Annotated in this window: 49 protein-coding genes (2 of these 49 cut by a window edge); 22 read left to right on the top strand and 27 right to left on the bottom strand. The window is 42.3% G+C overall.

Features of this window, described 5'->3' with window-relative positions:
- The 5 genes from MMU05_RS02825 to MMU05_RS02805 all read right to left on the bottom strand — a co-directional run.
- Window positions 1-499, bottom strand: partial view of a VapC50 family PIN domain-containing toxin gene (locus MMU05_RS02825; RefSeq protein ID WP_241140149.1) — the 5' portion only. The gene continues 65 nt to the left of window position 1, outside the view; the window shows 499 of its 564 coding nt (coding positions 1-499); its start codon is at window positions 497-499; the stop codon falls past the left edge of the window.
- A complete protein-coding gene (locus MMU05_RS02820; RefSeq protein ID WP_241140148.1) occupies window positions 489-989 on the bottom strand; it encodes a helix-turn-helix domain-containing protein in 501 nt (166 codons plus the stop codon). The genes MMU05_RS02825 and MMU05_RS02820 overlap by 11 nt, the downstream gene beginning before the upstream one ends.
- Before the next feature lie 168 nt (window positions 990-1,157).
- Window positions 1,158-1,916 (bottom strand): nuclear transport factor 2 family protein, encoded by a 759-nt coding sequence (locus MMU05_RS02815; RefSeq protein ID WP_241140147.1) that lies wholly within the window; start codon window positions 1,914-1,916, stop codon window positions 1,158-1,160.
- 178 nt (window positions 1,917-2,094) lie between these two features.
- Window positions 2,095-2,556, bottom strand: coding sequence for a nuclear transport factor 2 family protein (locus MMU05_RS02810; RefSeq protein WP_241140146.1), 462 nt, complete (start codon window positions 2,554-2,556; stop codon window positions 2,095-2,097).
- A gap of 441 nt (window positions 2,557-2,997) precedes the next feature.
- A complete protein-coding gene (locus MMU05_RS02805) occupies window positions 2,998-3,918 on the bottom strand; it encodes an NAD(P)-dependent alcohol dehydrogenase (RefSeq protein ID WP_241140145.1) in 921 nt (306 codons plus the stop codon).
- Window positions 3,919-4,561: 643 nt separating this feature from the next.
- On the opposite strand from MMU05_RS02805, the gene MMU05_RS02800 reads away from it, so the two are divergent.
- Window positions 4,562-5,725, top strand: coding sequence for a Fic family protein (locus MMU05_RS02800; RefSeq protein WP_241140144.1), 1,164 nt, complete (start codon window positions 4,562-4,564; stop codon window positions 5,723-5,725).
- Window positions 5,726-5,907: 182 nt separating this feature from the next.
- On the opposite strand, the gene MMU05_RS02795 is transcribed toward MMU05_RS02800, so the two are convergent.
- The 5 genes from MMU05_RS02795 to MMU05_RS02775 all read right to left on the bottom strand — a co-directional run bounded on the left by MMU05_RS02795 (window position 5,908) and on the right by MMU05_RS02775 (window position 9,278).
- A complete protein-coding gene (locus MMU05_RS02795; protein WP_241140143.1) occupies window positions 5,908-6,285 on the bottom strand; it encodes a hypothetical protein in 378 nt (125 codons plus the stop codon).
- Between the two features lie 172 nt (window positions 6,286-6,457).
- Window positions 6,458-7,207, bottom strand: a complete 750-nt coding sequence (locus MMU05_RS02790) for a DUF4184 family protein (RefSeq protein ID WP_241140142.1) — start codon at window positions 7,205-7,207, stop codon at window positions 6,458-6,460.
- A gap of 125 nt (window positions 7,208-7,332) precedes the next feature.
- Window positions 7,333-7,500, bottom strand: a complete 168-nt coding sequence (locus tag MMU05_RS02785) for a hypothetical protein (protein WP_241140141.1) — start codon at window positions 7,498-7,500, stop codon at window positions 7,333-7,335.
- A gap of 164 nt (window positions 7,501-7,664) precedes the next feature.
- Window positions 7,665-7,946 (bottom strand): hypothetical protein, encoded by a 282-nt coding sequence (locus MMU05_RS02780; RefSeq protein WP_241140140.1) that lies wholly within the window; start codon window positions 7,944-7,946, stop codon window positions 7,665-7,667.
- Between the two features lie 405 nt (window positions 7,947-8,351).
- On the bottom strand, window positions 8,352-9,278 hold the full coding sequence (locus MMU05_RS02775) for a phytanoyl-CoA dioxygenase family protein (RefSeq protein ID WP_241140139.1): 927 nt from the start codon (window positions 9,276-9,278) through the stop codon (window positions 8,352-8,354).
- A 52-nt stretch (window positions 9,279-9,330) separates the two neighbouring features.
- Between MMU05_RS02775 and MMU05_RS02770 the strand changes: the two genes are divergently transcribed.
- Together MMU05_RS02770 and MMU05_RS02765 are read left to right on the top strand one after the other, a co-directional pair.
- A complete protein-coding gene (locus MMU05_RS02770; protein ID WP_241140138.1) occupies window positions 9,331-9,852 on the top strand; it encodes a YdeI/OmpD-associated family protein in 522 nt (173 codons plus the stop codon).
- Between the two features lie 413 nt (window positions 9,853-10,265).
- A complete protein-coding gene (locus MMU05_RS02765) occupies window positions 10,266-11,036 on the top strand; it encodes a YdcF family protein (RefSeq protein ID WP_241140137.1) in 771 nt (256 codons plus the stop codon).
- 270 nt (window positions 11,037-11,306) lie between these two features.
- Here MMU05_RS02765 and MMU05_RS02760 read toward each other — a convergent pair whose 3' ends face one another.
- From MMU05_RS02760 to MMU05_RS02745, 4 genes are all read right to left on the bottom strand, one after another.
- Window positions 11,307-11,507, bottom strand: a complete 201-nt coding sequence (locus MMU05_RS02760; protein ID WP_241140136.1) for a hypothetical protein — start codon at window positions 11,505-11,507, stop codon at window positions 11,307-11,309.
- 57 nt (window positions 11,508-11,564) lie between these two features.
- Entirely contained in the window at window positions 11,565-13,082 is a 1,518-nt protein-coding gene (locus MMU05_RS02755; protein ID WP_241140135.1) for a M20/M25/M40 family metallo-hydrolase, read from the bottom strand.
- A 507-nt stretch (window positions 13,083-13,589) separates the two neighbouring features.
- Window positions 13,590-15,314, bottom strand: coding sequence for a thiamine pyrophosphate-binding protein (locus MMU05_RS02750; RefSeq protein WP_241140134.1), 1,725 nt, complete (start codon window positions 15,312-15,314; stop codon window positions 13,590-13,592).
- 89 nt (window positions 15,315-15,403) lie between these two features.
- Window positions 15,404-18,160, bottom strand: a complete 2,757-nt coding sequence (locus MMU05_RS02745; protein ID WP_418884457.1) for a putative LPS assembly protein LptD — start codon at window positions 18,158-18,160, stop codon at window positions 15,404-15,406.
- Window positions 18,161-18,227: 67 nt separating this feature from the next.
- Here MMU05_RS02745 and MMU05_RS02740 point away from each other — a divergent pair, with 67 nt between their 5' ends.
- The 3 genes from MMU05_RS02740 (at window position 18,228) to MMU05_RS02730 (ending at window position 22,125) form a co-directional block, all read left to right on the top strand.
- Window positions 18,228-19,028 carry an N-acetylmuramoyl-L-alanine amidase family protein gene (locus tag MMU05_RS02740; protein WP_241140133.1) on the top strand — a complete coding sequence of 267 codons (801 nt, stop codon included), beginning with the start codon at window positions 18,228-18,230 and terminating at the stop codon, window positions 19,026-19,028.
- Between the two features lie 272 nt (window positions 19,029-19,300).
- Complete coding sequence (locus MMU05_RS02735; protein WP_241140132.1) at window positions 19,301-20,929, top strand: acyl-CoA carboxylase subunit beta; 1,629 nt, start codon at window positions 19,301-19,303, stop codon at window positions 20,927-20,929.
- 353 nt (window positions 20,930-21,282) lie between these two features.
- On the top strand, window positions 21,283-22,125 hold the full coding sequence (locus MMU05_RS02730) for a transglutaminase-like domain-containing protein (RefSeq protein WP_113924286.1): 843 nt from the start codon (window positions 21,283-21,285) through the stop codon (window positions 22,123-22,125).
- Here the strand turns inward: MMU05_RS02730 and MMU05_RS02725 are convergent.
- Together MMU05_RS02725 and MMU05_RS02720 are read right to left on the bottom strand one after the other, a co-directional pair.
- Window positions 22,122-22,700: a thioredoxin-like domain-containing protein gene (locus MMU05_RS02725; RefSeq protein WP_241140131.1), complete on the bottom strand. Its 579-nt coding sequence runs from the start codon at window positions 22,698-22,700 to the stop codon at window positions 22,122-22,124. The two genes, MMU05_RS02730 and MMU05_RS02725, sit on opposite strands and share 4 nt — an antisense overlap.
- Before the next feature lie 46 nt (window positions 22,701-22,746).
- Window positions 22,747-23,376, bottom strand: coding sequence for a 4'-phosphopantetheinyl transferase family protein (locus MMU05_RS02720; protein WP_241140130.1), 630 nt, complete (start codon window positions 23,374-23,376; stop codon window positions 22,747-22,749).
- A gap of 38 nt (window positions 23,377-23,414) precedes the next feature.
- On the opposite strand from MMU05_RS02720, the gene MMU05_RS02715 reads away from it, so the two are divergent.
- The 8 genes from MMU05_RS02715 to MMU05_RS02680 all read left to right on the top strand — a co-directional run bounded on the left by MMU05_RS02715 (window position 23,415) and on the right by MMU05_RS02680 (window position 28,925).
- Complete coding sequence (locus MMU05_RS02715) at window positions 23,415-24,323, top strand: WD40 repeat domain-containing protein (protein WP_241140129.1); 909 nt, start codon at window positions 23,415-23,417, stop codon at window positions 24,321-24,323.
- Window positions 24,324-24,328: 5 nt separating this feature from the next.
- The gene (locus MMU05_RS02710) at window positions 24,329-25,225 is read left to right on the top strand and encodes a DivIVA domain-containing protein (RefSeq protein ID WP_241140128.1); all 897 of its coding nucleotides are present in this window, start codon (window positions 24,329-24,331) and stop codon (window positions 25,223-25,225) included.
- Window positions 25,225-25,590 (top strand): dihydroneopterin aldolase, encoded by a 366-nt coding sequence (gene folB / locus MMU05_RS02705; RefSeq protein ID WP_113924281.1) that lies wholly within the window; start codon window positions 25,225-25,227, stop codon window positions 25,588-25,590. The genes MMU05_RS02710 and folB overlap by 1 nt, the downstream gene beginning before the upstream one ends.
- A complete protein-coding gene (locus tag MMU05_RS02700; RefSeq protein ID WP_241140127.1) occupies window positions 25,583-26,446 on the top strand; it encodes a ChaN family lipoprotein in 864 nt (287 codons plus the stop codon). The genes folB and MMU05_RS02700 overlap by 8 nt, the downstream gene beginning before the upstream one ends.
- A gap of 6 nt (window positions 26,447-26,452) precedes the next feature.
- Entirely contained in the window at window positions 26,453-26,911 is a 459-nt protein-coding gene (locus MMU05_RS02695; protein ID WP_241140126.1) for a DUF4268 domain-containing protein, read from the top strand.
- 421 nt (window positions 26,912-27,332) lie between these two features.
- Window positions 27,333-27,611, top strand: coding sequence for a DUF2089 family protein (locus tag MMU05_RS02690; protein ID WP_241140125.1), 279 nt, complete (start codon window positions 27,333-27,335; stop codon window positions 27,609-27,611).
- Window positions 27,604-28,194: a hypothetical protein gene (locus MMU05_RS02685; protein ID WP_241140124.1), complete on the top strand. Its 591-nt coding sequence runs from the start codon at window positions 27,604-27,606 to the stop codon at window positions 28,192-28,194. Before MMU05_RS02690 ends, MMU05_RS02685 begins: the two co-directional genes overlap by 8 nt.
- Before the next feature lie 17 nt (window positions 28,195-28,211).
- Window positions 28,212-28,925 (top strand): DUF3784 domain-containing protein, encoded by a 714-nt coding sequence (locus MMU05_RS02680; protein ID WP_241140123.1) that lies wholly within the window; start codon window positions 28,212-28,214, stop codon window positions 28,923-28,925.
- Window positions 28,926-29,056: 131 nt separating this feature from the next.
- Here the strand turns inward: MMU05_RS02680 and MMU05_RS02675 are convergent, their stop codons facing one another.
- From MMU05_RS02675 to MMU05_RS02635, 9 genes are all read right to left on the bottom strand, one after another.
- Window positions 29,057-30,466 carry a Gfo/Idh/MocA family protein gene (locus tag MMU05_RS02675; protein ID WP_241140122.1) on the bottom strand — a complete coding sequence of 470 codons (1,410 nt, stop codon included), beginning with the start codon at window positions 30,464-30,466 and terminating at the stop codon, window positions 29,057-29,059.
- Window positions 30,467-30,769: 303 nt separating this feature from the next.
- A complete protein-coding gene (locus tag MMU05_RS02670) occupies window positions 30,770-30,976 on the bottom strand; it encodes a YgaP family membrane protein (RefSeq protein WP_241140121.1) in 207 nt (68 codons plus the stop codon).
- A gap of 155 nt (window positions 30,977-31,131) precedes the next feature.
- Window positions 31,132-32,625, bottom strand: a complete 1,494-nt coding sequence (locus MMU05_RS02665; protein ID WP_241140120.1) for a BCCT family transporter — start codon at window positions 32,623-32,625, stop codon at window positions 31,132-31,134.
- Window positions 32,626-32,632: 7 nt separating this feature from the next.
- Complete coding sequence (locus tag MMU05_RS02660; protein ID WP_241140119.1) at window positions 32,633-33,121, bottom strand: DUF2062 domain-containing protein; 489 nt, start codon at window positions 33,119-33,121, stop codon at window positions 32,633-32,635.
- A gap of 42 nt (window positions 33,122-33,163) precedes the next feature.
- Window positions 33,164-34,195, bottom strand: a complete 1,032-nt coding sequence (locus MMU05_RS02655; RefSeq protein ID WP_241140118.1) for a glycoside hydrolase family 113 — start codon at window positions 34,193-34,195, stop codon at window positions 33,164-33,166.
- 4 nt (window positions 34,196-34,199) lie between these two features.
- Window positions 34,200-34,958, bottom strand: a complete 759-nt coding sequence (locus MMU05_RS02650) for a DUF6503 family protein (RefSeq protein ID WP_241140117.1) — start codon at window positions 34,956-34,958, stop codon at window positions 34,200-34,202.
- A 76-nt stretch (window positions 34,959-35,034) separates the two neighbouring features.
- Window positions 35,035-35,820 carry a DUF4422 domain-containing protein gene (locus MMU05_RS02645; RefSeq protein ID WP_241140116.1) on the bottom strand — a complete coding sequence of 262 codons (786 nt, stop codon included), beginning with the start codon at window positions 35,818-35,820 and terminating at the stop codon, window positions 35,035-35,037.
- A 131-nt stretch (window positions 35,821-35,951) separates the two neighbouring features.
- Window positions 35,952-36,797 (bottom strand): rhamnan synthesis F family protein, encoded by an 846-nt coding sequence (locus MMU05_RS02640; protein ID WP_241140115.1) that lies wholly within the window; start codon window positions 36,795-36,797, stop codon window positions 35,952-35,954.
- 203 nt (window positions 36,798-37,000) lie between these two features.
- Window positions 37,001-39,715 carry a M14 family metallopeptidase gene (locus tag MMU05_RS02635; RefSeq protein ID WP_241140114.1) on the bottom strand — a complete coding sequence of 905 codons (2,715 nt, stop codon included), beginning with the start codon at window positions 39,713-39,715 and terminating at the stop codon, window positions 37,001-37,003.
- Between the two features lie 221 nt (window positions 39,716-39,936).
- Here MMU05_RS02635 and MMU05_RS02630 point away from each other — a divergent pair, with 221 nt between their 5' ends.
- From MMU05_RS02630 to MMU05_RS02595, 8 genes are all read left to right on the top strand, one after another.
- A complete protein-coding gene (locus tag MMU05_RS02630; RefSeq protein ID WP_241140113.1) occupies window positions 39,937-40,800 on the top strand; it encodes a dienelactone hydrolase family protein in 864 nt (287 codons plus the stop codon).
- Between the two features lie 321 nt (window positions 40,801-41,121).
- A complete protein-coding gene (locus tag MMU05_RS02625) occupies window positions 41,122-48,795 on the top strand; it encodes an MBG domain-containing protein (RefSeq protein ID WP_241140112.1) in 7,674 nt (2,557 codons plus the stop codon).
- Between the two features lie 3 nt (window positions 48,796-48,798).
- Window positions 48,799-49,299: a hypothetical protein gene (locus MMU05_RS02620; protein WP_241140111.1), complete on the top strand. Its 501-nt coding sequence runs from the start codon at window positions 48,799-48,801 to the stop codon at window positions 49,297-49,299.
- A 372-nt stretch (window positions 49,300-49,671) separates the two neighbouring features.
- Window positions 49,672-50,313 (top strand): hypothetical protein, encoded by a 642-nt coding sequence (locus tag MMU05_RS02615; RefSeq protein ID WP_241140110.1) that lies wholly within the window; start codon window positions 49,672-49,674, stop codon window positions 50,311-50,313.
- Window position 50,314: 1 nt separating this feature from the next.
- Window positions 50,315-50,764, top strand: coding sequence for a hypothetical protein (locus MMU05_RS02610; RefSeq protein ID WP_241140109.1), 450 nt, complete (start codon window positions 50,315-50,317; stop codon window positions 50,762-50,764).
- A 75-nt stretch (window positions 50,765-50,839) separates the two neighbouring features.
- Window positions 50,840-51,427, top strand: a complete 588-nt coding sequence (locus tag MMU05_RS02605) for a hypothetical protein (protein ID WP_241140108.1) — start codon at window positions 50,840-50,842, stop codon at window positions 51,425-51,427.
- Between the two features lie 58 nt (window positions 51,428-51,485).
- Entirely contained in the window at window positions 51,486-52,307 is an 822-nt protein-coding gene (locus MMU05_RS02600) for a fimbrial biogenesis chaperone (protein ID WP_241140107.1), read from the top strand.
- A 79-nt stretch (window positions 52,308-52,386) separates the two neighbouring features.
- Complete coding sequence (locus tag MMU05_RS02595) at window positions 52,387-55,413, top strand: SPOR domain-containing protein (RefSeq protein ID WP_241140106.1); 3,027 nt, start codon at window positions 52,387-52,389, stop codon at window positions 55,411-55,413.
- A gap of 384 nt (window positions 55,414-55,797) precedes the next feature.
- Here the strand turns inward: MMU05_RS02595 and MMU05_RS02590 are convergent, their stop codons facing one another.
- Window positions 55,798-57,378, bottom strand: a complete 1,581-nt coding sequence (locus tag MMU05_RS02590; protein WP_418884456.1) for a sulfatase family protein — start codon at window positions 57,376-57,378, stop codon at window positions 55,798-55,800.
- 121 nt (window positions 57,379-57,499) lie between these two features.
- Window positions 57,500-57,671, bottom strand: partial view of a type IX secretion system plug protein gene (locus tag MMU05_RS02585; RefSeq protein WP_241140105.1) — the 3' end only. 1,097 nt of this gene lie beyond the right edge of the window; 172 of the gene's 1,269 nt are visible here — the last part of the coding sequence; its start codon lies beyond the right edge, outside the window; it ends in the stop codon at window positions 57,500-57,502.

The raw sequence follows: 57,671 nt of genomic DNA, 5'->3' as shown, positions 1-57,671 counted from the left end.
TTTCAAATTCATCAAGATTCGGGTTTGTTCTATTTAATACCATAGCTCTAAAAGCTTCCAAAGCAAGATTATTGTTAAGATCAATAGTATCTGATATAAAGTCATCAGCAGTCTTTGCTGCTATACCAAAGCTAGCCAAATAGCCTGAGGGGAAGTCCTTTATGTTATTCGTCACAATGATGTTGGCATTTGTTTTTATGGCTGCGGCTAATACATGTCTGTCTTTTTCGTCAGGCAATTCCAAAGAGTTAACCAGAGGTTCATAATTATCGACCAATGCATCCGGAAAAGCAAGTTGCGCTTTTTTCAATCTCTTTTTGATCTCTTCGTCAGGAATCCCCTTTCGAATCATTACATTTTCCCATTCATTAAAAATATGTTTACTCCATTTTGGTGTAAAAAGGTCATAAGAAGCAAACCAAAACAGAAGATCCCTAATATCAATAGGGTAAATCACATTGGTATCAAGAACACAAGTGAATCGGACACTATGAATCATATATCCCTGCTTCTTCGTCAGCCTTCATTATTTCTATAAGCAACTGTCTTTGTTCAGCTTTCATTTTTCTCTTATAATCAAGGATATCTTGATATTTGATTCTTCGATGTCTGCCAATTTTCGTAAAGTTGATTTCTCCGTTTTCAAGTAGCTTAACCAAATGTGGCCTCGAACATCCAATCATTTCGGCTGCTGCCTGGGTAGTAATTTCAGTTGCAATTGGGACGATGGAAACCGGTCTTCCCTGACTGGTTTCTTTTAGGATTTTAGCAAGCAATTGCAATGCTTTCAGAGGAATCTTAATTCTCTGGCTATTTTCTTCAATTTCAATCTCAAGGTAATCAGAATGGATTTGATCCAATAAAGGGGCAAGAGAGCCATAGGATTCCAAGGCTACTTTTTGCTCTTCTTTAGAAGGTCTTTCTATGTTATAAATTTCGTTCATGGCATTTGCTTTAATGCATTGAATATACGAAATATTCGAAACCATGTTCGTTTGTTTTGAATAATTAAATAAAAGAGAACGTTTTTCCGTATTCTGTTGTGCGGGATTTCGGAGCACAAAGCTGTCAAAACATCTCAAAAGTTGATGCGAGATAGCAAGTTCAATTAACCACGTCACCCGCCTTTGAGCCAAACGCCTGTTACCACATGTTTTTTATTTTTCTTTTATAGCTTCTTCTATTAATTCTCCATTTTCATAAACGGCCATTTTTTCGACTTTCCCTCTATTTTTTATAAACTTGATTTGAACATTATTCTGGTTTAAATAGAATGTATCCTCAGTTTCTGCTAGCATATCATTGCTCCATACTTCTTTTTCATCCACCAAATCCATCATTTTAAGAGTTTTTCCTTCTTGTTTGATGTTAATCATTCTGTCAGAGGCTTGATAGTTTCCCTCGTATTGTTCAAGAATTTCATCATCAAGCTGAATTTTACCGTATGGAATATGATTATAACTTATTGTTCTTGCCAGTTTCCATTCATTATTGTCAAAGCTCCAAATACTTGTGAATTTAGCTTTTGAAACAGGTTTACTGGTATTCTCATCTATTACGAGGTGAAAAATATGTTCTCCATTTTCAATAGCTCCATAATTTGCAATAGGATATACTTCAAGACTTTCTTTTATAAGCTCCCTTTTAATTTGCTGTCTTTCTCTTTGTTCTCCACAAAACAAGCTCATTGACTCCATTTCGCTTGCTTTAGAAACTGTTAAGCCTTGTTTGTCGTGATAGAATTCATAGTCAAAGGCTAAAAAAGATTCGTACTTCTTAAGGTCACATTCATTCAGGGCTTTAAAAAAGGTATAGTCAAGCTTTGAAATAGTATCATATAATTCTCCACTTTTTTGAGCAAAGCTTTCTACGCAAATTATGAAGGTGAATATTGCTTTTAGTCTTAATCGCATCATTTTTCAAATGTGTGGTAACGTTTTACGTATTGGCGATGGTGGGGCATTTGAAAAACGCCAGCCCAACATTTGTACAAATGCTCAATAGAATTACAAATATTGAGTTTACAACAGTCAGCCCCACTATTGCCAATACGATGTTAGCTGATGTTGTTATTCTGTTGTTAGAGTAAAACATCTATTTTGACTCGTCAATTAAAGTTCCTTGAAAGGCTGAGCGTTTCCATTGTCCATTATTCTTTATCCAAACTTGTGTGAATCGAAGTTCAGTACGCTTGGTACTTTTGCTTGATTGGTGACTGTTTTTGCCAGTTACCAAAGCAAGATTATTGTTGTATAAAACAATGTCAACATCATCAGTTTTATAGTCTGTAACAGACCTGGGTTTAGCTGCGTAGTTTAGCCATTCTTGGCGAGTAAGAATTTTACCATAAATGTCGCTGTGTCTGTACTCTGGTGCAAGAAGTTTGCTTAAAGTTAGAGTGTCACTATCACCCCAAGCAACAATAGAGTTTTGCATTATTTGAATAATTTCTTGTCGAACGGTTTCACTTGGTTTTGTCGCCTGAATATTTGGATTTTTTTGTGCAAAAGACTGCAAACAGAACGTTGTAAGAATGATAGTAACTATTATTTTCATATAATTATTGGTTTAAATATTTTAAGTTCAATTTCAGCTAAAGATTGTATATCAACAAGACTTGTTGATATCTACCCAAATCCGGCTGCTATAAACAATATTGTTGTTATTATTCGATTACTTAAACTTAATTGCTTTTAGTTGGATATCCAAAAGATCATGTTCGGGAAAAGGTCGGAATATATACCTTTACCCCAATCCTCCACTTGCTTACCTTACCCTCATCTTCGTCCAAAGCGACGCACCAATCAAACCTATCATAAAAGCTGAAATTCCTGTGATAAGCCGGTCTATCTTATGAACGTTTTGCCGCTTTGCGAAGGGGACGATTCTACCGCCAAACTTCATACGAAGCCACGAACTTCAAACTTAATAAAAACTGTCATTCGAAGCACTGAACCTCCACTTTTGCAAAGCCCGCGTCGGTGGATGGTGTTCCTGTCATTCACTTATTTTTAGTACAACATTTCCTTTCTTTCTCCCCGTGTCGACATACCTGTGGGCAGCTACAACTTCATCTATGGAATATGTTCTGTCAATAGTTGCTTTATATCTTCCCTTTTCAAATAGCTCCCGTAAAAAATTCAGTTGTTCAATTTCTTCAGATGCCATTTCAAAACTTTCAACAGACTTAAAAATCCCTCCATGGTTTAACAAATGTCCACATTGCTTTTTGGTGATTTTGCCCACTGCATCAAAAACAATATCGAACTTTTCAGCAGTTTTTGTATAATCTTCTTTGTTGTAAAGGATGATTTTATCAGCACCAAGTTCTTTGACAAGTTCTTTACCGTGTTCGCTGCAAACGGCGGTAACTTCGGCATTATGGTATTTTGCTATTTGTATAGCCGCTGTTCCTACAGCCCCGGTTGCCCCGTAAACCAATATTTTTAAGTTTGCTTTTTTTGAAACTTTAGCTTTTTCTAAAAAGTAATAGGCAGTCTGACCTCCAAAACAAATTGCTGCTGCCTCTTCAAATGTGGCGTTGGATGGCTTTTTGACAACAACACTTTTATCTGACACCGCTAAATATGCTGCATAGGTGCCAAAATTAAAACCTGTGATACCATACACTTCATCACCAATTTTAAAATTGCTTACATTTTTTCCTACTTGCTCTACTATGCCGGAAAACACCGTCCCCAAAATAGGTTTACGTGGTTTAGAAAAACCAAGAACAAAACGCATGACTGTTTTCATAAAGCCTTTGACATCAAGCGCTCTAACCCTTACATCTCCGGAGTTGACCGCAGTAGCCACTATTTTGACAAGAATTTGATTGTCTTTGGCTATTGGTTTAGGGACATCCTGAATTTGCAAAACTTCAGGGGGTCCGTATTTGGTGCAAATAACTGCTTTCATTTTATTGTAGTTTTAAAGATTATGTATGTACGCAATTATGCCATAAGATTTGAAAACCATGATAATTCTCGTCTAAGGACTGAAATGCCCGGTACATCGGTCTTCGGTCTTCCCTGCCTACCGGCAGGCAGGCGTCCCGATTGAAGAAGAATAATGGGTTACTGGCAAAGAAGCGTAAATTCATATTCCTCAGTCAGGGAAATGTATTTTGATATAAAGTCAAATAGAATGTCGTGCATATAGTATGATGTTGTTATTGTCGCCTGTCACACTTGCTATCAACGGGATTCAGCTTGGCGAAGTGGCGGGATTTTTACAAAAAATGTTGATGCGAAGCACAAAACTTTCGGCTACTACGAAACTGTTTGCGGAGCACGAAACCCCGCCTGTTGCAAATGTATTGTTAGCGCTAGGCATACTATCTGGTCGGATTGGTGTCATTTTAAGTTAACTCAAATGTCCTTTAAATGTGTTGCACATGTTTTGCAAATGTAATACAAGTATTATGCAAATGTTGGAACGGTGGTTGTTAATTGTCTATATTTGCCATATACTTTTAAAGTATTGATAAACAGGGTAAATGATAGTCAATTCGTTAATTCTTGATTGCAAAGATGTTAAATCAAATAAGAACCAAATTCAAATGTCAGAAGCCACATTTTTACATTTCGATTTAAAACTGATAGAGCCGTCATTCGACTCTGCACTAACCGATTTAATTATTGAGTTGGATTATCTCCGTAAGAAACCTCTTGGCGGCTCCACACATCCAAAAGTTTTTTTTCAGTTGAAGCATATTTTTCATACGCTTGAAAGTATTGGTTCAGCAAGAATTGAAGGTAACAATACAACCGTTGCAGAATACATTGAAACAAAACTGGCTGAAACTAAAAATGTTCCACCAAGCATAAAGGAAATTCAGAACATTGAAAAGGCAATGGCCTTCATTGAAGAGAATGTAAAGAATTATCCAATCAACAGAGCATTTTTAAGTGAGATGCACAAAATGATTGTAGATGGGTTGCTACCTCCGCCAAACGGAGAAGGTGATGGAACTCCTGGTGAATACAGAAAAATGAATTTGAAAATTAATAAGTCCTCACACAAACCACCTGAATGGTTGAGGATAGAAGATTATATGACGGAGTTGCTTGATTTTGTCAATAGAGAAGATAGTCCAAAATACGATTTGCTGAAAGCCGCAATTGCTCATCACAGATTTGTTTGGATTCACCCATTTGGAAATGGTAACGGACGAACTGTTCGTCTTTTTACTTATGCAATGCTTGTCAAAACTGGGTTCAATGTTAATGTCGGTAGAATTATAAACCCTACCGCTGTGTTTTGTAGCAATCGAAATGATTACTATACAAATTTGTCCGAAGCCGATAAAGGAACAGACGAAGGAATAATCGCTTGGATTGAATATGTTTTAAAAGGTCTGAAAGAAGAAATAGAAAAAATTGATAAGCTTTTGGATTATAATTTTTTGAGAAAAGAAATTCTAATTCCTACAATTAGCCATTCTTTGGAACGGAAATATATTACAGATGTAGAAGGAAAAGTTTTGAAAAAAGCCGTTGATATGCAAGTAATTCAAGCAGCCGATGTCAAGGAGTTTTTTGCTGGCAAAGTTGATGCTGAAGTGTCAAGACAAATTAGAAAACTGATTGATAAAAAAATGCTTGCCCCCGAAAAAGAAGGAGCAAGAAAATATGTCATGCGTTTTGACAATAGCTACTTGTTGAGAAGTGTTATGAAGTCGTTAGGCGAAAAAGGTTTTCTTCCTGTCCGTGATGAAGTATGATAGTAGCATTGTCGGTCGGAGTGGCGAAGTGCTTACCGCCAACGAGTTGCATATGGCTTGTGGCGGTTTCGAAGCACTTTCCCGTCCACCGAAACCAAGGCTGGCAACGGAGCGAAAACCTTGCTGGCAGCCGTTAACCCGCCATAAGCTATATGCTGTGTTGCCGCACGTTTTTTTATTTTTCAATTCGGTTGTTCATATTCGATTATTGATGAAAGTCTGTTGGGCATTGGCTCAGGTTGTTTTAAGTCAATCTCCCCAAATGGTGTTGTCAAAGGGTTATCAAAGTCGATGAAGTGCAGAAAAAAAGCAAGTCTGGTGGTTTCTGTAGTTTCTTTAGGAACTTCAAGCCAGTCGCCCGTAATTTCTGTTCCTTCCGTATTTAGGTATTTTTCATCCCAAGGTGTCTGCCAGTCGAGTCGGTCAACACCGTTTTGTCGTTGGGTAAATTCGCCAATTTCAATGTCGATATGTTTTGCTTTTATGTCGAGCTCAATTAGATGAACATTTGTTTGTCCTTCTACCATGTAAACACCAATTACATTTGTTTCTGTCTTCATATTTTAAATGTGCGGCAACGATTGTACATCAACTTGACTTGTTGATATCTACCCAATTCCGGCTGCTATCAACAATTTTATTGCAATTCTTCCATCACCTAAACTTAATTGCTTTTAGTTGGATATCCAAAGGATCATGTTCGGGAAAAAATTCGACTATCCGCCTTTACCCCTATCCGCCACTTACTGACCTTTTGCCCATCTTCGTCCAAAGCGACGCACCAATCAGACCTATCATAAAAGCTGAAATGGTCGTGATGATCAATTCCCATTTATCCACTGAAGCGTCAAGTGAAATCCGCAAAAACACCACCGTCCCCCCTACCAAGACGCAAACAGACCAAAAGACCACCTTATTGAAAATGCTTTGGCCGGGTACGCTTACCTTCGGTAGCCGCAGCACAAAATAATAAACCAACATCAATCCTATCACCCCACTCAACACCTCGATAATCAGCGCAAAAGACAAATAAATAGCATCGCTTAGGTGGATGCCGTTTCCGGTCAGGGGAGAATACCTGACTAACCTTTCATGGTCTTTGGTAATGCCATCCAAAACAATATGGGAAAATGCTCCTATCATGATGGAAATACAAATGAGGAGGTAATGCTTTTTGAAATGAGAAAGCCAATTGACACCTTTATACACATGAAGCCTTTTTCTGATATGCTCCGGGAGGTTGTCAATCAAGGGATCTCTGACCAAGAGGTGAAAGATAAAACAGAGCAATAAACCTACCGGAAGACTGAACCAAAAAATACCTTCCCAAGTGTGGCTGATGGTATTTCCCGGTCTCATGTTGATGAATTTTTCGAAGTCAGGAACCATGCTGCCTATGATCAGGCCGGTCATGGAAGTCCATTTTTTGAAACCCCAATTGATGGGAAAGACAAGCGCTGCATGGGAAAAGGTAAATGGCATTGATTAAGGATTTAATGTAAAAATAGGTGATTATCCGCAAATTGCCAGTAGCCCAAATTTAAAGCTAAAAGCTGCGGAAAATAAGACCATAGACCATAGTCGATAGTCCATTTGCCCCTGTATCTTCAGAACTCAATCCCTCTTCTCTTCATTTCCTCGGCGAGCTTCCCGTCAATTTTCCTGCAGCTGCAATTTTTGGAATGGGCGAGATGCCATGCCATCCGCTGTTCGATGGTAGGGTTTTTTGGCATTTTGTGTTGTTCATGCCACTCCTTGTTAATATTTCCGCTCATCACAATTCAAATCTTTTCATGATGGAAGGTGTCAAAGTGAAAATAACAATCAGCAGACCGGTGAAAATCATGACCGGCTGCAACCAAAAATACCGGGTCATGACCAGCTGAACAGTAATCCAGGTAATCACAATAATGCCCGAATACAGGGAATATGTCCAGGCCTAATGCCTGTTTGGGTAGACATTGAGTGCATTGGCCCATCGACATTCAGGTTTGAGGAGTAATCCAAGAAAGGAAAACAATGGAAGCAAACCGCTAAAAATAAAGAGTAACAAACCGGGTATGAGGTAGGAACTGAATGGCGATTGAGCAAGCCATCCCGGTTCCATACCGAGTAAGGAACCATCCGGTTGGAGGACCAGCATTCCACCTCCGGACAATGCACCCAAACCCAGAAAAAGATGAAGCACAAGTAGCAAGTAAAGAAAAAGCCGAACCTTCATATTCTCAAATTTAAACCTTGTGATTGACAACAAATTAAATTTAGGAATATCATTCCGAAAATCACATTGGAAGCCATGAAATGGGTTTTTTATTCAGACTCAAAAGCCTTATCAGGCTGATTTAAAACCCTCCTACAGGACATGATCTAACGAATTTCAGATGATTTCCCTCAGTCCCAAACCTAGGGATTTCCAACAGTAAATCCCTAGACCCGTGATGATTCCCCCCACCTTCCCCTAGGGATACTCCGTGTCTCTCCCACCCATACTCCGCCTCTGGGCTACCATTCAGCTATCTAACCTCTCACTTCTCCCTCATCTCGGCTCTCGCATCTCGTCTCTCGTATCTCGTGTCTACTTCCCACCTCGTACTTCGTAACTGGTACTTCCCGTTTCCCACTTCCCCTACCATTCCTCCAATCCCAATAACCTCTTCCCTAAATCTGTCAATTCCGCTACAGGATGCTGTTTTTCCCTTTGCAAAGGATCGCCTGGAAAGGCATAGCCTTTCAGCGCTTCGCGGCTTTGCCAACTGTGGGTGCGCCACTGACGGAGGGATTCATTTTCGGGTTCGGCAGGCATCATGGAGAGGTATTGGGCGATGCGGACTTTGTCCTTGCTCCTGTTGGCACGGATTCCATGTGGCAAAAGTGAATTGAAGATCAGCAAGTCACCTGCTTCCAATTTGACTTTGGTCAGTTCAAATCCGGTAGTGTCGGGTTGGAAATAATTGCGGTCGGCAGGTTGGGCAAGTTTCCAGGTATCGTAAGTCCGGTAAAGTTCGGGGATACATTGGAAGCCTCCCATATCTTCATCGGTTTGGTCAGCGAGGGCAAGGACACCTTGCACATTTTGGGGTTTGGTCTCGGGGTCATAGTCCCAATGGATAAAACCCTTGTACTCAAATCCGGGCCGGATGGGAAAGTTCAGGTTGGCCCGGTCGATGGTCACCCACAGTTTTTCGGTACCCCAGATATCCGAAAAAGCCTGATGGACTTTGGGCGTCTGCCTGTTGTCCCACAGGAATTGGTGGTGGTAGATTTCGACCATCCCGGTATTGACCAATTCCTTCATCTCCATATCGGGATTGGTTTTTCGGTACCAGGACTCCGGGTTTTCCGGGTCTTTCCCTTCGTATTCCCATAGGAAATCCACCAACTTTTTTGCCTGAGATTTTGGAACGGCATTTTTGATAATCACATAGCCATTATGGACCCAAAAATCCCAATCCGCTTCAGACATTGCCTGTAATGGTTTTCCGTTGCTACGGTCATTGAGCTTGGTAGTAGCGGTCTTGGAGACCGAATAATTGGATTTGGGATCATTTGTCATGCTGTTAATTTAATCGAAAAACTGCGATATTTAGAGAAAAATTTTCCCTCAAATGATCTCATTTTTATCCACTTTGGAAGATTTCCATACCAACCTTTGGAGGTTTCACCTGCCTGTTCCGGAGGATATTGCGGCGCAGTTTATCGATGGCGACAACAGGCGGGTTAGGGTTCACTTGGAAGGAATCCCCGTCTTCCCTGCTGCCTTGATGAAGACCAAGGAATATTGGTATATCCTGCTCAATAAGCCCAACCGGGAAAAGCTCAAAATCGCGGAGGGGGACAAAATCACCATGACCTTGGAAAAGGACAACTCCGAATATGGCCATGATATGCCCGAAGAAATGCAGGTACTCCTAGATCAGGATGAGGTGGGAAGCGGGTATTTCTATGCCCTGACCAAAGGAAAGCAGCGGGGACTGATATACATCGTTACCAAAGTCAAGAACACCAACTCACGGCTCAATAAGTCGCTTGCCATCATCGAACACCTGAAGGATTTGAAAGGCAAATTGGATTACAAACTCCTCAATGAAAAAATTAAGTACTACAATAATCTGCATAAGGGGTGGTGAGTGGTTGGTTATTTGGTGATTGGTTATTTGGTTAATGGTTAATCGGTTAGTGGTTATTTGATTATATGGTTAACTGTTTAATTGTTTAACTGAAGTGTGATAAGAAACTCATCTTAACAAAAAATGTCCTTCTCAGAGAATTTGATTATTGGTAAATGGGTATATTGTTGATTCCCACGTTTTCAGCCCTGAAGGGGCGAAATACCATAGCGATGGGTGAAGCCCATCGGGATAAGACAATATCCAAACCAAAGCCCTGAAGGGGCGAAATATTCTTATATTCCTCTATTAAAAACTACTCTCCCGCTCTTTTCACAATAATTTTCTTTTGAAAACTTTGAATCATTAAATTCGTCAATTCAAACCTGCTAACCCTAGTTTTGGATTAATCTTTTTCCCAAAAACCCATCCGCATGTTCTTCTACCTTTCCCAGTTCCTGAGTTTTTTGGCCATGCCGCTGACGATCATCCTGATTTTACTGATTTCAGGTTTTTGGCTCCGCAAAAAGAAGTACAGCAAGAAATTGATGTTAGGTGGAATCATTCTAATCCTCTTTTTTTCCAATCAGTTTTTGGCAAACCTCGCCATGAAAACTTGGGAACCGGATTTCAAAGCCTTCGATACGCTACCCAATTACGAAGTCGGCATTGTCCTGACCGGCGTGACCAACCTGAACAAAACAGCCTCGGACCGTACTTTTTTCAATAAGGGCGCTGACCGCGCCACCCATGCAGTGCAACTCTATAAATTGGGCAAAATCAAAAAAATCCTCATCACCGGTGGACAGGGTCTTGACCCCTCCAATTCCAACACTGAAGCTGAAATGCTAAGGGATTTTATGGTCATGACCGGTGTTCCAAATGAGGATATTTTGGTAGAAAACAAAGCAAAAAATACGAGAGAAAACGCAGCATTTTCCAAAGAGGTTCTTACTCAAAACGGATTCGACCTTGACCAAAGATTTTTACTGATCACCTCCGCCTTTCACATGTACCGCTCCAAAGGTTGCTTTGACAAAGTAGGTTTGCAGACAGATACTTTTCCGGTGGATTATTATTCTGAAGATATCCGCTTCAGCATCCCACAATTGCTCCAACCTGAACCTTATTCCATTTTCATGTGGCATAGACTTTTCAAAGAATGGATTGGGATTACGGTCTATTGGGTGGTGGGGTATATTTAACATGTCCGTCACCCTGAGGAACGAAGGGTCTCTCATGTCATTCTGAGTGAAGCGAAGAATCTGTCTTAGGGTTGGTTGTAATTGTTGTAGTGGTTGTAATTGTTGTCTGCTTCGCGTTGTCGGGCTGTCTGCTTCGCGTTATCGAGTTTTCGGGTTTTCGAATTCGTCACCCTGAGGAATGAAGGGTCTCTCTCTGATTGGTTGTAATTGTTCTAGTTGTTGTAATTTTTGTCTGCTTCTCGTAATCGAGTTTTCGGGTTTTCGAATTCGTCATTCTGAGTCTTTAACATTTTGCCAATTTTCAGAAATGGTAATGACGGTTGCTCCTCCGTCATTCTGAACCGCAGCTTGCGAAGGTGAAGAATCTCTTAAATGAGACACTTCTCCGCCGCGGCGGATCAGTGTGACGACCCAGAAATTCGCGTCATTGTTAATGATAGTAGTTGAATCCCAAAATTCTTCATTATTCATTCAGCATTCTAAATTTCCCATGTCTCACATCTCAAGTCTCAAATCTCGCATCTTTTCCTACAATTCTTGGGTAAAAATCGCCAACGCCGTCTTGATACCTTCTTTGTAATTCCCCAAACGGATGTTCTCATTGGGGCCATGTTGGTTGTTGTCGGAGTTGACAGTCACCACAGTTACTGCCGGAATTTGCAACGCATCGACAAAAGGAGCAATCGGAAGTGAACCGCCACTGATGCGGATTTTGATCGGGTCTTTGCCAAAAGCCCTGACCATGGCTTTGTTCAGAAAAATACCCGGTTCGGAATCAAAAGGTGTTCGGAAGGCTTTGTAGGAAATGGTTCCTTCCCACCTGACCAATTTTGGGTATTTCAACCTCTCCTCATCTGTGGGCGTATGGTCCAGAATGTGGTAACCCTGGCCTTCGATATGCTTCCTGACCAAGGCAAAAAGCCTCTCGGGATCACTTTCGGGCACCAATCGGATGTCAATCTCTGCAATGGCTTCGGCAGGCACGATGGTCGTTGCCATTTCCCTGACACCTCCCGCGGCCAATCCACGGATGTTGAGCGAGGGATACTGCAATGATTCCTGATAGGTACTGGCAACTTTGTCTGTGGAACCAATTCCAAGTTTTTTCTTAATCGCCTCTTCATTATCGGGAACCTTTGTCAGAATGGCTTTTTCTGTTTCGGTTAGTTTGATCCCGTCATAAAATCCAGGGATGGTCACCCGCCCTTCATCATCTTTCATAGAAGCCAATAATTGAGACAAACGGAATGCTGGGTTGGGTGCATAATTGCCATAATGTCCACTGTGTTGGGCTGCCCTTGGTCCAAAGACCGTCAAGGTAATTTCAGAAATTCCCCTTGCCCCAAAACTCAAAGTCGGTTCATTGCTCAGGTGTCTTGGCCCGTCCATAATCAGCATCATGTCGGCGGCCAACTTTTCTTTGTGTATGAGGACGGCAGCCGGCAGATTCGGTGAACCTATTTCTTCTTCGAAATCGAGAATGACTTTGATATTGTAATTGGGGGAGTTTCCTTCTTGAGTCAAGGCATCCCAAGCTGTCAAAAACATCGCCAAAGGACCTTTGTCATCAGAGGAAGACCGGGCAAAAATTCTCCATTCAGCATCATACGAAGAGTCCAATGTTTCCATTGGGATGGTTTCCCACTTGCCGTTTTCCATTTTCTTCAACACCGGTTTGAATGGATCCTCCTGATCCCAGCGCTTCTTTTCTACAGGCTGACCATCCACATGAAAGTAAAACAAAACTGTCTTTTGGGCTTTTGGGAATGTTTTTTCTGCCAAAAGCATAGGAAAACCTTTCGTCTCCAAGCGTTCTATTTTCCAACCTCTTTTCTCAAAGTTTTCCTCGCACCACTCTATATTTGGAACCAGCTCTTCCTTGTTATTGGAGTTGTTGGGGATGGAAACCAGGTCATTGAGAATTCCGATACCGGAGAGAAAATGTTTTTCAGTGACAGCATCGAGATCGATCGCTTTCTTTCCCTGTGCCAAAAGGATTGTTGGTAAGGTCAAAAGAAGAACGAATAAGGGAAAGGATTTTTTCATAGTGGATAGGATCAATGAAGACTATTTTCAAAAGGTAAAACAAAGAAGGAATATAAAAAAGTGGTTTTTTGTCAATGAATTTTTACTCTTGAGGGTTTTTGGTAAGCTGCGAATTGGAGGATTTTTAGTGATTGGAGTTGTAATGGTTATATTTGGTTGTAATGGTTGTAATTGTTCTAGTAGTTATATTGGTTATAATAGTTGTCATGGTTGTCTGCTTCGCGTTGTCGGGTTTTCAGCTTCGCGTTGTCAAGTTGTCGAATTGTCGAATTAGTAAGCTTGCAACTTGGTACATAATACTTTGTTCCTCTCACCTTTTACTTTTTACTTCTTAAACTAATTCCCGCTTCGTATTTCCCGACTTCCCAACCTCTTACCTTTTACTTTTTACTTCTTAAACTAATTCCAACTTCGTACTTCCCACTTCCCGACTTCATTACTTCCTTACTTCCCAACCTCCCACTTCCCGACTTCCTTACTTCCTTACTTCCCAACTTCCCACCCCCCTCAAACCGAAATCGACCCTTTCCTAAAGTCTGTCTTCCCGATTATGGCATTGATCAAATAGGATTTACCTTGTTGATTTGAAGTTATGGCCTGCTTCACTGCCGATACAAAAGCTTCCAAACTCTCGGTTTTTTGACCTTCCACGCCGAAGGACAAAGGTATCTTTTCATAATCTGAAGCATCCAATGTCACAGCGCAGTCCGAACCCAAAAACTCCACCTGATCTCTGGCAATCTGCGTCCAACAGGCATCATTTCCGATGAGGGCAGTGATAGCCAATCCATGTCTTTGGAAAGTATCGAATTCCATCAGGCTGTATCCTGCACTCCCATCTCCATACAAGATCCAAACAGGCCGGTCCGGATAGACCAAAGCCGCCGCGATGGCAAAACCTGCTCCGACTCCCAAGGTCCCATAAGCTCCCGGATCAAGCCATGACAAAGGTTGTCTTGCCCGCAAAGTATAGGAAGCAGTCGCCACAAAATCGCCTCCATCTGCCACGAGAACCGCTTTTTCGGGCAATTGATGCTCCAATTCGCAAAGCAACTTCAAAGGATTTAAACCATTAATGTTTTCTTCAGACTGTTTGCCAATCTCCTCATCCCTCATCGAATCCCTCTTCCGCAAAGTATCCTGCCATTCATGCAAGTTGACTTTCAAATGATCAGAAAGGGCTACCAAAAAACTACAGGGATCAGCTTGGACAGCGAGTGTGGGTTTTTTGTTGAGAAAAAGTTCTGACTCGCTCCTGTTGATGGAAATGAATTTTCGGCTGCCGATATGGCTTCCATAATCAAGACGGAAATCATTGGGCACCCCTGCCAAAATAATCAAGTCGGCTTCTTTGATGGCTTCCTTTCTTTTGTGCCGGACATGAAGCCTGCCTGAGCTCCCGAGCAAACCTCTTCCCATACCACTGAGGAAAACAGGTATCCCTATTTGTTCTATCGCTATGGCCAGTTGCCCGGCCAACTCGGGTTGGAGCATGGCACCGCTTCCCAAAATCATCAGCGGACGTTTGGCTTTCTGGATCAGGGAAGCAGCTTTCGCCAATTGTGAATCAGAATGCAGCGGAAATTTTGACTTTTCGGGATGGGTATTGAAAATAGTCTTGTCGTTGTCCTCAAAAAGCTTCTTGGCATGTCTCTCAATGTACCATTGTAAAGCCTTGTCCTTCAGGGATGGGGTTCCTGATTTGCTTTTGGCACCATACCACTCTCTGACCATGGCCTCGGGGTAGAGTGTGTCGATGGGGCATTCTATAAAAACCGGTCCGGGGACGCCTTCAGCTGCAATCTGAAAGGCTTTTTCCATAGTCGGCCCAATATCCTTCACTTTCTTGATAATGGCTGCCCACTTGACGATGGGTTTGATAATACTGATCTGATCAATGTCCTGCAGCGCTCCCCTGCCTTTGAGCAAAGTAGCGGCTGCACCTCCCAACAATATCACAGGCGATTGGGCCATTTGGGCATTTTTGATGGCTGTGATGGTATTGGTCAGGCCTGGTCCCGCAGTGACCGCAACAACTCCGGGAATTCCCGTCAATCTTCCCACAGCATCTGCTGCAAAAACTGCCGTGGCTTCATGTCGTGTATCGATGACCCTGATTCCCGCTTTCTCAGCACCAACAAAAATCGGTGAAATATGTCCACCACATAGCGTAAACAGGAATTTGACTCCGTGGTTTAGGAGTACTTGGGCGATGATTTCTCCTCCGTTCATAGGAAGGAAGTTAATAAAAATAAGGGGTAAAGTGAAGAAATCGAAACAGCAAAAAATACATATAGCCGAAAATCAATTTCCGATAAATCTTAATCAAAGAATGACCTTCTTCTAGAAACTTTCAAATCCTGAAGAATGGACGATTTGACACGGATATCGAGGTTGTAGGAAGTGAATCGGCCAAAAGGAATCCAACTGACATTCATCTGCCAGCAGTGAAGGTCTCTCGCCAAACCTATCATGGATTGGGTAAGCTGCGCTGTCATAAAATCATAGCCGCCGCTGTAAGTGATTTTCCACTTTTCGGAGATACTCAGGTCACCGTTGATATTGACCGCTGAAGTGATGTTGGACTTTCTGCCAGGCTCTTGAGAGTAGGCTACATTAAAACCAAAACCAAAAGACCAAGGAATATTCCATTCGATATATTGTGAGGGGTCATTGATGATTTGGTTGATTTCGTTTTCCACAAACTCATTCAGCTGTCCTCCCTGTTGCAGAAAGTCGTCAGTCATTTGGTCCCTCATTTCGCCGGCTTGGCCTCCCTGTTTGGCAGGATTGAGGTTTCCGTTGATATTCATGGTGACATTCCTGAATTTACCGATTCCCTGACCGCTTCTCCAGGCAAATTGGTTGACCCGACGTCCTGTCACCGCTCCGGTTTCAGAATCTTTTTTGACCAATTCCGCATATGGATCCAAGGTAGCTGCGATGTTGAGCGACAATTTATTGTCAAAAAATGAAGTTCTGGTATCCATTCTAATCGGTGCCAATTGGAAGGAATCAGCCTCAAAATTGTAACTCGTACCGATATTCAAAGTTTGAAGCAATGGGATTTTCTTGGTCTCTGCTTCTCCTGATTCACTGAATTTTTTCAATTTAGCTTCAAGCGTATTCCTGATATTGAGGTTTAAAGATTTGGATGAACCCAAAGGCGCACCCCCAAAAACAAAACCCTGATGTCTTGAGAAGAATTGGGACCTTCCCATGGAGTCAGTTTGCACAATTTGGTAAAACCCAAATGATGGATCAGAAAAATCAGGATTGAATGTAAATCCAAAAGAAGGCTGCATGTGGTGCCGGATGGTTTCTATTTTTTTGCTTCCTTTAAAATTATAAAAACCATAGACGTTGGTATTCATGGCAAAGGAGGTGTTGTAATAAGTTACCCTGTTGAAGCCTGGTTCCAAAATTTTATCCACCCTTTGTTCCACAGGATTGTAGAAGAAATTTGTTTTTTCCAAGTACCAAAGTTCGGTCAGGTTTGCTGAAGCTGTTCCTGTAAAGTATTTGAAAAGGCGGAAATTGGAGGAAATCGGAATGGTGTTTTTGGCACCATTGCTGGCATTTTTGAGCAATAAAGGTAGGTTTTCCAGATTGAATGGAATGATGTTCTGGTCAGGACTGATCCCCTGTCCCTGATCCACTACCTCGCTTGATACGCCCAAAGGTGGGGTTATCCTGTTTGTGATGGTATTCTGAAGGTTGAAATTCCAGGCAACGTTTAATGTCTTGATCGGTTCAAACTTGGCATTTTGAAAGGGGTTTTGTCGGTTCATGTTGACCGCTATGTCCGGCAGGATCAGATTGACTTCGTCTGATTGGATGTTTTGGGAATGCCTCAGGTTGGCAGACATACTGAAAGGTGTTCCTGAAAAAGTCTTGCTGTAAGAAATGTTGGACGAAAATTCAGACTTTACATTCTGAACAAAGTTGTTGGGGTTGACCACTACGTTATTGTAGTTGGAGGTACCGGCATTTACCGAAGCAGAAAACCGTGAATTGCCCCTTGATTCGGGGGAATGGTTCCAATTGACCCAGATCGTATTGTAATCGACCGGGTTCAGTTCTGTTTCGGGGCTTTTGAATTTTTGGTAATCTATATTGAAGGCTCCACTGTAGCGGTATCTTTTTTTGTACATGGTAGATGCTTTGGCACCCCAACCGCCATTGGAGAAAATATCGCCTGTAACCCTCGTGTGTACATAGTCATTGAAAGCAAAATAGTAGCCGAAGTTTCTCAGAAAAAATCCCCTGACCTGTTCCTGTCCATAGGAGGGAAACACAATTCCTGATGCTTTTTCTTCCGGGGTGTCGGGAATTATCCCAAAAGGAAGGCCAAAGGGTGTTGGAATACCATTGAAATAGAGGTTGAAAGGTCCCGTGACGACCTGCTTGCCCCGGATCGATTTGATCTTGCTGGAGTTGATGTGCCAATGGGGTTCGGCGAGAGTACAAGTAGTATAGAACCCATGGTCAAGGTAAATACTGCCGTCTTTGTCTTTTTTGATGGTCTCTCCCCGGAGCAATCCATCCTGCTGTTCCGTAACGACATCTTTGATAATGGCTTTTTGGCTTTTGAAATTGTACCGCATTTCCTTACGGATTTCATAGGATGTCGCCCCTTCTTTAAAAATGGGATTTCCCTCAATGGCCCCCAAGGAATCGGTCACCCCCGAAGCAAATATTTCGCTTTTTTCCCAATCAATGATGATCAGGTCAGCATCCAACCTGATGAGACCATACTCAAACCAGGCCCCTTTGTGGAGGAAAACTTTTTTGGATTGAAAATCTGTGATGATACTATCTTCTGCGTAATACTTGATTTCCGTTTGGATATCCCCTTGGGGTGCTATCTTTGTGCTGTCGGTAATGGGAATGGTGTCATTTTTTATTTCCGGCAAAGTATCCAAAGCAGAAGGATTCCTCGTTGGAGTAGTAAGGATAGAATCGGGGGCAATGATCCTCTTCTCTAGATTTCTTTGGCTTCTTTTTTGTGAATAGCCCATTTGGGGCAATGCCCACAAAACCAAAAATAGAAGCCAAAGGAACCGGTTATTCCGCACTTAGTGATTTTAATTTATTTAAAAATTTGTAAAATTTGCCTTAGCAAAGTTAATAGTATTAACACGCATGAAACGCCCCAAAGTTAAAAATATTCTTATTATTTCGGTCCTGACGATTTCTTTCTTGCTCTCAGGATTTAATGCTACAGGCCCAAAAGCACCTGAATTTAAACTCAAACGCATCGTCATCGACGCGGGTCACGGTGGAAAAGACCCCGGAACTGTCGGGTCTATGTCCAAAGAAAAAGACATTGCCTTAAAGGTAGCCCTTCAGGTAGGCCAGTACATCAAAGAAAATCTGCCTGAGGTGGAAGTCATCTACACCAGAAAAACAGACACTTTTATCGAGCTAAAAGAGCGGTCCAATATCGCGAATAGAAATAAAGCGGATCTTTTCATCTCCATCCATTGCAATGCGGCACCGAGCAGGGCTGCCTACGGTACAGAGACTTTTGTGATGGGTACCAAAAACTTTGAGGCAAACTTTGATATCGTAAAAAGGGAAAACTCAGTAATCCTTTTGGAAGAAAATTTTGAAGAGCAATACGAGGGTTTTGACCCTTCGTCGCCGGAATCCTACATGATGTTCAACCTGATGCAAAAAGCTTTTTTGTCGAATAGCCTCTCCTTAGCTTCCAAAGTTGAGGAGGATTTCAGCACCCGTGTCAACAGGTATTCAAGAGGGGTTAAACAGGCACCGCTATACGTACTTTGGACGACAAGTATGCCAAGCGTCCTTATCGAATTGGGTTTCCTTTCCAATGCCAACGAGGAAAAATATCTCAACACCAAAGACGGACAGACCTACCTTTCCTCAGCGATTTATAGGTCAGTGAAGGCGTATAAGGAGGAAATTGAGGAGTTGTAAAATTGGTTATTGGGTTATTGGTTATTTGATTATTTGGTTATTTGGGGATTGAAAATGGGAAATAATCCAAGCTTATTTGACAATTATCCTTCAGTGGTTTAAAAAATAAATTCAAAACCGAGCACTTTTTTACCCAGGCATTTGGATTTATTTCTTTACAAGAAAGACTTTTTTTAATTCTCTTCGAAAAAGGAAATACCAAATCCAATTTGATTCTTGTGGGTTAATTAAGTTATTTTAGCATCACAAGAAAACTAAACCCAAGTGCCTTTATGGACAGTGAATTCAAAAAAAACGAAGATCAGGTCAAACAGCTGCTTTTTCATCTTCAAAGTAAAATAGAAACTGTCAAGCTTGGCGGTGGCAAGTCCCGGATAGCGAAAGAACACGAAAAAGGAAAGCTAACGGCAAGAGAGAGAATCGATTACCTGATGGATACCAATTCAGAATTTCTGGAAATCGGCGCTTTGGCTGCGGATGGCATGTATCAGGAAGAAGGGGGCTGTCCCTCGGCAGGGGTTGTTACCGGGATTGGATATGTTAGCGGAAGGATGTGCGTGATCGTCGCCAATGACGCCACGGTGAAAGCAGGCGCATGGTTCCCCATGACTGCCAAAAAGAACCTCCGTGCCCAGGAAATCGCCATGGAAAACCGGCTTCCCATCATTTACCTTGTCGATAGTGCCGGGGTTTTTCTACCCCTGCAAAATGAAATATTCCCTGACAAAGAACACTTCGGACGTCAGTTCCGCAACAATGCCCGGATGTCCTCCATGGGAATCATACAGGTAGCAGCCATCATGGGAAGCTGTGTCGCCGGTGGTGCATATCTCCCCATCATGTCGGATGAGGCGATGATTGTGGACAAAACAGGTTCCATATTCTTAGCGGGATCTTATCTCGTCAAAGCTGCCATCGGAGAAAATGTTGACAATGAAACCTTGGGCGGTGCAAGTACCCACTGTGAGATTTCGGGAGTCACGGACAACAAATACGCCAATGACCAAGAATGCCTGGATGCCATCCGAAATATCTTTTCTAAAATAGGTTCATTCGAAAAAGCAGGTTTTGACAGGATAGAAGCACAAAAACCTGCTAAACCTGAACCTGAAATTTATGGAATATTGCCTGCAGACAGGGCCAAACCATATGATATGATCGATATCATATCGAGAATTGTGGACAATTCAGAAATAGAAGAATACAAAAAAGACTACGGCAAAACACTGATCTGCGCCACTGCTCGGATCGATGGATGGGCTGTCGGCATCGTCGCAAACCAACGCAAAATAGTCAAAACCAAAAAAGGAGAAATGCAGATGGGCGGCGTGATTTATTCCGATTCTGCTGACAAGGCAGCGAGGTTCATCATGAACTGCAACCAACGCAAAATTCCTTTGGTGTTTCTTCAGGATGTCAGCGGATTTATGGTGGGTAGCAAGGCCGAGCACGGCGGCATCATCAAGGACGGCGCCAAGATGGTCAATGCCATGGCCAATTCGGTTGTTCCAAAATTCACCTTTATTATTGGGAATTCTTATGGTGCAGGCAACTATGCCATGTGCGGCAAAGCATATGATCCGAGGTTGATCTATTCTTGGCCGACAGCGCAGATGGCTGTCATGAGCGGTGCTTCGGCTGCCAAAACCTTGCTTCAGATCAAAATTTCGACCCTCCAAAAATCAGGCAAAGAAATCAAGCCTGAAGATGAGGCCAGATTGTTGCAAGAGATCACCGACAAATACAATGAAGAATTAAGCCCCTATTATGCTTCAGCTAGACTTTGGGTGGATGGTGTCATTGATCCTTTGGAAACAAGAAAAGTCATCAGCATGGGGATTGAAGCTGCCAACCATGCACCGATTACCGAGCGGTATAATGTTGGGGTGATACAGACGTAAGTCTTTTGAGAAGCTAGAAACGAGATGCGAGAGACGAGAAGCGAGAGAAAAGACATGAGATTTGAGATTTGAGATTTGAGATTTTTTTGGCATGTATAGAAAAGTCATAATTGAAAAGAGGCTAAAATGTAAATACGCAATTATGCCAGTTGATTGGATATCCATTTTAATTCTTGGCTCCGGACTAAAATGCACGGTACATCGGTCTTCCGACTTCGGTCTTCCGTCCTGACTGAAAAGGATTATTGGGTTACTGGCAAAGAAGCGCGTATCGATCAAGTCTTAATTTTAAAACAACCGATTCTATTATCCATTCATTGTAAATTTTATTAAATTGGATATCAATTTTGCCCATGGAAAAACTCAGTGAAAAAGAACTTCATGCCCTGGTTTCCCTGCTCGACGATACAGACCGCGAGGTGAAAAGCCTTGTATTGGACAAGCTGATTTCCATAGGACATCCTGTAATCCCGTTTTTGGAAAAAAAGTGGGAAGAAAGTTTCAATCCTGCCATCCAAAAAGAGATTGAAGACTTAGTACACAGACTCCAGTTTTTGCAATTAAAGGAAAGGCTTATTGATTGGAAAAATTCCCCTGACCAAGATCTCCTGACCGGATTATGGATCATCAATACCTACCAATACCCCGATCTGGAATTTGAGAAACTGAATGCAGATATGCATCAGATTTATTTTGAAGTATGGACTGCTTTCAAAAATGACCTTCTTCCATACGAACAGGTCAGAATCATCAACGGAGTTCTATTCAACTCCCTACGATTTTCGGCCAATACCAAGAATTTTCATTCCCCCGGCAACAGCATGCTGAGCAATGTCCTTGAAACCAAAAAGGGCAATCCAATCAGCCTATGTTCCATCTACCTCTTGGTGGCCAAAAAACTCGGTCTTCCCATTTATGGTGTCAATCTGCCCAATTTGTTTGTCTTAACCTACAAATCTTCCGATGCTTCATTTTACATCAATGCTTTTAATAAAGGCCTGATTTTTTCAAGAAAAGACATTGTCAATTACCTTGAGCACCTCCATATCGAATCAAGGGAAGTTTTCTTTGAACCTTGCTCCAACAAAGATATCATCACCCGAGTCCTGAGAAATCTGATTGTCGCCTTTGAAAAACTGGGGGAAGTAGAAAAGTCCGGAGAGATCAAAGAACTCCTGGAGATTAGCGAAAGTTAACGCAGCTTGACATTACAGCCCACGGCACGGCTGGAGGAGGGACTTGGAGACCTCCTGTTTTGGATAGCGGTCAAGGCACTTTCCAGGTATTTGATATTTGCATTTTCTGCCATTTGGGGATTATTGTCGATAGCACCTCTATAGACGACCGCAAATCCCGTTGGACCGGGGGTGATGACCACAACCTCGGGCAATTTGGTGATTCCAAACTGTTTGGTAACAACCTGATTCCCATCATCAAGAAATGGAATCGACATCTTTTTTTCGGCAACCCTAGCTTTCATTCCGGCGGAGGTTTCTTCTTCCTCGATTCCTACATGGGGGTTGATCATAGCAAAAACGAACCCTTCACCGGCAAACTGACTATTCAGGCTGGAAATTCTTTCTTCATACAATTTGGAAAATGGGCAATTGAGGCTTGTAAAAACCAATACAACGGCTTTGGCCTCCCCGTGTGAAGCCAAAGAAAATTCTTGGCCTGATACTGCATCTACCAATTGGAAGTTTTCCACCCTTTGGGAAAAGGAGTATGAAACCAAAATAAACGATAGAAAGAATAGAAATATCTTTTTCATTTTCAGGTATGAATTGCGTGATACAATAAAGATACATACAAAGATACTACCAGATCGTATAAGTCAGGACAATATCATTTTGCCATTCGATTTTGACCTGGTAATGGTGGTCTGAAAATTCGGTATTTTCAATTCTTCCGTAGATGACTTTATCCTGAAGGGTGAAAGGAGAAAGGCGGATGTTATTTTTGAGGCTTACCCCCCTCCTTCCCTGACATTTGAAGATGGATTCTTTGGCTGACCAGGCAATGGTATTGATAAGAGGATCATTGCCGAGGAATTCTATTTCATGAATATTGAGAAATTTGGGGCCTAACCTGACCACCTTTTCCCGAACATAATCCAAGTCAATCCCTACAGGCATTTCTTTGTGAAAGATCGCCGCAGCCAGGCCTTTGGTGTGCGTCATAGACACATGCCCAAAGCCATCCATAGAATGTGATTTTCCATTTTCATCCTTGTAAAATCCGGGATAAGGCAATGCTATACAGTCCAATGCTTCTTTGATGGCAATTCTCGCACCTTTCCACTCCATTCTTTTTTCAGGATGAGAAATATTGGCGAATGAAAGTTTTTCCCTAAAGCTTAAAAAATCAGTTCCATTTTGGGAGACTTCCTCAATATTCTTTACCGCCAAAGCAGATAAAGGACTTATTTTTTCTATTTTTGTTTGCATAGACCCATTATGGGAAGAAGTGCTAATCACAGCAAAATATGGTAAAAATCCAAGTAAATAAATTGCATACATTGACCGGCCACAACGATTGTATTTATGCCTTGGCAGAAGCTCCTGACCCAAGGTATTTTTTTACAGGTTCGGGAGATGGAATGGTTGTTTTATGGGATTTGGAGGATCCGAAGGACGGAAAGCTTATAGCCAAAGTCAACCATTCTGTCTATGCATTGGAAGTGGACCGAAACAGAAACCAGTTGATTTTAGGGCACAATTTTGAAGGAATCCATGTGATTGACCTATTGGACCAAAAGGAACTTTGGTCTTTGAATATTACAAACCAATCCATTTTTGACATCAAAGTGGCGGGCAATAATATTTTTGTGGGAACTGCAGATGGCATGGTCATCGTCATTGACACAGAAACTAGGGCCGTCAAAAAACATTTGAAAATCTCCGAAAAAAGTGTCCGTGTATTGGCTATCAATCCTGCCGGAACCAAGATTGCGGCGGGCCTGAGTGACCACAGTATCAAGGTTTTTGACCTTAATTCTCTGGAACCCATCCACAACCTCAGTTCCCATACCAATTCAGTCTTTGCCCTGGCCTTTGATCCGAATAATTCAATCTTGATCAGCGGCGGCCGGGACGCAAGTCTTAAGATTTGGGATACAGGGGATTATGAATTAAAACAGACCATAATTGCCCACCTTTATGCTATAAATTATTTGGCCTTCCGTGAAGATGGCAGATATTTTGTAACTTGTAGTATGGACAAATCCATCAAAGTATGGGATGCCGAATCCTATAAACTCCTCAAAGTCATCGACAAAGCAAGGTATGCAGGTCATGGCACCTCCATCAACAAAGTAGCCTGGAGCCGTTACAACCAAAACATCATCTCAATCAGCGACGATAGAAAAATCTCCATCTGGAACCTAGAATTTTGAAAAACATGAACATAACCTCTAAAGAAATTAGCCAAAAGTCCTTCGAAAAAAACTTCCGGGGATACGACAAAGATGAAGTAACCGCTTTTTTGGGCGTGTTGGCAGACGAATGGGATAAATTGCAGGGAGAGAAAAAAGACCTTGAAAGGGCCCTTGAAACCAGTCAACGGGAGGCAAAAAAACTCAAAGACGTGGAAGAATCTCTTTTCAGAACCCTAAAAACAGCTGAAGATACCGGTGCCAGCATCATCGAAGAGGCTAGTGTCGCGGCTTCAGAAATCATGGCTGATGCGCACCACAATGCAGATTCAATGGTCAATGAGGCGAAAAGAAATTCCCAAAATCTGATCGAAACTGCTGAAACAAAGGCAAAACAGATCATGGAGGAGCTCAAGGAAAATGTAAAAAGCCTTGTTGAAAGCTATGAGAAACTGATCAAAGAAAGGGAACTTATCCTCAAAAACATGAAGCGGTTGTCCGAAGATCTGGATGACAAAATCACGACTTCAAACGATTCCTTCAAAAAGGTAAACGTGCAGGTTCATGCCAAGATAGTCGATGAACTCAGTAGGGCCAAGGCATTTACCCTGGCAAACATATCCTCAGTACAAATGGATGAGGCCCCGATTACCAAGCAGGTATTGCCCGAGGAACCAAAAGAAATCCCCCCTATTCAATCACAGGAAAAAGTCGCCGAGACCATAGAGGAAGAATCCGTTGAAACCATCCAATCTGAAGCAGAGGAAGTTGAAACAGCTGTAGAAGAACCAAAATCCGAAGCCGCACCCGAAGTGGAAAATTCCAAAGATGATGAAGCTGATGAAGAGAAAGAGGATGAAAAATCAACCGAGCCCAAAGCAAAGCCTGACAAAGGTAGTTCATTTTTTGACCAGTTTGATTGATGGGAAAAGTATCGCTTGAAGGTATCGAATTTCATGCTTACCATGGTGTCTTTTCCGAAGAGACCAAATTGGGCAACAGGTTTACGGTGGACATTCATGTGCAGACTGATTTCCGCAAGGCAATGTTGGATGACGACCTACGTTCCACGGTAGATTATGCCAAACTGTACAAGATCGCCAAAGCACATATGCTTGAGCCTGTCAAATTATTGGAACACCTTTCCCACCTTATGATACTGGATATTCTTAAAGAATATCCTGACCTCAAATCAGTAATAGTCACCATCAAAAAACACAATCCTGCCCTCGGAGGCGTAGTCAATTTCTCCGTGGTGACAGTGACCTATCCTGAAGATTATGTTTAAAGCACGAATCCTAGCCCTCTTATTCCTAATTGCATTCCAAGCGTCTTTTGCCCAAACAGAGCCTTATAAAATCTTTGATGGCAAGGGAAAGGAAGTCACTTTTGAAAATATTGTCAAAGACTCCAAGAAGTCTGAGGTCATCTTCTTCGGTGAACTCCACAACAACAGCCTGGCCCATTGGCTACAATTGCAGCTTTTGAAAAACCTTCAGGAAAATGGCAATAAAGTAATCCTTGCCGGTGAATTCTTTGAAAGAGATGACCAATTGAATATCGAGGAATGGTTTGCAGGCAAAATGACTGATAAAAATTTCGAAGCAGAAGCCAAGCTTTGGAACAACTATCAGGTGGATTACAAGCCGATGATGCTCTTTGCCAAGAAAAACAACATTCCTTTTGTGGGTACCAATGTTCCCCGAAAATATGCTTCCATGGTCAGCAGAAAAGGGCTTTCGGTTTTGGACAGCCTTTCCGATGATGCCAAAAAATCCATTGCACCTTTGCCGATAGAAGTGGACAAAACACTTCCGGGGTACGTGGGCATGAAAGACATGATGCACGGTTCCGGCATGAATGCAGACTATATGGTCGAGGCCCAAGCCGTCAAGGACGCTACAATGGCTTATTCCTTATTTGATTATCTCGAAAAAGGCAATTCCATTCTCCACATCAACGGCTCGTACCATTCCAACAATTATGAAGGAATAATTTGGTGCCTGAAAAAAGCATACCCAAAAACCAAGATCCTGACCATCTCCACTGTGGAACAGGAAAGTATAAAAGAATTGGAAGAAAAATCCAAAGGGATCGCGGATTTCGTCATCGTATTGCCAATGGATAGTCCCAAAAGCTACTGACCCCCGATGTACTCTGCTGCCGAATCCTCAAAAATCAGACAGGATTTTTGGACTACTTTTGGCCAATACATGAAGCCCGTACCTTCTGCCCAAGGATATCGGATCAATTGGCAGAATTATAAAACCGGGGTGAAAGATGTCTATTTCCGCATGAAAACCGAGCGGGATTTCATTTCCATCGGTATTGAAATCTGCCACAAAGACTATGAACTGCAGCAGCTTTACTTTGAGCAATTTGTGGAATTCCGCAAACTGCTGGAAGCTGAACTTGTAGAACCGTGGGATTGGAAACTGCACCAATTTGATGATTTGGGAAAAGTGGTTTCCCGCATCCAAAAAGTCAAAATTGGGTTGAATGTATTTGACCAAAATGATTGGCCGGCGATCATTAGTTTTTTGAAGCCAAGAATCATCGCTTTGGATGCTTTTTGGGCGAACATCAAACCTGCTTTTGAGGATTTGTAAAACTTTTTTTACCGCATAGTTCATATAGAGCACATAGGATAACTAATCCCTATTTCGCTTTCAAAAGTGGTTGAAAAGAAAAACTTTTCGCTCTATCTGTCTATGTGGCAAATTAAATGCAAAGACCTTCGAGGTTCAAAAAAACCTCAAAGGTCTGGTCCGAAAACCTTTGAGGTCTCACCTACCGCGATTTAAGGACCTCGAAGGTTTATTAAATAAGAGACCTTAAAGATCGGCACTTCCAACCATTACCCCCCCTCAGCAACTCATTTTTTTTGTGTCATGGCACATGGTCTTTTCAATTGATGGAATAAATGATTTATTACATTATAAATTTATATTGAATTATATTTAAATAATATTTAATATCATTTTAATTAAATTCATTTTTTTACTATTATTGTTAAATAAAATTTAACAAGTGAATAAAAAACTTCCAATAATTTGTCCTAGTTGTAGCACAGACTTGAAGGTAAAAAGCCTGTATTGCGATAGCTGTGATACTACGATATCAGGCCAATTCAATCTGCCTGTATTATTAAGGTTAGAAAAAAAGGACCTAGACTTCATTTTGGATTTTATTCGTTGTAGTGGGAGTTTGAAGATCATGGCATCCAAGCTTAACCTAAGCTATCCTACTGTAAGAAATATGCTTGATGATTTAATCCATAAACTTGAAAGCCTGGACCAAGATGTTTGAAAAAGTATTCAACCCTTTTAAGTATGTCGCTGGGATGAGATCTTTGATTTTGGGCCTTGCTTTCATTCTGGCAACATCCATTTTAGGCTATTTTAGCCAAACTTATTTCCCAGATGTTATCTCTGTCAAAATCGGCGCTGACAGGTCTTTTTTCAATTCTATTATCCAGAATTTTCTGAATTGGTTTGTAGTTTCTACATTGTTTTACTTAGCCTCCATAATATTGTCGAAATCAAAAATTCGGATCATAGATATTTTTGGTACTCAAGCCTTGGCTAGGTTTCCTTACTTATTTATGGCATTGACAGGGTTTTCGGAGTCTATGGACGCTTTTGGGAATCATTTGCTTTGGAAATATCTGCAATCTGGTGAGCCTGTTGAGATTTCAATGATTCAGAAAGTCATGGCGATTTCATTAATGTTTGTTTCAGCATTGTTGACAGTTTGGATGGTGATACTGATGTATAATGCTTTCAAAGTTTCAGCAAATCTGAAAGGTCCGAAACTCATATGGGCATTCATCACAGTAATGATTTTATCAATGGTGATATTAAGCAACATATCTAAATACTTAATCTTTTAACTTAATCAATTTTAAAAATGGCAGCACTATATATTGGATTGTTTTTAATAGGGATTGGCTTTTTGGTGAAAGCTTTTCCCAATTTGATCGCAGGTTATAACAAAATGTCCCAAAAACAAAAGGCAAATGTTGATATCGTGGGCTTATCTACTTTTATAAGGAATGGGTTTATTTTGATAGGCTTGGTTGTGATCATTGGGTATAATGGCTTGAATTGGGCTGAACTGAATGATTTGGCGGAGTATTTTATTCCTGTCGTGATCTTGACAGGTGTGATTTTATTGGTTTTTAGGGCTAAAAAATTCGACCAAAATGAAGAGAAATTGGTAAAAACCAAATTGAAAAATGTGTTCACTGTAGTGGTTGTGGTTTTGGTTATGGTGATGATTGGTTATGGCTTGATTCCAACGAGGTACGAGATTAATAATGATTTCGTGAAGTTTACCGGAAAATATGGTACCGAAGTCAAGGTTTCTGAAATAGAGTCAGTGACTCTAATTGATAAAATGCCTATTATCAAAGCTCGAACAAATGGCCTAGGATTAGGACCAATCAGAAAGGGGTTTTTCAGTATTGAAGACCTAGGAAGATGCCGCTTACTCCTACATGCTGAAAATGGCCCTTTTGTGAAGATAAGTACAAAAGATCAAGGGATTATTTTTGTGAATTTTAATGATCAAGCAAAGACAGAATTTGTTTATGCTGAAATAACGGCGTTGAAAAAATTATAGATGGTTAAATAAATATCACTGAAGAAACTATGTTTTCTATTTGTCTATGTGGTAAATAAAATGAAAAGACCTTCGAGGTTCAAAAAAAACCTCAAAGGTCAAGTCAGAGAACCTCAAAGGTCTTTAGAAAATCACACAATCACCTTGGTTGTTCCGCCGCCTTTGAGGGTGATGTCAACAGGTTTATTTGATTTCCAGCTTCCTCCAGTAAAATCCGGAACATCGATGGAGTTGGAACGGTGGGCTACCGACCATTCGCTCAAAGGCGAAACAGCCGACCAAAGCGCTGCATCGTACACATCCTGATCCAGAGGAAGCCCATTTCTCAGGCAGTCAATCAATCTCCAATCCATCATAAAGTCCATGCCTCCATGTCCTCCGATCTGCTTGGCCAATTCCCCTACCTTCTTGACGATTTCTGGAGTATATTTTTCTTCCAAAGCTTTCATTTCTTCTGCCTTCATCCAGCTGTGCCCTTGTGCAACTTTTGGTTCCGGATATTTTTGTGCGTAGGCTTTGGTTCCGCTGACTGTATGCAGACGGGAATAAGGTCTCGGTGAAGTCACGTCATGTTGGATCATGATGGAGCGTCCTTTTTGGGTTTTGATGATGGTGGTATTCATATTTCCCCCAAATTTCTTTTCTGCAAAAGGCGCAAAGAAATCATCTGTTTCAGCCAATTCTTTGGCTTTGGCACCCATATGAAAATCCGCACTTGACAATGAGGTCAGGTAATTCATTTGGTCTCCTCTATTGATGTCCATGATTTGACAAACAGGACCAAGCCCATGCGTTGCGTAAAGGTTTCCATCACGGTAATTTTCCTTGAGCCTCCACATATCCTGATAGCCGCCATCGCTTGTTTTCATAAAATTCAGCCAAAGCAAATCATGGATATACGCTCCTTCGGTATGGATAATTTCTCCAAAGAACCCGTCTCTTTTCATGCTAAGTGTCATCAATTCAAAAAAGTCATAGCAGCAGTTTTCCAATTGCATGCAATGTTTTTTGGTGCGCTCGGAAGTTTCTACCAACTGCCAGCATTCCTCCAAAGTCCTTGCTGCAGGAACTTCCACGGCGGCATGCTTGCCCGCTTCCATGGCGTAGACAGCCATCGGAGTATGCCATTCCCATGGGGTAGCAATATAAATCAGGTCCAAATCCTGTCTGTCTACCATTTTTTTCCAGGCATAGGCGGATCCGGAATATCCTTCAGGCTTATGCTTGGTACCTTCCAACTCTTTTTTCATTTTGTCCACCCTATCAGGCATCAAGTCACAAAGGGCTTTGATTTCAACACCTTCGATTTTGCTCAGACGATCTACAGCGCCAGGTCCTCTTTGACCTAAACCAACAATCCCTATCCGGACTGTTGGAAGTTTTGGGGCTGCGTATCCTGACATATTGAAATGCTGGGAATGGGTTCGTAGGCTTTGAAAAAGCACTTGCTCAGGGGTTTCGGCTTGTGCAAAATTTGGCAAAGCCGAACCTACTAATCCGAGGCCTGCAAGCCTGAGGAAATCTCTGCGGTTATTGTTCATGCGGAAATGGGTTTTTGGTATTTATCTATAAAAATTTGAATTTAAGGTTTATTCCTATTTGAAAAAGATCCTCGTGTAAAATTTGAAAAATAAAAAACATGGATATACGCTTCTTTGCCAGTAACCCTAAATTCTTCTTCATGGGGACAGAAGACGGAAGTCGGAAGACCGATGTACCGGATATTTCAGTCTGCAGACAAAAATTTAAATGGATATCCAATCTACTGGCATAATTGTGTACATACATATTAAAAAAAGCAACCCAAAAAAGGATTGCTTTCAATGAATACAAAGTACAGAGTTTTATTTCTTAACGGAGCAGGTATTGAGTCCTACAATAGAATAAAGCGGGCAAAAACTTACAAGGCTGGTCAATAAGAAAACAGCTGCAACAACGACAAGGACAATCCCCAAGGTGCCGGTCACAATTCCGCCAAAATATAAGTAAGCCGCAATCAGGGCAATGATTGTACGGATGATTCTATCCGTGGTTCCCATGTTCTTTTTCATGATTTTTGTGTGTTTAGGAGTGAAACAATAAAACCAAACCAAAAATTATTGACAGGCAAATGGCGCAGACAGCAATCAATTTTAAAGCGGTTTTCATTGGATTAAATTTAAATCAAACCACACCTACATTCTTATGACTTTTGTCACACAAAAAACTAACGTTGCTTATTCTTTTTTAAAATCACAGAATTCAGAAAATAAAAAACCATTCCGACAAAAAGAAAACTGAACGGCAGCGCAAAAATGATAAGCAACTGACTGGCAGATTGAAGCAGACTTTCTTTGCCCATCAAAATCACCACAATAGTGAACATGGCAATGCTGACACCCCAAAACATCCTGTACCTTCTCATTGGCTCCGCCTTTCCGTCGTCTGTAAACATGCTCAACACAAAAATGGCTGAGTCCACAGATGTAATGAGAAATGTGAAAATCAAAATCGTAGAAACGGTATTACTGAATGAGGAATAGGGGAAAAGAGAAAAGAAATTGAACAGGGCACTGTAAATGGAACCGAAGCTTTCGGCAGTGGTATTGCCGCTTTCGATCAATCCAAAAGAATTGGAACCAAAAACTGTAAACCAAATGAAAGTACCCAAAGCCGGCACAATCAATGTTCCGGTAATGAATTGACGGATGGTCCTTCCTTTGGAAATCCTTGCCATAAACACGCCTGTAAACGGTGCCCAAGCCAACCAAAATGCCCAATAGAAAAATGTCCAATCTGTAAGAAAGGAATGCGAAACTTTTTGATCTCCGATATTGAGACTCATGGGGACGAATTCCAACAAATAGATTCCGAGTGACTTGAAAAACATCCCGACCACCATGCATTCACTTCCGACTATCCATGTAAAGAACAATAAAAGGGAAGCGAGACCAATATTGACATTGGATATGATTTTAATACCACGGCTTAAGCCCAAGAAAGCCGAGTATGTAGCAACAGCGCAAACCAAAAGGACCAGCCAAATGGAAAGGTTGGAAGGTATTTCTTCCAAGCCCATCCAATAAGCTGCCGCATCCAGCAATTGCCTGCTACCCAATCCTACCGCAGCAACTACGCCCAAAAGCGTGCAGATGATGGTTAGGATATCCATCATGGTGGCCCAAATGGTTTTTTGAAGGCGCTTTTCTAAAACTGAGGAACTGAGGATGGTCCCATTTTTTTCATACAGGTTATAGGCAATCACCAATCCGAACAATCCATAAAATGCCCAAGGGGTAAGCCCCCAATGGAAAAAAGTGTATTGCAGCGCAAACTCCCCCTGTGAAAGCACTGATTCCCGAGGAGGATGGGTATAATAGAACACAGGTTCCTGAACCGCCCTCAAAAGCAATCCTGCACCCATTCCTGTGCTGTAAAGCATCGCAATCCAAGAAAACCAGGAATATTCGGGTTTTTCCTTTCCCAATTTTCTGTTTCCAAAAGGAGAAAAAGCAATGGCCAACAATATCAAAACCGAACCCAAACCCACCATCAAATTGAACATCCCAAAAACCTCAAGGATATGGAAAGTCCAGGTACCAAGCTTTTCCCGGAAAGCATCAGGAAACCAAAAGGCCAAAATCAGAAATACAAACACAAAAATCCCTGACCCATAAAGGGTGTGCTTTTGGGTATCTGTCGGTTGAGTGAAAATATTCAAACCTGTATCATTTAATCTCAGAACTCATGTTGTTTACGGCTGTTTTCCTGCCCGAATTTATTGCCCTAAAAATCTGAAACAATATCACGTATAATAAAACTGCTATGGGTATGGTTACAATCATCCAACCGCCAACTGCCAAAACCAACCTACCCGAATACTGTGAAAAAACCTCCAAAATTCCATCGGCATATGCATTTTGCAAACTTTCCATGTCCATTCCCAAAGTCTCAAACCCAAACAAAAATTCTCCAACCCTAGCAAAAGGAATAATAAGTAAGATTTGGGCCGGCGTCAAAACATAACTGACGGCAATCATGATGGGCATGTTCAGCCTCAATCTCAAAGCCAAAAATGCCAACACAAAAGTAGTGGTTCCGTAAATAGGGAAAACCCCGATCAGCCCTGCGATGGAAATACTCAAAGCGAGTTCCTTGGGTGTAAGCCCCTGTTTCAGTAGCCCTTTGAGTTTTTGACCAAGATTTCTTAACCGCATGTCTATCTGATTTTGCTAGTTCTTGTTCAAAAATTATGGGTCTTATTCTGAAAAATAACTTCTCATCACCAATTGCGCCTTTTTATTTTGCGGGGTAAAATCCGGATCCCGTTCACGGGGTTGCGGATACCATTTCCAAAAATAGACGCCCGCCAACCAATCTTTTTTCCAAGCTGTCTGAAAGAAAGCCTCATAACAAAGCGCCTGAACTTCCTCCGACAGTGGGATTTCCTTTCTTTCATTTGGCCAAACCCATGGTTGGATGGCCGCATCCTCGGTGTTGCAATAGCCGATTTCTGTAAAAATAACCGGCTTACGATATTGCCTCACGGTCTTTTCTATTTCTTTACTTTTCTTTTCCCAAGAAGAAATCAATTCGTCAAGATCAGGATTAGTCTTGTCACTCAAGGGGAAATAAGCCTGTATGCCGATATAATCCAATGCATCCCAAAATTCAATCTGTTGATATTCTGTAAAATTCGCAGCATATACGAGTTCTCCCTTGTACACAGATCTGATTTCTTCAATGACTTTCCTCCAATTCTCCTCCCGCTCACTTGTCATCTCCAATTCTGTTCCGATACACAAAATCGGGATCTGATTTTCTTCAGCAAACCGTGCAAAATAAAGGATGAAGGCGGTGTATTGCTCAAACCATTTTTCCCAGTCTTCCTCAGTCTTCATGCTGATGGTTCCCGGCCAACTCCCCCTCACCCAAAGATGTGGCTTCAGAATACTTTCAATGCCCTTTTCCCTGCCAATGGTGGTGGTTGTATTCATCCCTTTGAGAGATTCTCCCCACCACATTTTATCAGAATGCTCCTCCCATTTGATTTCAGGAAGGTTTGGATCTGCCTGCCATCCAAATGGTGTCTGGGAAATATGGCTCACACCAAAACTCCCCAAAGTATCCAATTCCCATCCTTCCAACGGGTTTCTGCTTCCGACCCAACATACTCCCTTGTGTTTATCGGCGATAACAATGCCGATATTTTCTTCGGCAGCCTGATTTTGATAAGTCCATATGGCCAGACTCAGCAAAATCAACACAAGCAAGATCAGAGGTCTTTTCATTTTGCTATTGTTTGGTAACGGGTAGTTCCACCATCACATTCTCTAAAATGATTTCAGAAAGTAATTCCAGTTTCCCTTCTTTAAACAGGTTTTCCATGTCTTCCACTGGGGTGTTTTTATCCGCCGGTTGATAATTTTCATAATCCTGAAGGACTATACCTCCAATATTGTGCTGTCTGATCGCCTTGCGGAACCTCACTCCTCCGCCATCAGTATGGTAAGAATAAGCGAGGTAATCGATGAGGTTGGTTTCCTGATTGAACCAATAAATAAAGATGTCGTCAAAGTCCTCTCCTCCTCCATCTTCCGAAAATGTCACCTTGACCTTGTGGTACTTTTTTCCTTCCAATTCCACCTCACCCAAGTACGTTTTGAATACTGCTTCATCATTCAAGCCATAAGGCAAAAAAGTGAAGTAAGCCACAGAATTGACGGAGTTGGTAAAGGCCTTGACCCTGTCTTCGGGAAGGGTAACTGCTTCACCATTGACTGTTCTGACAAATCCGGAGTTATTCAGCACATCACGGACATAGCCTGTAGAATCTGTGAATTCCCTTAAATATTGAAATTTGGAAGGGTTTTTGGAGATTTCATAATGCCGGTCTCTGAAATCAAAACTGATATTGCTTGTTTCAAATAACTTACCTCCATGTGCTTCAATAGATCGGTCTACGATTTTTTGGGCCTCACAAACAGGCTTACAGGATTGGAGAAAAGCCCATGAAAGAAGCAGGAGCAGCGAAGGAATCAAATTGGATTTCATGAATATTTGAAGTTTAATGAATTGAATTACGCAGTTTGGACTTTTCATCTGTGTCAAATTCCCGACAGATCAATCTTTATTCTTTTTTGAACTTTTTGAAATAAATCAGTTGGAGTTCTTTACAGTTCAATTGTTCTTTTTTGAACCATACCGTGAGTAATCTTTCCGCAATAAAGCCAAGGATTCTTTTTTGGTATCCGGTATAATTTTCAAGATCGATTCTTCTCTCAAATTCAAACATCATCCCAAACCACCAAGGCATGAATTTTTGGTATTGTTCACGCTTCAATATAAACATATTGTTGGCATACAGCCTATTGCCTTGAAGGACTGCTTCAAAAGCAGGCAGGTATTCCGGACATTTTTCTTCAAGAATAGAACGGAGAATTTCCAGATCACGGATATCATGGTAGCGTCTGTAGTGTTCCTCTACCGAATACCTCAACTTGCGGGCCTGGGGCAATATGACATCAAAACGGCTAAGAAGACCATTCAATTGCTCTTGATTTAAGATTTTTGAACTGAAAAAATCCACATCATCGGTATAAATCAATCCATACCTTTTGGCAGCCAATCCAATCGGATAATAAAAAAAACGCTTGATCTTGTAGAAAAGCGGTTCGGGCTCGACAGTGTAGAATCTCCGGTAGTGACAAGTGCCTGTGACCTCATGGTCGGTATTTTTCCAGACCCAATATGCACCAGTCAATTCGCTGTAAAAAGAATTTTTTTCAGAAATATTATCACCGGAATCATCCCCTGTCATGTTGTCCGAGGCTTTTTCAGGATTCAATGCATTGCCGCACATGAGAGGCCGGTACAGGGAATCGTTTTTCAAAACCATGCCCTTTTTGTAATGCATGATGTATATTTTCGAATCCAAAGGGTCAGCCATGGGTCTGGGAATTCTATTTAAATTAAAAGACATAAGCAAATTAGCTTAGTAAACCGGTTTAATGAAAAGCCTCGAGAGAAATAATTCTAATCGAAAGCTTACTGTTCGATTTTCATTCTTTTTAGGTCATTGACTAAGCCTTCGATATCCCAATCTTTTTTACCGTATTTCAACATCATGGCATCCCACTTGATTTGTGGTCTAAAAAAGAATTTGAGGGATTTGGAATTAAAGACAACCTTCTTTTTGATCATCGGATAGCCTTCCTCAATCAGCCTGAAGTAGAGAGAATGACCCAGGTTGGTCGCTTTTTTGATTCCATTGTTTTCTGAGAATGACTTGCTGTCAATAAAACTCCCCACTTTTAAACCTTCCTTTTTAAAAAACTGTGTCAAGCCAATCTCCCAATTGTTGATGACAGAACGACGGAGTTTTTTGACATCTTTTTCTCTCAGCAGTTTTTCAAGTTCAATGGATTCAAAAAACTTGTTCAGTAGGTCAATGGCTTTTTTGTTGAAAACCAAAAAATGACTCTGAATATGGTGGTTGTCATAATGGGTCGAAAACCAAGGTTTTTCATATGAATCGATCAAGCCCCAAAAATCCAATTGCTGCTGATTTCCCCATCTGAAAACAGGTTCCAAAGATTGGAACAGAATATTGGAATCATTGATACAGGCTATTTGACTGTAATCCTCCAAGTTTATTGTTTTGGTGGCTTTGTGAAACATCCCCATATCGTAACCTTCATTTGGCACGAACAAAAGCCTCACATTTGGAAAAAGCACACTTTCATTCGAGCTGACCTGTCTTTGGTTGGTGACCAAAATCAGTTCATCAAAATATCCTGATAGCTCTTTTACATATACTTTGACATATTTTGGAAAATAATTGTCTTTGAAGAAATGAATGAATATGCAAAGCTTTTTTTCAGATTTTAACATTAGATGTCAACCATTATTTGAACTAAAACAATTTGAAATTGCAATTTGGCCTTTTCTCAGAAGAGATTTTCTTGGAAAAAAGACCTTGACTTGTATCGAATAAAGATAGAAACGATAAAGTAAAATCATTCCTTATAGAAAAAAAAAAGAGAGATGGCTGAAATACCATCTCCCTTTAGAGAATTTCACGAAGTGGAATCTATTTATTTCACATAAAGCTGATTAAACAACAACTTGAAAGTATTGTGTGCCTGCGCCCTGAAAGTGATCTCAGGTCCGAAAGCTACCAGTTTTCCTTTTCCGATCGGCGCTTCAAAAGCAACCACACCGTTTCTCAGGTAAGATTGTCCCCAAGCCCAACCGGATATAAGCGGTGATTCTGTTCCGAACCAAGCCAAAGGTTTGATGCCTTTGATCAGTGCATCAGGGGCAAGGTTGAATACCGGGCTATTATTGAATACCATGTTGGCAGATTCTCCCATTCCCCAGTTTGCCGGAGCTGAGGAATCAAGATTTGCTTTCAGGATACTTCCCGGAATGTAATATTTTTCACCGGTCAATTGTCTTTCTCTTCCATCAGGTAGTTTTTCAAGCAAGGCATTGGTCACAGGCAATCCAAGATCGTAAGCGAGTGAAGTGCTCGCTCCTACAGCTACCACATTTCCTCCCGCTTCCATGAATTTTTTCAATTCAGGTACTGACTTGTCTTTTGTCACATTGCCAAGGAGTTTGTGGTATTGTGCATCGATGTCTTCTGCTTTAGGCATGCCACCCCAGCTTCTGATCGTACCCGGTGCGCCTGCACCGATAAATAAGATGACATCATATTTGGATTTCAAATCACCTTTGTCAATGTCCTGTGGGAAAATAACCTGGAATGGAAAATGGTATTGCTCCATCATCCACCTTACCCAACCTGAAGGCATAGAACCTCCATAATGGTCAAACAAGGCAATTCTTGCAGGTTTGATTTTGACTGCACCGGCAGGTTTTGAACTTGAGACAAGCTTTACCCCAAATTCTTTTGCGGCTTTATCTAATACAGCCTTACCACCAGAAACGTAGAAACTCCCTGCAGGCAATCCTGAAACAGTTGAAGTTGTCCTTGAAACTTCCGCCCCTGATTTTAGCAAATCATTGACTGCAATAAAGGCATTGTTTGCTCTGGCATCAATCAAGAATCCTGAACCGGAAGGCACTTTCATCTCAGGAAAACTTTGGACCTGACCATAAGCGATTCTCTCAAATGGCCCATCAAAACCCTCCATAATCCTGTCAAACTCCACGCCCATCTGGTATGCCAGTGTCCATCCCGCTGCATCGTATGGACGCTTTGGAGGACCTCCCGGAAATTCAAAATCATTAGGATGATCCTGTGGCTCAAACATATCCAAAACGTGTGGACGGAATGCCTGAGCAGACTTGACCACAAAAGAACCTGCTGGATATTTTTTGTCATTCACGGTAAATTCAGCGGTGGCTTTATGAACCAAAATACCGGATTTGATCAAGGCATTGATAAACCTTACTGCAGTCGGGAAGTCAGCCTGATCGGCGGGAAGGATAAATCCTCTTGGATCGCGAAGGTCCATATCCTGAAAAACCGAATCGAAATATTGCTTTGGCAATCCGCTTCTCATACCATAAAAAGCCATTTCGGGATCGTCGGCTGACTTCTTTTCTTTGGCCTTGTCATAGGCAGCCTGCACAGCCGCAGACCTCTTTGGATATTTGGTCCAATAATCCATATTGCCACGGTCGATGCTGTTTTTCCCCATCTTATAGATGTTGTAAAGGATGGCGTCATCATTTCTACTGGCAAAATCCAAAATCGCAAAGTTCAGCGAAACAGAGTAGTCGATTGATTTTTTGAAACTCCAAGCCTGAGGCTCGATTGGAAATGGCGTGGCATGGGTCGGGATCAATCTGTCCGGCACCAAAAGAATCTCGGAAGGTGTCGGCCCTCCGGTGATTTCTGTCAGGATACCGATCATGTTGTGAAAATACGGCGTGGTACGCAAGCCACCGTTCCACCATGAAGAAAACACCGATCCACCAAGACGGGTATAACCGGGTCTTCCTTCCAAATTGAGTCTGTTGATCATCGCAGCACCTACTCCGTCCAAGCTTGTCATGATCAAAGGATCAAAAACATGGTTGAAAGGATCCCTGTAAGGAGGCCCTGCTACTACAGTTCCTGCTGGCGAGGTCTGATGGTGGTTGTAGATGATTTGTGGAAGCCACTCCACATATTGTTGCAGTGAAGTATTGGTGGTTTCTTTCATGTTCATCATGAAAAAATCCCTGTTGTTGTCATGACCCACGTACTTTTGGTACATGTAAGGGCTGTTCATATTTCTCTTTTTGACATCAGAAGGACCCATGTACCAATTGGTGACAATCTCCTGTCCGTCAGGATTGACCTGCACCATCAGAATGATCAGGTCGTCAAGAAAGCGGAGGATTTCAGGATCATTGCTGCTGACTAATTCGTAGTAAGTCGGGATCAACTGATGCGAGCCTACAGTCTCTGTAGAGTGCAAACCGCCATCAATCCAAACCACAGGTTTTCCCTCAACAGATAACTTTTTGGCCTCTTCTTCTGTGATTTCAGCCCTTGCAAGCAGTTGGGAAATCTCTTTATACCGGTCTAATTTCTTGTGGTTTTCGGGGGAGGTGATGATCATCATGGGCATTTGCCTTCCTTCCTCAGTCGGTCCGATTTCTACGAACTTTACGCGGTCCGAAAGGGCAGCCAATTTTCTAAAATAAGCATCTGTGGCAGTGTAGGTAGCCAATTTGTAGTCTTCCCCTATCTCAAAACCAAAATGTTCCTTCGGGGTGGGGATGCTTTGGGAAAAGGCAGTAGTAAAGGTCAACAAACCTACTATTGCCCACAAGAAGTAAAATTTTCTCATAAGTATCTGTTGTTAGGTATTTTTTTCAATTTAGCACGGACCTTTTTCCAAACCAAAAGCGGGATTGTAATCGGAAAGAAAAAGGTTTGATTGGTCATATTCCAAATTCAAATTGGTTAAATTTGAACCTACTGTTTCCTTTCATTGCAGTAGGCATCTTTTCTCTTTACCGACAGGCCAACAATCGCTATTTTAAACAGTTCTAACCAAAAACTAACCCTATGTACAAAATCATCATCTACCTCAATCTGATCCTTATCGGCCTCATTGGCTGGAAAGTATCCGAAAAAGAAACCCTAATCGTTTCTGACGAAATCACCATGTGCCACACCGGTCCTTCAGAAATGATCGCGTTCCTTGACGATCCCAAGTTCGTTGCTTTCCATCCTTCCCCGGTTCCTTTTGACTTTAATCCATTGGGTGAAATGACAACTTTCCCAACCGCAGATGGAAAAAAAGCCAACGGCTATCTGATCAAAGCGAAGAAACCATCAAACAACTGGCTTTTTGTCTACCAGGAATGGTGGGGTCTCAATGACAATATCAAAGCCGAATCAGACAAATTTTACACTGACCTTGGAGGAAATGTCAACGTGATCGCCATCGACATGTATGATGGCAAGGTAACTTCCAATCCACAGGAAGCAGGCGGATTTATGCGGGGAACTGACGAAAAAAGACTGGAGGCTATCGTCCTTGGTGCTAGGGATTTTGCAGGTAAAGATGCTAAAATCGCCAATGTAGGCTGGTGCTTCGGAGGTGGATGGTCATTGAAATCCGCACTTTTACTAGGCAAACAAAACGTGGGTTCCATCATCTATTACGGCATGCCGGTACGGGATGTGGAGCAATTGAAAACCCTTAATTCTGATGTTTTGGGTCTATTTGCTACTGAAGAATACATCTCCAAAGCAGTCATCGAAGAATTTGCCGGTGCGATGAACAAAGCCGGAAAAGAACTGGAATATAAGATCTTCCCCGGCGTCCATGGATTTTCAAATCCTTCCAACCCAAAACATGATCCTGAATTGACCAAAGAAGCATACGGCATGGCTTTGGGGTATTTGAAGGGGAAGTTTGAGTGAGGTAATTGGAAGATTAAAAATTGAAAGATTAAAAGGTTGGTGGAAAAAAATGGGCTTTTGCTTTATTTCTTCTATCAACCTTTTTCATTTTTGGTATTTTTTAGTCCTTGTTTTTTAGGTTCTACCTGACATTTACCCATATTCTTTCTGTCGGATTTTTGAAATAGAATAAAAAACCTGTAGAGAAATTGAATTTGATACTGATTGAAAATACATTTTAAATACATAAAAAAGCATTTAGATACATTTAAATTGTTTTATAAATAATATAAATCAAGTTTTGACCCACATTTTACTCGCAAGTAAATTTTTAAACATCAAATGGGTTCAGATATTTCAAAATACAGCGTGTGGCTTTCAAGCCTGATATTCTTGTTGATTAGCAGGTCCAAAACTTTTTTTGGCTTAGTCGCTATTCTGCTTATTGTAAGTACAGAAAATGGTTTTGGACAAGCGGTATGGCAGAGTTCGGCAACTGCAGTTGGTTCTGGTACGAGTTCCGGAACAGTTCTCAGACCAACCGGAACTACGACAGGTGATTTGCTTATCGCCGGAATTATGTTTGAATCTGGAACTGGCGCCACCTTAAGCATACCAACCGGATGGACGCTTATACTTCGAACCGACCAAAGCAGCAACGTGGGTATGGCAACCTATTGGAAAATCGCTACCTCAAGTGAACCTTCTTCCTATGCCTTTAGAGCAGGTGGAAAATGGGCTGTTGGGATTTCCAGGATTTCAGGTGCTAATCAAACTTCACCTATCGCGGTTTCAAATGGTATTTCCTCTTCAAGTTCATCCACATCGGTGGTGGCACCAACCGTTACCACGACAGCAAACGATCAATTGGTTCTTGCATTTTATACAAATAAAAAAAATGGTACTTACATACCGGCTTCGGGTACCACTGAACGCTATGATGAGCCGAATACATCAGAAGGAATGCCCTCAAATATGTTGGCAACTTATGTACAGGCGACAGCAGGGACTACAGGAACAAAGACGGCTACCGCATCAGAATCAGAAACCTGGGCAGCTCAGCAGATTGTAGTTAATGAACAAAGAATTGAAATATCCGAAACTATAACCACCGTAGGAAACGACTCCTTTAATGTTCCTGCTGGTGTCACCTTCCTTAGGGTCGAAGCCTGGGGCGGCGGTGGTAGAGGTTCAACCAGAACCTCCAGCGGTGGCGGGGGTGGCGGGGGTGGGGGTGCATATTCCTCTTCTGTCCTTTCAGTGACATCAGGCTCTTCAATTTCCTATTCTGTAGGAGCGGGAAGTAATTCCACCTCTGCCGGTGGTGATTCATGGTTTGTCAATACCACCACTTTGCTTGCAAAAGGAGGGAATTCTGTCGCTAACAATACCACTAATGGAACTTCTGGGGGACAATCATCTGAGGGCAGTGGAGATATCCGGTTTAGCGGTGGCAATGGGGCCAATTCAACCACTACAAGGGGCGGAGGAGGCGGTTCTTCTGCCGGTTCTTCTCAAATTGGAAATAATGGATCAGGTAGAACAGGGGGCTCCGCTCCTACTGATGGTGGTGCGGGTGGAACCGCTCCTGACAATGGAAACCAAAATGGTGTGGCAGGTGGTTTCCCCGGAGGTGGAGGTTCGGGATCGGCGAGAACTAGCAGCACTAGAACCGGTGGATCCGGAGCAAATGGCCAAATCAGAATCAGCTATCAAGCCTTTCTCACAGTATCCAGTCCCAATGATATCAACATAGGCACACGGGCTGAATATACGATCACCCGAAATGGCCCTACGACTGCAGCTGCTACGGTCAACCTTTCAAGTTCGGGAGCTACCGGAGGGCAATTCTTTGCAGCAGCTTCCGGTGGAACAGCGATTACAAGTGTTTCTATTCCTGTTGGCAATACAAGTGTCACCGTTTATTTTACAGGCAATGCAGGAACACATATAGTAAATTTTTCTTCCACGGGATATTTGGCAGCTTCGGATGTGTTGGTCATTACTCAGCCTGCATCTACGGTCACTGTCAAATCTGGAACTACTTCTTCTTTTACTTTTACCGGATCCGCTCAGGGTCCTGGAGTTAGCGATTTTGACTTTACGGGTTCCGCAGGGACTAAGTCTGTTCTTTATACAGGAGTATCGCCGACGACTTACAATTCAGCTACCCCCCCAACCAATGCAGGCACCTACCAGGTAATCGCCTCTGTCGCTGCAGATTCCAACTTCGGTAGTGCCAATTCTTTACCGTTTGCATTTACGATCACCAGAGCAACAGTAACCATTACTCCTGACGCCGGACAATCGAAATTTATTGGTGGCCCAGATCCAGTACTTACCTTTCAATCTTCAGGTTGGTTAGGCTTGGATAATGCCACTTTACTACAAGGTGCACTGTCCAGAGCTGCCGGAGAAGCTGCCGGTTTCTACCCCATCACTTTAGGCAATCTAACTGAAACCAGCGGAAATTATCTGCTTGCATTGACTGAAGGGGTCCAGTTTGAAATTAAGCCTGGATCTACGGTTACCATTAAATCCGGAACATCAGATTCTTACACCTTTACCGGCACAGCACAAGGCCCCGGAATCAATGATTTTACGTTTACAGGATCTTCAGGAGCTAAAACTATTCTTTATTCAGGAACAGGTAGCACTGTTTACAATTCGGCTACCCCACCAACCAATGCAGGTTCCTATCAGGTAGTCGCTTCAGTTGTAGCAGATTCCAATTTCGGTAGTGCCAATTCTTTACCGTTTGCATTTACGATCAACAGAGCAACAGTAACCATTACTCCTGATGCCGGACAATCGAAATTCATTGGGGAAGTTGATCCGGTTTTATCTTTCCAATCTACAGGATGGATTGCTCCGAATAACTCTTCGCTCCTGGGAGGCACATTATCGAGAACTGCTGGAGAAACTCTAGGCAACTATCCCATCACTTTAGGTAGTCTAACCGAAACCAGCGGAAATTATTCGCTTGAATTTACAGCAGGGGTCCAGTTTGAAATAAAAATCGATCCATCAATGCCTGTAATTGAAGGAACACGGACCCACGTAAACAACTCTGAAACTTCTTCTCATACTATTTCATTGCCAACAGGCATCCAAACAGGGGATTTGATCTTGGTAACATTCAGGATCCGGGACAGTAGAACGGTGACATCAGGACCTTCAGGTTGGAATAATTTGGTAGATGCAAATAATAGTGGCCGAACTTATGTCTATTACAAAACAGCCCAAGGATCCTCTGAAAATTTTTCTATTGGATTATCTGGATCATCAAGAATCGCTGTGGTTTCCTACAGAATTTCAAATTGGGAGAATACACCACAAGTAGCTGTAACAAGCAGTGGAACAAATCCACCTAATCTAAATCCCGGATGGGGTGAATCACCTGCCCTCTTTTTAGCAGGTTTGACTTTCAGGGAATCCGATCAATCTATTTCCGGTATTCCTTCGGGATTTTCAAATCTGATCGTTGCAGAAAATACTTCTAATGAAAGTAATAGATACTTCGAGGTGGGCCTAGTACAAAAGTTTTCTTCAGCAAGTTCAGAGGATCCTTCATCTTTTTCTTCAGGGGGTGCAAACCCTACCTCGTTTACGATTGCCATCAAAGGCAAAAGGAAAGTCCTTACCGTTGTGGCCAATCCCCTATCCAAGGTTTACGGGCAGGCCGATCCTGACCTCACCTATACAGTTACAGGTTTCCAAGACGCTGATAATGAAAGCATCCTGACAGGTTCACTCTCCAGAACAGCCGGTCAAAATGTGGGAACCTATGCAATATCACAGGGAAATTTGGCTGCCTCTGATTATATTATTGAGTTTACTTCTGCTGATTTCAGCATTACTCCAAAAACTTTGAGCATTACTCCTGACTCAGGGCAGTTTAAAATTGTAGGAGAATCCGATCCTGAAACATTGACTTTCCAGACTTCGGGTTTTGAATTCTCTGATACCAACTCATTGCTGACAGGAAAACTGTCACGTAATGAGGGAGAAGCTGCGGGTTTCTACCCGATTACATTGGGGACTTTAAACGAGACCAGTGGAAATTATACCATTGATTTTACAGCAGGCATTCCATTTGAAATTCGATCCAATCCTTCACAATACATAGTAACATCAAGTACCATTAATCCCAGGGCAGGAAGTATAATTTCTATCTCTGCCCAATTGGCGGATAAAAATGGAAATGCAGTAGCGGAATCAGGACGGGTCCTTACTTGGTCTGAGTTAATTGGAACTACCGGCAGCTTCTCTTCAGCTACTTCCACGACCAATACGCAAGGGATTGCGACGGTGCAATTTACTACTTCCTCCTCTGTAGGTGTAAGTACCAATATCACAGCTTCTGGTTCAGAAGGCCTCTTCGGTACTTCTCCTGCGATCCTGACTGTAGACGTGATCCCTACACAATTGATATTTGTTCAGAATCCATCCGGCAGCAATACAGTCGCGGGACAGGCATTTGCAACCCAACCTATCGTACAGATCCGGGATGCAGAAGGCAATCTTGTCTCAACTGCCACTAAGGTTGTAACCTTGAGTCTAATCGGGGGTTTGGGCGAACTACGCGGAAACATAACCTTGAATGCCGTCAACGGGGTAGCCACCTTTAGCGGGTTGAATATTGATCTCGTAGGTTCCGATAAGGTAATCCTTGCCGAATCAGAGGGATTGACCTCTGCAACTACTTCTACCTTTACCATTACGCCTGCACCAGCATCCCTCTTTACCAAGTATGCCGGTGATCAGCAAGCAACACAGGTGGGTACAGCGGTGGATATTGCCCCTGCCGTACGTGTTCAGGATATTTTTGGAAATCCGATTTCGGGTGTATCAGTGAGCTTTGCAGTGACATCCTTAGGTAGCAGCATTGAGCCGACTACTGCAGTACTTACCAACGAGGAAGGGATTGCTTCATTGTTATCTTGGACTTTGGGATCTGCAACAGGTCAAAACACCCTTACAGCAAGTACATCGGGTTTTTCTACATTGACATTTACGGCTTTGGGAAGTGAGAATTTACAGATAAGCGTTTTTCCAACCAATACTTGGACCGTTCCTCCGGGAGTGACCGAGATTACCGTAGAGGCATGGGGCGCAGGTGGTGGCGGTGGCGGAGTCAGCGAAGGAAGTAATAGAGTCGGTGCCGGTGGTGGTGGGGGTGCATATGCCAAGAGTGTTTTGAAAGTTTCACCAAATCAGGTGTTAAATATCTCGATCGGTACAGGAGGTACAGCCGGTTCTTCTTCTGCGAATGGTGGCAATGGAGGAGATTCTCGTGTTTCCTTTAATACTTCAGACCTAGTTCGAGCAAAAGGAGGAATTGGAGGACAAAGCCGGACATCTGGAAATAGTGCTCCGAAGGGTGGATCAGCAGGAAGCATCGATGAATCAATAGGCGATACGAGAACCGCAGGAGGAAATGGTTTAAATGGTTCGGGTTCTGGAGGTAGCACTGGTGCAGGTGGAAATGGAGCAAATGGAGGTGCAGGGGGTGCTGCAAGAACAACCGCGGGAACCGGAAATTCTGGATCTGCTCCTGGTGGGGGCGGAGGAGGTGGTAGGGATGACGATAACAATAACCGTTCAGGCGGCGCCGGAGGCCTGGGAAAAATCAACATCACTTATCCCCAGCCTGTCAATCAATTCCGCGCAGCGACTTCCGGTAACTGGGAGGATGAAAATACTTGGGAGCAGCAGTTTTCTAATGGGCAGTTTGCAAAGATCAACTCCAAACCGGCAGCAAATTCCAATGCGGTGATTTCAGCCGAAAACATCAAAGTAACGGTTTCAAATGACCTTTCCGTCTCAGGTTCAATCACCGTGGTTTCAGATGGTGAACTGGTGTTGGCCTCTGGCAAAAACCTCACATTGAATTCAGGCTCCACGCTAAGCATCGGTAATGAAGGCATCCTCACCCTTCCTTCCAATGGTCTGGTCTTGGGTGCAGGTACTGTGGCTATCAACAAAGGTTCCACCCTTGCCATCGCCCATCCGGAAGGAGTAAAAGCCACCAGCACTGCGGGCGGGGCAATACAGAATACAGGCACACGGACTTTCAGTGAAGAAGCCGAATACATCTACAACGGAACCGCCCCACAGGTGATAGGAAACGGGCTGCCGGCGGTAGTCAATGGCTTGGTGATAAATAATCCAACCACAGTCACCTTGGACAGGCCTTTGAAGTTGGCTGTAGATCTGAAGGTAAACACCGGTACTCTGGAACTTGATGAGACACTTACCGTGGACTTGGATCTGGAGCTTAATGGTTCCTCAAGTGTACTTGTCAAGGAAGGAAAAACCCTTCAAGCTGATCTTCTTTCTAATATCAGAACCAATAATAATTCAAAAATCATCCTTCAACCCGAAGCCAAATACTTTAACCTTGGCATCAGCACACCTCGATTGGAGGTTCGTCAAAACCTCACGGGAACCCGGGGCTGGAGGATGATGGGCGCTCCTGTCAGGGAAACAACCTACCAGGATTTTCTTGGAGAAATAGAAAGCCAGGGATTTCCGGGCTCGACCCGACCAAACCTGCAGCCCAATGTACTTTGGTGGGATGAAACCGACGCAGGTACCACAGCACAAGGTTGGAGACAGCCGGTCAATATCAGCCAACAAGTAAACTCGGGCAAAGGACATTATGTATTTGTCTTTGGCGGTGCAAAACTTCCCGGAGGGAGTTCAGAATCCTATTCGGATGTACTGCCATTGACCGTAGCGACCACAGGCCAAGAATTGAACCTGAACTCAGGGGGATTCACCTTTGACATTTCTTATACCCAAAGAAATAACCAAATAACATCACAGAACAACAACTTTACTGAGGTTTCCATTACCGACGCCGGATTTAACCTCATCTCCAATCCTACCGCCAGCTACATAGATTTTCATAAAGCTGCAGGTTGGCAAAAAACCAACATCGATCAGACCATTTACATATGGAATCAAAATAGGAACAACGGCAACGGAGGCTTTGAGCTCTTTCAAGGATCTGACCCTACCAATCTTATTGCCCCCTTCCAGGCATTCTGGATAAAGGCAAATGCCCCGGATCCTGTCCTGACCATGAACAACGAGGCCAAGTCCTTTGCGACAAGTTCGTTTTTTGGAAGAGTCCTTGAGGAAAGTCCCAAAACCGAAGCCCTAAAAATCAAACTTAATGTTTCAAGTGCCAAGATGGAGGCTGAATCCATCCTGAGATTCAGTGCCGAAGGAAAAGATGAAAAAGACGAATGGGATGCCTACCAATTGGAATCATTGGGCAATAACTGGCTTTTGCTATATTCCTATGGCTCTCCAAAAGAAAATACCCCATTGGCAATCAATCACCTGAACCTGCCGGAAGAGACGGAAGAAAAATCCATCCCTCTCAATCTTGCAGCAGCTTGGGAAGGAAAACCTTTTGGGGATGATTATTTGCTGACATGGGAACTGCCGGCAGAATGGCCATCCAACCGGAAAGTCGTCCTGATGGACCACATTTCTGAAAAAGCCATCGACATGACAAAGGTGTTAGAATACAGCTTCAATTTTGAAGCACCTACATCATCCAATCCAAACCTGCGCATCGATGGCCAAGGAATGAAAAGCCCTCAAGCGGTGGTATTCTCCAGTCCTTTTGAATCCGGAAATCCAAATGCCAGGGTCAATCCTGAAAGCCCGAAGCGGCCATTTACCATCGTGATCGGGTATCAGGGTAAAGGTACAGAACCTGAATATCGTCCCGAATTACCAAAACTATACGCACCCTATCCCAATCCATTCGTAGACCAGACCCGCATCAGGTTCTATCTACCTGTGACTGCAAAAGCAGAAATCAAAATCTTCGATACCAATGGCGTGACGGTGGGACAATTTGATGCTGCTGAGTATCTATCAGGCATCCATGAATTGGATTGGGCACCGGCAGGCAACAGATTGCATGCAGGAATTTATATCCTTCAGGTGATTACAGGTGAAAATGTACTTACCCAAAAACTCTTAAAGAAATAACCCATGAGAAAAATAACCCTTTTGATTCTATTTATCCTTGGTCCATTTGCCATCCTGCACAGTCAAGCACAATCAACAAATGTGTCAATCAGAGCCACTGCTACAGTAATGGACAACCTTGAGATGATTTCGATAAGGAATCTAGACCTTATAAGTCCCCCTATCGTGGAACAAAAAATATCCGTGTCCCCAATTTCCTCAGGCTATGCGGGCTTGTTCAAAATCGTCGGAAGTCCGGGAACAGAAATAAAAATCAACTACCTGAGAACTGAAATGCTGGAAGAACAAAACGAGGGACTGGGGAAAATCTTCGCAGAATATTCCCTGAGTGCCGGATATGAAGATAATCAGGCAATAAGCTTTTTGCTCACGCCAGGGGAAGCGGTGGTTACGCTGAGTTCAAATGGAGTCATTTTTGTATGGCTGGGTGCCGAGTTGGATGTCAGTGAGGCTACTCCGGGATTATACTTATCCGAATTTGTATTGGAGTTCGAATATATCTAAAAAAGCAAAAGGAATTCGTAAAGGACTCATGCAGGTCAAAAAAGGCTGATTATTAAACAAACCTTTTATCAGAAAATGGAAAATAGGCAGCTGATATCCATAAAATCATAGAGAAATAGTAAATACAACTTAAAAAAGCATTTCATATACATTTAAATGCATTTTCAAAATATTAATTTGTATTTCAAACAAATCAGAGATACTTTTGAATAACAAATTTTGTATTTCACAACATTCTATAACATCTCGCAAAGTATCAGAATCTAAAGTAGCTTTTCAAATCTTTTCTGCACACAAGCGCCAGCGCAAACTCAGATATAGCAGAAATTAAAAGGACCAATCTCAGGAAGAGATCGAAAAATTAAAGAACCCATGACCACAGAAAAACAAAATATAGCCTCCATGATGAAAATAATGACACTGTGCATTATGATAATCTGTGGCGCTATAGATCGGGCTTCTGCACAGAGAATCAGCTTCAGTACCTGGACAGGAAGCGAGGACATAATCCTGACTTCTATGAAAGGTGTCAATCCAAAAATCTCTTTCAATTCAAAAAGACCTGTGATAGTAGCAGGGTCTGAAAAAATTGACATCGGACTCCTCGATGAGCAAGCCATGGTATTCAAAATCGAGGCGCCGCTTGGATATGACTTGACGGTAGAATTGAACTCCCCTACCCATTTGTACAAGGAAGGAGATCCGAACAAAGGAGCAATCCCGGTATCGTTCAGAATGGCTTACAACAATCAGGAGGCCCAAAATGAATTTATCGGAAAACAGAATGTAGTCGAAATCCCCGAAGGATTCAACAACGTGACATTTCCAGTCAACCGAAGACTTGGAAGTACGCCACCGGTTCCGATTACACCTGATTTTGAAAATTACGTCAAACCAAAGGGTGCTGCTTACCTATACATCTATGGGTCTTTTGGTCCAGTGGGTGATGTGGCTGCAGGAGAATATACCGGAGAGGTTTTATTGAATGTTTATTTCGCAAATTATGACAACTAATATGAAATTATTCATTCTCCTTATTGTCCTGGCTTTTGGAAGCAGCTCGACATCACAGGCCCAATTCCTGAACATCAGGATCAACATACCTGCAGGAATGGTATTTTCTGAAGATCCCCGTGAAAGAGTATTTGGCGGAATGGCAGGAAATACCGAACAAGGTCCGGTTCCTATCACATGGATAGCGATGGAATCTATGGAAAACCTCAGTTTTTTGGTTTCGATAGAAAATCAGGATCCCGATCAGGGCCAATCACCAAAAGGATTTTATATCAATCAGAGCGGTTGGGATTTGTCGGCAGCAAGGGAACTTTTCCCTGGACCAAATCAGCTGACCATCGATAACCGAAATCTGCTGATCAAAAATATCAGCCCGAAGGTTTCCTTCCTTCACGCCTGGCTGGGGATTCCCAATAACAGGCCCCTTACAATTAAAATTGAATACCCTTAAAATAAATCACAATAAAAAAACAAACAAAACAAAAACAATTAAAAACACACAAAACAATTTAAACAATTAAAAATTATGAAAAATCTAGTAAAAATCTCGTTCGTAGTTGCATTTTTCGCAGCAATTGGTTTCTCCGCAAATGCACAGACTTCAAACAGTACTATTACCGTTGGCGCTAAAGTTTTTGATCAGATCACTGTAGAAGCAGGTGATAATTTAGAGCTTGGTGGTGTTATGAAAGGTACTTTCAAGAAAGTGGATATTACCGGAGGCATAACCGGAACCAACGAAGCTGTCGGTGGATCTGGAGTTCAAGTCGGAACATTCAAAGTGTTTGCCGGTGCAGGTTCGGATGTGACTTTGACCTTTGCGCCAATCGCAAATTTAACCAGTGGCGAAAATAACTTGCCTATCGTATTCACTGAAGAGGGTACTGATATGGTTGGATATAGCACAGGTGATGCTTCAACAGCAGTAAGGTTTTCAGGACTCGAAGCAATTGTAGGTGAAGGAGTAGGATCGGCTCCAAATGTATTCCCAACAAACCCAATTGGCACTAGAAACGGAATTACAGTATTCGTAGGCGCCAAAGTGGAAGCAGGTGCTGCACAAGCTTCCGGAACTTATACAGGAACAGTAAAGCTTACTGCTACTTATAACTAATTCCTATCAACCCACCGGTGGCAATCCAGCATTGCCACCGGTTATTTTCAATACTCTCATGAAAAAATTATTCTACTCTCTAATCCTGTTTATTTTAGTCTTAGAGGCTAATGCTCAGGTTTCTCTTGCCCCGACTACGGTATTTACGGATGCCAATGGCGTCGGAACACTCTTTGTCTCTAATGGGTCAGAAACCCCCCAAGAGGTAAACATCAGCTTCATGTTTGGCTATCCTGCCACGGATTCATTGGGAAATGTGTCAATGGTCTATACGGACAGCATCAAAGAAGGTCAATACGGACTCACCGAAAGGGTCAGAACCTTCCCCAGATCATTTATCCTCGCTCCGGGACAGCAGCAGACCGTAAGGCTGCAGGTAAAACCCGACAGGACCAAGGCAGCCGGGACTTATTTTACCCGTGTAAAAGTCCTTTCCAATGCACAGACAGCAGATGTAGGACAGACTAATACCGCTGAAATCGCCACACAGGTTACTTTCCAGTTTGAACAGGTCATCGCCATGTTTTACAAATCAGGGGCGGTATCGACAGGCCTGGATTTCAGCCAAATAGAAACCAAAGTAGATTCCCTCTCTATTGTAGTCGATTCAGAATTTAAAGTGGCCGGCAACTCTCCTTATCTTGGAAGCTTCAATGCCGTGGTCAAAGATGCCTCAGGCAACATCATCAAAGAACAGCAACAGACATTGGCACTGTATTTTGAGGGCAAAAGGTCATTCAAAATTCCTTTGCCCGAGGATACCAAGCCTGGTAAATATACCTTAGAAGTACTATTCAAAACAGAAAGATCAGATATCCCCACCTCAGACCTCATACAGGCTGCCTCTACGAGAAAAACCTTCTCAGTGCAGGTACTTTGATTTTGATCAGAAATTAACCCTTTAAGTTTAATCACCCCCATTTTAACTTAAATTCATTTTGAAAACCTTCACAACATATTTGTGGAAGATTTCAAAGCCTACCAAGCTTGTGTTATTGCTGTTATTTTTATTGGGTTTTTCCAACCCGATCCAAGCCCAGCAAGAACCTGATGGAGAAGCTTTGCTTATTCTTTCCCATCCTTCGACCGGACAAGTATATTTGAACGCACTCTTTTTTGGAGATAAGGCCTATTTGCCGGTTGGTGAAGTATTGAGTTTGTTATATATCCCCAACGAACGTCTCAGCTCCGGCAAAGGGCTCAGCGGCGTTTTTCCTGACAAAAAAAATCCCTGGTCCATAGATCCGATACAAAATAAAATCATGATCAACGGTAAGGAAGAAACCTTACCCGCTGACAAATTTTTCCTGGGGGATACAGACCTTTATTTCCACCCTGATTATTACCTTAGAATTTTTGGTCTCCAGTTTACGGTGAATATCCTTAATCTATCTGCCTCCTTTACGGCACAATATCCGCTTCCTGTGGAGGAAAGGCAGAAAAGAGAGATGCTCAGAAAAAATCTTCAATCCAACAACAAGACGGATGAGTCTGTCCCCATGCTTTATGACAGGGAAAGAAAATTTTTAAGTTTGGGATTAATGGACTATGTCTTGAATTTTGACAAAACCGATCAGGGAACAAATACTTCCTTTCAGCTAAGAACCGGGATGGAATTGCTCGGAGGGGATTTTGAAGGGGCGATTGCAGGCAACCAAAACGGAAAAAACATCGATATCGATTATTCAGGCCTGAGATGGCGGTATGTTTTGCCGGGTGCCATGAAGCCTGAAAAAAATGTTTTGCTCACCACAATCACCGCAGGACAGATCAATACCAGCAGTCAGACAAATAGCTTGGCCCTCACCGGGATATCGATCAGCAACAATCCGGTAGTTCCCCGTCAGGAACTTGATGTGTTTATCATTGATGGATACACGGAAGCAGATTCGGAAGTGGAGTTATTGATCGGAGGTCAGCTCGTAGATTTTTCCCGAGCGGATGAGGTGGGATATTACAGATTCAATGCCCCGATCTCCTTTGGTACCACCCGCCTGACCATCAGGATATATACTCCCAATGGGGAAGTCATTACCGAAGACCGTCAGTTTCAGATTCCTTTTACATTTCTTCCCAAGGGATTTGTCACCTATAACATTCAAACCGGCTTTGTCCAAAATAGTCTGGACAGCCTGTCAGACAACCGGGCCACCCACGGAGATGTGGCTATAGGCTTATCCAATTCCGTGACCGTACGGGCGGGGATAGATTATGGAAACCCATTTGGAGAAAATAAGATGTACCATGTATATGGTATATCGACCCGCATATTTCAACAATATTTATTCAATGTAGATGTGTTGCCTGACAGGTATTACAGGGCCACGGGAAGTGTGTTTTATGCCAACAATGTCAATATCAGCACTCAGGTCACCGAGTACGTCGGCAGCAGCGAATTTACAAGAGAGAATCAGATCAGGGATGCCAACCTGAACGTGTTTTTACCATTCAAGCTTTTTGGAAGATTTACGGGAATCAGGGTTTCCGGAGAAAAAATCTGGCTTGAAGGTGGCTTCAGATCCAATATTCAGGCAGATTTCAATACCCAGATAGGTCGGGTCAGCACAAGGTTCAATTACCGGGGTGACATCGCCGGCAACTTCAATCTGAGCGAAAACGAATCATGGAATACCAAAGGTCTACTCACCTCCTCACTAACCTATTCATTGCCGAGAAGCCCTAGTTTGCCTGTTTTTGTGAGAGGGATATTTTTCAGAGGGCAGATGAGGTATGATGTCAAAGGAAACAAACCTATCGCTTGGAACACCTTGTTTTCACAGACTTTATTCAAGCATGGGCGATTTACTTTGGGATATGAAAGAGACATGATAAACAAACAGGGTCAGCTGCAGGTCGGCTTTTTGTATGATTTCAATGCAATCCGTACTTCTTCCCAGTTTAACAAACGGGGTAAATCCTATGCTGCAAGGCAAAGTTTCAGTGGTTCATTGGCCTACGATCCTGCAGGGAAAATGATTTTACCTTCAAACAGGGATCAAATTGGAAGATCAGGAATTTCAGTCCGGATGTTTGTCGACCAAAACAACAACGAAAAATATGATGAAGGGGAAGAAATAGTACCAGCAAAAGCGGTTCAGTTAGACCGGTCCGCAAACATGGTACTTGGTTCTGACGGAATATTGAGGATGTCGCAGATGCAAAGCTATTGGACTTACAAGATGACCATTGACATCAGTTCCCTGCCGGACCCATCACTTGCCCCAAAGGTGACGAGCTTTAATCTCGTGGCAGAACCTAACAGATACAAGCAAATAGATGTCCCTTTGTACCGCACAGGAACGATAGAGGGTATGGCAATCATCAACAAAAACGGAGAAAAACAGGGTATCGGAGGCTTGAGGTTGCTTCTCAAAAAAGTAGGATCGAAAGATTTCTTGGAAACAATCCGGACTTTCTCCGATGGCGGATTTTATACCTTCTCCCTCCTTCCGGGAAAATACACCTTGGAAATTGATCCCGCACAGCTGGATTTCTTGCAGGCAAAAATAGTCCAAGAGGTCCTAGAGTTTGAGATCAAGGCCCTTTCTGAGGGAGATTATATAGAAGGTTTGAATTTTGAACTTAACCCGATTTCAGAAGAACTGGCGGCTGATATGGCTGAAATTTCGGATCCTGAATCCGAGGAGTCGGAAGATGTTGAAAATGAAGCTACTACAGCGGAAGAAACACCTGATTTTTTCAGTGATTCTAAGCTCGGCCACTCCAAACTCAGCATAGTCATTGAAAAGGAACAGGTCCCGTATTATTATGTGATCGTAGCAACGTCTCCGGATAAAACTTCAGCAAGGATAGAGGCTCAAAAATTCATAGACAAAGGAAAAGCTGTTTGGATAATCTTCCCTAATAACGAAACCGAAAATTATCGAATCGCTGTAGGAAAGTATAAAGATTATAAATCTGCTGCCAAAGCCCTTGAAAAAGCCAAAATAGAATCGGCAGAAACTTCTTGGATTTTAAAGTATTAAAATGGTTTTATCAAAAAAACCCGGTATAGGTAATCAGATTTGGAGCTGATCCTTCCTTTTCCTGCAGCCGCTAGAGACTGCACCTGATCGTTGGGTTTAAAGGTTGGAGAACAATATAAAAAGATGGAATTATCCATCTTCCCGATTGTCCCATTACATTTTTGTAGAAAGGCAATCATTTAAGAAATCAGGAAATCTTTTCCTGAAGGGGTCATTGACAGAGGATGAGAGTACTCTGTTTTTGGCCCCTATTTTTTTGAAAAAACCAAAAATTCAACGAACTTCTGATGGCCCCAATGTTTTAACTTGACTCGCCCAATTCGAAATAAAAAAAATCCGGAAAATCTATCCCCGGACTTAAAGATCCTAGCCTGATGCTACAGCCTACTTCAATTCCAATTGTTCAATATTTCCTGTTCCGACACCCCTCAATTCTTCAAATCTTTTCTTCAATTTCTCAAGCATTTCAGGTTCTGCCGCAGCAATGTTGTTTTTTTGGCCTGGATCTGCCTTGAGGTTATAGAGTTGATATTGAAGGTCATTTCCCAGTTCTATATTGACAGATTGATTTACTGCAGGTCCTTTGTAAGGAGGTATCATGATATAATCCCCGCTGCGAAGGGCTGTTTTGGTGGTAGCCTCCAAAATCAATTCTTCTCTTCCCTGATCTGTTTCTCCCATCAGGACTGCCAGCATGTCCTTGCTGTCTTCAGTGTCCATATCACTTCCTACAAGCTTGGACAGAGAAGCGAACAAGTCCAATTGTGATACCAAGGCCTCAGAAACCCCAGGTTTGATTTTCCCCTTCCAATAGGTCATAAAAGGAACCTTTGTTCCCGCCTCAAAAAGACTGTACTTCCCACCTCTCAGGATTCCTGCGGGTTTATGATTTCCTATTTTCTCGACGGCTTCATCATAGTAACCATCATTCAGAACAGGCCCATTGTCTGAAGAAAAAATCACCAAGGTATTTTCCAAAATTCCTGCTTCTTCCAAAGTCTTCAGCAATTCTCCAATGGCCCAGTCTGCTTCCAAAATCACATCGCCTCTAGGTCCCATGCCCGAAGTGCCTACAAATCTTGGGTGCGGAGTTCTTGGTACATGTGGCTGTTGCATGGCAAAATAGAGGAAAAATGGATTTTCTTCATTTTTCCTTTCACGGATATACTCCTGAGCTTTGATCAGAAAATGGTCTGCCATATCCTCATCTACCCATTTGGCTTTTTCTCCTCCTTTCATAAAACCGATCCGGGGAATACTGTTGACAATGCTGTTGTTATGGCCGTGATGCCATTTCATTTTGATCAGTTCAGGATTATCCAAACCCGTCGGTTCACCTTCAAAATTTTTGTCGTAATCCACCAAAATGGGATCATCCGCTTCCAAACCGACTACAAGCCCATTTTCTATATAGACAGTCGGTACTCGATCCTGCGTCGCAGCCATGATATAGGCATAATCAAACCCAACCTCATTGGGTCCGGGTGAAACGCGCTGATTCCAATCCATATTTCCTTCACCCAATCCCAAATGCCATTTGCCTACAATGCTTGTGTGGTAACCTTTGGACTTCAACATTTTTGGTATCGTCATCTGATCAACCCCAATCAATAAGGGGGCGGTACCGGGCAAAATCTTGGCATTTTCATTTCTCCAGGGATAGATTCCTGTGAGCAAAGCATACCTGCTAGGCGTACAGGTGGCGGAGGTGGCATAAGCATTGATGAACTTCATACCTTCATTGGCCAACCTGTCCATATGAGGAGTCTGCAATTCGGTGGCACCGTAAGCGCTTAGATCACCATATCCCAAATCATCCAGATAAATGATGACGATATTGGGTAGCTTATTCACCTCAGTTTGGCCGGTATTTTCATTTTTGCAGCCAAATAATAAGGTAAAAAATATTGCTGCCAAAAGGCCACTTATTAGACGTGGTTTTACTTTTATGCTTTGGGCTTTCATTGGATTGTTGTTGGCAGAAGGTTTATTATACTTCGTAAGATGAGGAAATTTACATCATTTCAAAAAAACTCAACTGTTCCACCAACATTAAAACTTTCCAAACCTTTAAACTTTTTGATCCCTACAGCCTCCTCTTATTTGGATTGAGGTTGGTGTAGCTGATAAGTTCGTCATACCGCGAGCCCATGTCTCGAAAATATATGAGAATCTCGTACTCATTTTCGGTTTCGAAATAATTCCCCTCAAAAGGCGTCATGTTCCAACCCTCAGCAGTTTTATAAGCATATTGGTAA

It is taken from the genome of Cognataquiflexum rubidum, from assembly GCF_022538115.1.
Taxonomy (GTDB): domain Bacteria; phylum Bacteroidota; class Bacteroidia; order Cytophagales; family Cyclobacteriaceae; genus Cognataquiflexum; species Cognataquiflexum rubidum.
The sequence above is the reverse complement of the archived record's forward strand: the minus strand, read 5'-3'. Positions and strand labels throughout refer to the sequence as shown.

Excerpts from the sequence above, each read along its gene's own strand:
- MMU05_RS02715 (WP_241140129.1), top strand. The coding sequence starts at position 23,415 with ATGGTAAAAATCCAAGTAAATAAATTGCATACATTGACCGGCCACAAC.
- MMU05_RS02670 (WP_241140121.1), bottom strand. The coding sequence starts at position 30,976 with ATGAAAAAGAACATGGGAACCACGGATAGAATCATCCGTACAATCATT.
- MMU05_RS02730 (WP_113924286.1), top strand. The coding sequence starts at position 21,283 with ATGGAAAAACTCAGTGAAAAAGAACTTCATGCCCTGGTTTCCCTGCTC.
- MMU05_RS02800 (WP_241140144.1), top strand. The coding sequence starts at position 4,562 with ATGTCAGAAGCCACATTTTTACATTTCGATTTAAAACTGATAGAGCCG.
- MMU05_RS02765 (WP_241140137.1), top strand. The coding sequence starts at position 10,266 with ATGTTCTTCTACCTTTCCCAGTTCCTGAGTTTTTTGGCCATGCCGCTG.
- MMU05_RS02795 (WP_241140143.1), bottom strand. The coding sequence starts at position 6,285 with ATGAAGACAGAAACAAATGTAATTGGTGTTTACATGGTAGAAGGACAA.
- MMU05_RS02735 (WP_241140132.1), top strand. The coding sequence starts at position 19,301 with ATGGACAGTGAATTCAAAAAAAACGAAGATCAGGTCAAACAGCTGCTT.
- MMU05_RS02755 (WP_241140135.1), bottom strand. The coding sequence starts at position 13,082 with ATGAAAAAATCCTTTCCCTTATTCGTTCTTCTTTTGACCTTACCAACA.
- MMU05_RS02660 (WP_241140119.1), bottom strand. The coding sequence starts at position 33,121 with ATGCGGTTAAGAAATCTTGGTCAAAAACTCAAAGGGCTACTGAAACAG.
- MMU05_RS02625 (WP_241140112.1), top strand. The coding sequence starts at position 41,122 with ATGGGTTCAGATATTTCAAAATACAGCGTGTGGCTTTCAAGCCTGATA.
- MMU05_RS02590 (WP_418884456.1), bottom strand. The coding sequence starts at position 57,378 with ATGAAAGCCCAAAGCATAAAAGTAAAACCACGTCTAATAAGTGGCCTT.
- MMU05_RS02655 (WP_241140118.1), bottom strand. The coding sequence starts at position 34,195 with ATGAAAAGACCTCTGATCTTGCTTGTGTTGATTTTGCTGAGTCTGGCC.
- MMU05_RS02600 (WP_241140107.1), top strand. The coding sequence starts at position 51,486 with ATGAAAAAATTATTCTACTCTCTAATCCTGTTTATTTTAGTCTTAGAG.
- MMU05_RS02645 (WP_241140116.1), bottom strand. The coding sequence starts at position 35,820 with ATGCATTACAAAAAGGGCATGGTTTTGAAAAACGATTCCCTGTACCGG.
- MMU05_RS02770 (WP_241140138.1), top strand. The coding sequence starts at position 9,331 with ATGATCTCATTTTTATCCACTTTGGAAGATTTCCATACCAACCTTTGG.
- MMU05_RS02780 (WP_241140140.1), bottom strand. The coding sequence starts at position 7,946 with ATGAAGGTTCGGCTTTTTCTTTACTTGCTACTTGTGCTTCATCTTTTT.
- folB (WP_113924281.1), top strand. The coding sequence starts at position 25,225 with ATGGGAAAAGTATCGCTTGAAGGTATCGAATTTCATGCTTACCATGGT.
- MMU05_RS02720 (WP_241140130.1), bottom strand. The coding sequence starts at position 23,376 with ATGCAAACAAAAATAGAAAAAATAAGTCCTTTATCTGCTTTGGCGGTA.
- MMU05_RS02725 (WP_241140131.1), bottom strand. The coding sequence starts at position 22,700 with ATGAAAAAGATATTTCTATTCTTTCTATCGTTTATTTTGGTTTCATAC.
- MMU05_RS02740 (WP_241140133.1), top strand. The coding sequence starts at position 18,228 with ATGAAACGCCCCAAAGTTAAAAATATTCTTATTATTTCGGTCCTGACG.
- MMU05_RS02700 (WP_241140127.1), top strand. The coding sequence starts at position 25,583 with ATGTTTAAAGCACGAATCCTAGCCCTCTTATTCCTAATTGCATTCCAA.
- MMU05_RS02750 (WP_241140134.1), bottom strand. The coding sequence starts at position 15,314 with ATGAACGGAGGAGAAATCATCGCCCAAGTACTCCTAAACCACGGAGTC.
- MMU05_RS02685 (WP_241140124.1), top strand. The coding sequence starts at position 27,604 with ATGTTTGAAAAAGTATTCAACCCTTTTAAGTATGTCGCTGGGATGAGA.
- MMU05_RS02620 (WP_241140111.1), top strand. The coding sequence starts at position 48,799 with ATGAGAAAAATAACCCTTTTGATTCTATTTATCCTTGGTCCATTTGCC.
- MMU05_RS02805 (WP_241140145.1), bottom strand. The coding sequence starts at position 3,918 with ATGAAAGCAGTTATTTGCACCAAATACGGACCCCCTGAAGTTTTGCAA.
- MMU05_RS02675 (WP_241140122.1), bottom strand. The coding sequence starts at position 30,466 with ATGAACAATAACCGCAGAGATTTCCTCAGGCTTGCAGGCCTCGGATTA.
- MMU05_RS02760 (WP_241140136.1), bottom strand. The coding sequence starts at position 11,507 with ATGAATAATGAAGAATTTTGGGATTCAACTACTATCATTAACAATGAC.
- MMU05_RS02710 (WP_241140128.1), top strand. The coding sequence starts at position 24,329 with ATGAACATAACCTCTAAAGAAATTAGCCAAAAGTCCTTCGAAAAAAAC.
- MMU05_RS02815 (WP_241140147.1), bottom strand. The coding sequence starts at position 1,916 with ATGATGCGATTAAGACTAAAAGCAATATTCACCTTCATAATTTGCGTA.
- MMU05_RS02615 (WP_241140110.1), top strand. The coding sequence starts at position 49,672 with ATGACCACAGAAAAACAAAATATAGCCTCCATGATGAAAATAATGACA.
- MMU05_RS02810 (WP_241140146.1), bottom strand. The coding sequence starts at position 2,556 with ATGAAAATAATAGTTACTATCATTCTTACAACGTTCTGTTTGCAGTCT.
- MMU05_RS02820 (WP_241140148.1), bottom strand. The coding sequence starts at position 989 with ATGGTTTCGAATATTTCGTATATTCAATGCATTAAAGCAAATGCCATG.
- MMU05_RS02650 (WP_241140117.1), bottom strand. The coding sequence starts at position 34,958 with ATGAAATCCAATTTGATTCCTTCGCTGCTCCTGCTTCTTTCATGGGCT.
- MMU05_RS02790 (WP_241140142.1), bottom strand. The coding sequence starts at position 7,207 with ATGCCATTTACCTTTTCCCATGCAGCGCTTGTCTTTCCCATCAATTGG.
- MMU05_RS02630 (WP_241140113.1), top strand. The coding sequence starts at position 39,937 with ATGTACAAAATCATCATCTACCTCAATCTGATCCTTATCGGCCTCATT.
- MMU05_RS02695 (WP_241140126.1), top strand. The coding sequence starts at position 26,453 with ATGTACTCTGCTGCCGAATCCTCAAAAATCAGACAGGATTTTTGGACT.
- MMU05_RS02680 (WP_241140123.1), top strand. The coding sequence starts at position 28,212 with ATGGCAGCACTATATATTGGATTGTTTTTAATAGGGATTGGCTTTTTG.
- MMU05_RS02605 (WP_241140108.1), top strand. The coding sequence starts at position 50,840 with ATGAAAAATCTAGTAAAAATCTCGTTCGTAGTTGCATTTTTCGCAGCA.
- MMU05_RS02635 (WP_241140114.1), bottom strand. The coding sequence starts at position 39,715 with ATGAGAAAATTTTACTTCTTGTGGGCAATAGTAGGTTTGTTGACCTTT.
- MMU05_RS02775 (WP_241140139.1), bottom strand. The coding sequence starts at position 9,278 with ATGACAAATGATCCCAAATCCAATTATTCGGTCTCCAAGACCGCTACT.
- MMU05_RS02610 (WP_241140109.1), top strand. The coding sequence starts at position 50,315 with ATGAAATTATTCATTCTCCTTATTGTCCTGGCTTTTGGAAGCAGCTCG.
- MMU05_RS02640 (WP_241140115.1), bottom strand. The coding sequence starts at position 36,797 with ATGTTAAAATCTGAAAAAAAGCTTTGCATATTCATTCATTTCTTCAAA.
- MMU05_RS02785 (WP_241140141.1), bottom strand. The coding sequence starts at position 7,500 with ATGAGCGGAAATATTAACAAGGAGTGGCATGAACAACACAAAATGCCA.